The sequence below is a fragment of the Trichormus variabilis 0441 genome (assembly GCF_009856605.1).
GTDB classification, from domain to species: Bacteria; Cyanobacteriota; Cyanobacteriia; order Cyanobacteriales; family Nostocaceae; genus Trichormus; species Trichormus variabilis.
On the sequence record NZ_CP047242.1, the window covers coordinates 6307963 to 6365633 of the forward strand.

A 57671-nucleotide genomic window follows, 5' to 3' on the forward strand; every position below is an offset into this window, starting at 1 on the left:
AAACAAACAAAATTGCTGATGCTCTCAAAGGGATAACTCAACTATCAGTTATACATAATGTGGAGAATGTCGAACCACAAATGCTGATGGAAAGACAACTGCGTGAGAAATAAACAATAATCTTAAAATTCCTCATCTACAAGGGGATAAGGAATCTGGTAATAGGTAATAAGTAATTGGACTATTACCCATTACCTGCATCGGCGGGGTAAGTAACCTCAACTACCCAAGAGGGGATGGAGTTTCCCACGGCTTTTAGAAATTTTTCCAACATCTATCTCAGGTATGAGATAAATTTATGACTAGAGATGGTCTTAGTTAAAATTTATATTTGTTAAATTATGTTCATGTGTGTTTCCAAATTAATGGCAGCAATTCCCAATAGCAAGTATTGGGAATTATTAATCACCTAATTTTTTTAATACTGAGTTGTATATTTTTAGTTTCTTCTGTGCCAACAGCATCAGCGAACAATGGCAGCAGAAGCAGAGTTATGCAGGTTGACTTGTTTTAGTCATTGACATACTCACTGCTCTGAAAGAGCAGTGATTCTTGACGGCTCACAGCAACTAGCTGCCGAAGTAGTCTGACAGTCACTCCCCATCCGTTTAAGGTCGTGCCGATGCCCCATGCCGACCATTTAGGCTATTGCGAACTGCTTTAAGCTTGTAACGCTTTAAACCATTTATTCACAAAACTGTTGATGGTCTGTTTAATTTGATGTTTGCGATTCCAGCGCTGGAAAGCCATTTCATACTCTTCACCTTTAGTTTGAAATGTATTCCACACATCCAACCCTACCGCCAAACCACAGAACAGTAGCAGGTATAACGACCAAGTAACCGTTCCACCACCAATAAAATCAACTAATAGTAAAAAGCCATTGACAATGGCGTAATTACCAAAACGCTTTTTAAACTTTATCATGCGGTAAGTATTAAACGCTTGCCGTTGCTGCAATTCGTTGTGTTGCGATCGCCAATCTATTTCCGCTAGCTTGAGGGTTTCTGGTGATATTTCTAACTCAGTAGCAATTTCTAACAATTGCTCATAACTAAACTCTTTATCTTGGTCATCAGCTTGCCGGGCGATCGCCAGCTGTAAAATTCGCTGTACGTCTTCTTGGCTATAAGAACGGAGACTATTAGGTTCAAATGCCGCCATAACTGCTATCTCTAATTATTAATGTGGTTTAGCAATTTATCGCCGGTCAACTGTGGAACAGTTTCGATAACTACTGCACTTACCCTACACTAACAAATTTAGTCAGTTGTCAGTTGTCAGTTGTCAGAGACGCGATTAATCGCGTCTGTACTTGTATTTAGCGAAAGGCGTAAATTTCTTTGATGACTTGCACCCAACCATCAGAGACGGATTCTAAAATGCGATCGCCTTTTTCTCTAGTTGCAGTTGTGGCATCGCCAATCACACCACTTTTACTAATATCTTTTGTCACCCAAGCCACAGGTAATTTACCTTCCCAGCTTAATAGGCTACCTTCAGGTTGTTCTGGGGGATATTCTGCTACGGCTTTATCTAGTTGTACCTGATCTGGCAAAATCGCCAGCATAATACTAGTTTCCGCATCTCCCGCGTGCATTCCTTGTGTTGCTTCCTTCGGTGTTAACAATTCTTTAGTGATGTGGGGTACACGCCAGGTAAATAGAGGGAAAACAGCAAAATCACCATATTTTACATGCAAATCTCGCGCTACCATTTGCATAACTTGGGGTTGTCCTCCGTGGGAGTTCATTAACACCAACTTTCTAAACCCTGCGCGATAAATGCTTTCTCCCACTTCCATAATTATTGCTGTTAGCGTTTCCGTACTCAGGGTAATCGTTCCGGGGAAATGCCAGTGTTCATTGGATTTACCATAATAAAGAGTGGGTAAGGCGTAAGCTGGAATGCTAGCATCAAGTTTAGATAAAGCTTTCCCCAACACCCCCACACCAATGGCAGCATCAACAATCAATGGTAAATGGGGTCCATGCTGTTCAATTGCCCCTACTGGCTGGATGATAACGACATTCTCCTTATTTGGCATTTCCTGAATTTCTGTCCAGGTAAGGTAGGCGAAAAACCGTTCTGGGGGAATGAAACTGTGCATTTGGGGATTGGGGACTGGGATTATTACAATCTATACTATAGGATTCCTGTTTGATTGCTGAACAAGTTTATTACCTCTGGAGAAAATGGAAGAGTCTTCTGCAAATTTCCAGCAGTTGATCAAGAAAATCTCCTGTCAAACTCCGTAAAAATAGCTTGTTGTTTACTATTGTCAAGGACGGAAAAAATTACACTTTTAAATCTGCCCCAAAATTGACCACCTGGTAATAATAAATCTGCAAATATTTGGGCAACTATTGATGGGTCATTTCTAAAGACTCCACACCCCCAAGCACCTAAAACTAAGGTATCGCAGCCTTGGTTGGTTGCCAAACTCAACAGTTTTGATGTTCGATTCATAAGCACTTGGGGTATTTTAACGCTGAGGTGCGGTTGATTTTTTTGAATCATGCCTGCATTTGGTGCTGGACTGGTGATGAAATCTACAATATAGGGCTGTGCTAAGAGTTCACCATCATCATTTTTGAAGACTGGACAGATGGGAGAATAAATCATCCAATCTGAGTACAAAAGCGATCGCTCATGGCGATGAAAATTATAATATTCAGGACATTTCAACAGGCTTTTGTAAAGCGCTGAACTTCTGGCTAAACTTTCTTCCTGAGCCTGCGCCCCTCTGATAAATCCACCTCCTGGGTTTTTCGCAGAAGCAAAATTTAAAACACCAACTTGTTGAAATTTTTCACTTTTGACTATGCGTTCGGCTCCCATTAATGTTGTCTCATTCCTGACTGAAAATTCAGTTGCTGAAAAACGAGGAAGGCTATTCAGCACCTTAGTTTCAATCTTTGCCAAATTTTCGGGGCTGTAGCACTTTGTTAAATACAAACACTGTTCTAATTCATGACTGATATCAACTTGATTGCCATCAGCACAAAGGTAGTTACCCATGTTAAGAATGTTTAAGGTATTTTCGGCGATCGCAATTCGTCTCATTGGTGTTATCTTTGCACTTCTGGCTGATATGGCTTTTTAGTAATTCAAATATATTACATATATAATACAAAGACGTAAAGTGTATATGTATTTCCTCTGAGAACTTTATTTTAGAAGCCCTTATCTATACAGCTTCATATATTATTTATTAATCTGTAATTATTTATTTCTATCCCCAATCCCTAACAAAAAGGTAAATTCTCAATGGTTGAAGATAACGGCTCAATTCGCACTTTATCGGTTGATATTGGTGGTAGTGGTGTCAAAGCCTTGGTTTTGGATATTACGGGAAATCCCGTTACAGAAAGGGCGCGAGTTGATACACCCCAACCTGCAACACCAGAGGTCGTGATCAATGCGATTATGGTTTTAGCTGCTGCTCAAGGTGAATTTCACCGGGTTTCTGTGGGTTTTCCTGGTGTGGTGCGTGCTGGTGTCACCGAAACAGCAGTTAACTTAGACTCGGATTGGATTGGATTTGATTTAGAAGCGGCACTATCACAACGGTTACATAAACCTGTACGGGTGATTAATGATGCAGATATGCAGGGTTTTGGTGCAATTAAGGGTAGGGGCGTGGAATTGGTGATTACCTTGGGGACAGGGTTTGGTTCCGCGTTATTTGTCGATGGTAAATTAGTGCCGAATATGGAAATGGGACATCATCCCTTTCGCAAGGGGGAAACCTACGAAGAACAACTAGGAAGAGCAACTTTAGATAAGATTGGTCAAAAGAAATGGAATCGCCGTTTAGAGAAAGCGATCGCCTCACTACAACGACTATTCAACTATGATTACCTTTATATCGGTGGTGGTGAAGCCGTAAGAGTAAATTTTCAGCTACCTTTAAATGTCAAACTCATTCCGAATATTACTGGTTTGTTAGGTGGTATCGCTTTGTGGCGAGATGAAAAAAGACCATGAATCAATTCAAAATACCCTACGGGAAGCTAAAGCTACAAAATACCCTGCGGGAAGGCTGCGCCAACAAAATTCAAAATTAAATACAGCCGGGTACTTAGCTTTTTCCTATAGAGCTAAACACCTGATTTCCCAAGGTTCTAGAATTATAGCTATTGACAGTTGATAGTTGACTGTCAACTATCAACTATCAACCATCAACTGTCAATCAAGGATTAGCTACAGTCCCAACTGTTAATACTTGTGGTGGTGAAGCATCGGGGGGATAGAGAAAGTCTACCTCGACCAAACGGCGATCGCCTTTTTTCATGTTTAATGTAGCTAATGCTTCCCCTGGTTGACCCCGTTTCTGAACTAAATGTACAAGCCGAGTTTGCTGCTGTCCTTGATCATTTCGGTAACGTATCCGCACACTCCCCCGGAAGAATGTTTGACGTGCGGGTGTAGTAAAAAAGCGCAGACCTTGTTTAGTTAAACGGTCTTCTTTAATGGGAGTCTGCACAGATACCTTCACGGTTTGCGCTTTGGCAGTATTGTTATACAAGGGCAACTTTAAACTATATTGAATGGCGTAATTACCATGAGCGCGATAGGCCGTATCTGGATAACGTACTAACATCGGCGCACTCTGAATTTGACCAGTCCCTAAAGTACCACCATGTAGAGTACTCAGAGCATAAGAAAAAGCTTGTCCTGGTTGGGGAATAGTTAAATTCCTGGCTTTGGGAGTATCTACTACAAACGATCGCCAATAAGAACCACGCGCCACCCCAGCGACACGACCATAAATTTTTGGTTTACCAGTTTCCTCTAATGGTGTGGGAGTTTTATCCCGTGGCCCGGACACATCACTATTCTCTAGTAAAGTTTGCCACTCTTCCAAGGTAGGCGATCGCTCACTACCATCAGCATTGGTACGAGCAAACATAGCCAAACTAGCTGCATAGACTGTACCATTAGTCCGCAACCGCGCCAAAGTTGAGCGACCATTTAAAGGTGGTGTCAATTCTCGCACAGGTATAGGTTGATTCAAGAGCATTCGACTTTGCCCTGGTGGTATGACAATTTGAGCCGGGAAAATATCTTGTCGCAGTCCTCTTAAAACATCAGCCATAGCGCGACTACCAGGGCCAGAGAACACATTACCCAAATTATTCTCTACCAAAGATGGCAACTCAATAAACGGTGCATCCGGTTGACTTAAATAACTCGCCCCTTGCAAAATATCCACCTTCACCGGTTGGGATGTGGGATTATGCAGGAGTATCCCTAAATATAATGAGCGTAAATCTTCTGGTGGTTCCGCCCTAGCAATGTGGTGGGCAAAAACATCAAATCGCCCACGAAACGGATAATTCAAATGGGCTGATGGGACTTTTTTGCCTGCTGGGGGAAAAGTGGAAAGTAAGATTCCTTCTCTTAAAACTAATTCTGGACTATTGCTATTAAATGTAGGGATTGAATCCAACTGTCCTGGTAACGCACGGACTTCTTGAGGTTGTACTACTTCTTCCGGTGGTGGTGCAGTAGGAGCAGATTGAGCAACGAAAAAGCTGAGTAAAAAAGGCAACATAGGAGAAATTCAAAATTCAAAATTCAAAATTAGATTAGGGATTGGGGAAGGTGGGGTCCCCTCTGGGGACAAGGGGTAATGGGGATTGGGGAAAATAATTTGTTATTTCCTCATCTTTTTTATCCTCAAAGGTCTAGGTTTTTAATAAAGTGATGAGTGACGATTCTAATTCATCAACCCCTGCCCCCTGCTCCCTACACCCTAAACCAGTATCTTGAAGGCAAGGTGTCAAAACCTAAACTTGTTCATTATGCCCGCCTCGACGGTAATGAGTTCATGAAAGTGCCAGATTGTTAATAATTAATACGAAATCCGTGAGAATTTCTATCAAGTTATCTTGATTCAAGATGGGAACATGAACAAAAACACAATGAGCTGATAGTTTATTTTGTTCTAAGTAGTCCAGTATGGAATAATAAAGACCCTCGCAGACAAATTTACCGCAGTCGTCACTAATATCAGTTGCTGTTGCTCCTATTAGTAATTTTTTTAGATCAACTGTGGTCTGTAAAAAGATTTCTCCACAGCTAGCACCTACTTCTACACTTAATTTTTTCCGGCTTGCGGCCATGCCACAACAGATAATGTAATCTGGTTGGGATTCCTCTATTTTTGCCATTACTAGGGAACTGGCCAGCCCAATATCAACAGGTAACAAGCGCAAAAATTGTAAATCTAATGGAAGTGAGTTAAGTTGAGTGACTTCAAATAATAAATCATCAGAGGAATTTGACTTTTGATCTTCTAGCCAAGTGTCAAAAGAAGTTAATAGAATTCTTTTCTTCATGGAAAATATTATTTAGAATAGAAAAACCCTCCATAAACAATTTACAAGGAGAAGGTCAATGCCAGTTGTTGCTGTTATAGATTATGAGATGGGAAATTTGCATTCGGTTTGCAAAGGATTAGAAAAAGCGGGGGCGACTCCTATAATTACTCATTCTCATCAGGAATTAACTAAGGCCGATGCAGTCATATTGCCGGGAGTGGGAGCATTTGACCCAGCAGTGCAGAGTTTGCGATCGCGTGATTTAGAACAACCAATTAAAGATACAATCGCTTCAGGCAAACCCTTCTTAGGTATCTGTTTAGGGCTGCAAATTCTGTTTGAATCGAGTGCGGAAGGTACTCAACCAGGACTAGGAATTATCAAAGGAAAAGTGCGGCGGTTTATTTCTGAACCAGGAATTACCATTCCCCACATGGGTTGGAATCAGTTGGAATTAACCCAACCAAAAAGCATTTTGTGGGAGCATTTGCCACCCCAACCTTGGGTATATTTTGTACATTCCTACTATGTTGACCCAGTTGAGCCTCAAGTTCGTGCTGCAACTGTTACTCACGGTACGCAAACCGTTACGGCAGCTATTGCCCATGAAAACCTGATGGCAGTACAATTTCATCCCGAAAAATCGTCAAATATTGGGCTGCAAATCCTGTCTAATTTTGTCTCCCAAGTACGGGAAAAAATTGCTGCATAATATTAGTTTGTCAGTCGTCAGTTGTCACTTGTCAGTAGACTAATGATTAATAACTAATGATTAATGACTAATGACCATTGACCAATGAGTCTAAAAATTTACGGGAATCGCCAAATTAAAACTTTACCAGGGCAAGAAACCAGACCCACCACTGGGAGGGTGAGGGAAGCTGTTTTTAATATTTGGCAGGGAGAAATAGAAGGGTGTCGCTGGCTAGATTTGTGCGCCGGTAACGGTTCAATGGGTGCAGAGGCTTTGTGTCGAGGTGCTAGCTTGGTGGTCGGAATTGAAAAATCAAGCCGAGCCTGTGCAATTATCCAAGAAAACTGGCAGCGCATAGCCAATAACGAACAAAAATGGCGAGTATTGCGCGGAGATGTCCTTCAGCAATTAAAAAACTTATCAGGGCAGCAATTCGACAGAATTTATTTTGACCCACCCTATGCTAGTGGATTATATCAGCCAGTGCTAGAGGCGATCGCTCTTTATCAATTATTAGATCCAAGTGGGGAAATAGCGATCGAACATAATCCCCAAGGATGGGTAGATATATTAATTCCTAACTGGGAAATTTGCCGCCAGAAAGTCTACGGTAACACGGCGCTTACTTTTTATCGCAGCGAGGAATTAGGGGGGTAGGGATTGGGGACAAGAAAGTAAAAAGTAAAAAGGTAGAAGATTTTTTTGACTTTTGCCTTTTGACTTTTGCCTTGGATTGGGGATTGGGGAGATGAGGAAGAATTTTTATCTACTTTATTCCTCATACTCCCCACCCAGTAGCTAAGGCGCTTTAGCACTCAGCACTCCAATACTCAACCACCCAACTCATTGGGGCGCTTGTATTGCTTATAGGCGGCGTAGAACAGCCCAGAGAGGGTGACAACAATCAAACCAAGAACGATGCCTGAAAGTAGGGGTTCAACCACTTTAAAATCTCCTGTTACGATTATTCATTATTTATTTCCCGTCTTTGATTTTACCAAATTGCGGATGAATCCCGCTTCCTACAGTATTTTTAGGCGACCCCTGGAGAGAAAAAAACTGTAGTTCATGCTTGCAGACATCATCAAGAACTTTTAAGCTATGTGTAGGAAATGAAAAATTTGAGTAAACCTAGACTTTTACAGCACACCTTTTGGATAACCAGATTACTAAACCTGAAATTCTGATTCAGCGTATCGCTTTAGTGGCGCTAGTGATACTGCTAGCAATCCCTTTGGGCTTTTTTGGTGTTCAGTTGGTGAAAGCCTCTGACCCTTATGTTAAGAGTGTTCTTGCCATGAAAGGAGACCCAATACAGGGACACGCTATTTTTCAAATAAATTGTGCTGGTTGTCATGGTTTAGAAGCCGATGGCCGAGTAGGCCCCAGCTTACAAGCAGTTTCTAAGCGTAAGTCCAAGTATGGACTAATTCACCAAGTTATTAGCGGTGATACACCACCAATGCCAAAATTTCAGCCCAACACTCAAGAAATGGCAGACCTTTTAAGCTTTTTGGAGACTTTATAGCTCAATCAAGTTTAGATGCGCGCAGACCTAAAACCCCAATTTCTTCGAGAAATCGGGGTTTTCTGTATCATTAACGTGAATTCGACGAAACCTAACCCCAACCCCTTCCCTACAAGGATACTGTTGGCGAATTGATAGAGGGCAAAACCAATCATCACAAAATAGAAAATCAGGAATACTATGAGGCAGTGGGAGCAATTCGAGCAAAGTGAGAAACGCGAGTCTGACTGCGTGGGACATGTTGCCACCAATCCCACATCCGACTGAAGTTGATAGCAGCAGCAGTAATGACATGCTGCAAGAGAGTTTTGGCAAGACCAATGTAGCGACAACGGCGTAATTGGTAGCGACCAGTAGCTTGGGAAATCAAGCCTTCAACGCCAGCACGTTGGTGATAAATTTGTTGAAAAGATTCAGTTTTTTGGCGAATGCGAGCATCATGTAATGCAAGATGTAGTTCCTGTGGTTTGAGGGTCAGAAGACGCGGTAGTTTTTTGGAGCGAGTGCATTTTGAGCGACTTGAACAAAGCGAACAATCGGATTTGTCAAATTGTATTTTGACTACTGGATTGTCATGGCTATCGACAGTTGTACGCCAGGACTTACTTTGTTTACCCATTGGGCAATCAACACGCATCAAATCCCAATGAATAGTGAAGCAATTTTGCTCAAAGCCGGATTGTGCTGTTGCTTGCCAACTAGTTCCGGGGGGAACTTTTCCTACTAAATCAACATGAAAATGGGATTGACTATCGACTAAGTTTTGAGCATTGACATAGCCAGTATCGACAACATGTTCTTGTGGCAAAAGATTGTTCTGGTTTAAACGAGAATGAATTACTGGTGTCATCTCAACATCCGCACTTGTGGCCACGGACGTTTCCACATTGATAATTAAGTTTGGCAGTATGGGGTGACAAATTTCTGTCAGATGCAGATTATAACCAGTCCAGTTGATTTCTCGCTTGCTGGAATTGCGTGCATCAACATCGTAAGGAGATTCAATCTGTAGTCTATTTGGTGGTAAGTTATCTTGTTCTCGCCAATAGACTTGTTGCAATTGAATATAGTATTGTTGCACCCAAACTATACGTAATGTTTCCACTGATGGAATCTGCCACAGCCAATTACAAGTTGAGTCTGCATACAAAGCGGATAGCAAATGATGACCATCCTCACCAATTTTTCGCCTCAATTTCTCACGTTCGGCTTTTGATTTGGGCAAGCGGTATTGCTCAAATCTCAGGGAGTAACGTTCAAACCAATCAACGTCAACTCTCGATTTGAGCCAATCAGGGGCAAAATAAGCCAAGTCATTTAAGGTATGACGTAAAGTTTCTCCCACTAATTCCAAACGATTTAACTGTCGTACTGCGGCTAATACGTGAGTTGAATCAGTTCTGACACGGCCGCGATTTTTGAGCCAACCTAGTTCTTGGAAACGAGCTAGCATTTGGTTGAGTAACTCTCGCTCTCGTCCTGCTTTGATTAATCGCTGACGAAATTCTGAAAGTACTGAATAATCAAACCCTGGGTCATTTAATTCCAACGATAGTGCGTATTTCCAATCAATATGACCCCTCACTGCATCCGCCGCTTGTCTATCCGTTAAACCTTCGATAAATTGCATTACTGTCACTAATGCCAGTTGTCCTGCTGATATTCCACTTTGACCACAATCTGCGCGGTAAAGTTTGACAAAATCCTCATCCTTATATAACACTCCTATTTCATCCCGCATCTTCATATATATGTTCCCTTTGGGAAATGAATTCCGGGCTACTTGCGCTGTTGTTTCAGGAATCTGCGACATATCACGCGGGTGCAGGGTCATAATCTTTGTAGATGCTACGCTCAATATACTTATTCTCTTTTTTCCACTGTTCCAAACTCTTGAGGGGCTTAACCCCTCAATAATTCGCCAACAGTATCCTACAAGGGAAGGGGCTGAAAATCTATAATTGAGTACCAAATAATCAAGGTTTTAAGCCTCTCTCCGCGTCGGGGAGAGGTACTCTACGAGAAGCGCTCCGCGCTATGGAGAGGGGTTCTTCCGAATTTATCGAACTCACGTATCATTAAAATTTATTACGACGAATTAATGATTCTAATTCGCTGGTCTGACTATCAATTACCCCAATGACGGGACTGTGAAGGGTATATTGTGTCAAGAGTTGCGATCGCTCTATTTTTAAAGTATCTATTTTCTCATAGGCCGCATTGGCTATCAGGTTTTTTACTACCCTTTGGTCTACTTGTGGTTGTGTGTTTGCTAGTTGCTTATACAAATCCTGAAGTTGAGCATCAAAATTTTTCACGGTAGGATGTTGAGACTGGAGTTTAGCTAAATTTAATGCCCGTTCAACTTCTGTTTTAGCAATTGTGCGTAAAATATTACCAGTAGTAGTCTTGGGTACTGTGACAGCTACACCCATACTTGATAGCTCATTTCTGACTTGATCCAACATCTGTTGATATCTGGTGTCCATCATCCCAGTGTCAAAAACACCATCCGTGTATTGCTGTAAGAGTTTTTCTGCTATCTTGTAGTCAGCGATCGCACTTTCTTTATTTCCCAAATCCCTGTAAAGATTCGCTCTTAATAAATATTCATCAGCATTAGAACTTGTATTCTTCCCAATTAATTGAGTTAAATCGGAAATTGCTTTCTGTTCTTCCCCCAACTTTTCATAAGCTCTAGCTCTATTCCAATATGCAGCACTACTCAAACCAAATCTACCCGTATTTTGCCTAATCACTTCGGTATAGTCTGTCACGGCTGCCTGATAGTTACCCATTGCAGCGTAAGCATTCGCTCGATGATAGTATGGTTTTTCAGCTTGGGGATTAAGTTTAATCGCTTGGGTGAAAGCAGCAACCGCCGCCGACAAATCTTTTTTACAGTCTTGCTGAAAGTGTCCCATACCTAAGAAATGGTCTACAGAATTAACATTTGGTGGGATCGGCATTTGGCAATCAGCAGAGAGACCAGAATCCGGTGTTTGTGCAAATACTAAAGGTATCGAAAAGCCCAGCAGCAAAACAGCAGACAATGTATAGGTGATTGAGGTGAATTTCATACTTGTCAAAGTATAGAAGTATTTTTCCTGAGGTTTGTTGAGTGTTGTGATCTACATCTATCACCACACCCCTACAGGACTAATTTAACGGTGACCGCGATTGATTTGCCATAAGAATAGGTCGAGGATTATCATTGATGTCTTTTAGCTAAAAGCAAATGTACTACTTACAGACAAATACGGATGATTTTCGTTAAAACTTTACATAAATTGCGTACTGTTGCTATTAATATTTTAAAGCCATAGAAGAATGTCACACCGTTACTCCTATGCGGGAACTAACTCAGCATCTATCAACCCCAGAGAGCCAAACCCAACAGATAATGACTGAAGTGCTGCAAATCGGCAACCGTACTATTCAAGCTAGTGAACTCATTCCCTTACTGGCTAATTATCAACTTCTACCGCAATTATTACGGGAGTTAATTATCGATGAGGCAATAGCAGCAGTAGAGTGTAAGCCTGAGGAGTTAGCCCAAGCTAAACAAAGGTTTTACGCCGATAAGCAGTTAGCTCAAGAAACAGACATTCAAGCATGGCTGGTACAACAAGGTTTGAGTGCCGAACAACTAGACAATATTATTGTTCGCAAAATCAAGCTAGAAAAGTACAAGCAAGCCACATGGGGAGCAAAACTGGAATCTTATTTTTTCCAGTTAAAAGCGAAATTAGATAAAGTAATTTACTCTCTACTGCGAACTCAAGACCCAGGACTGGCACAGGAACTCTATTTTCGCCTACAAGCAAAAGAACAATCCTTCGCAGAAGTAGCACAAAAATACTCCCAAGGCCCAGAATCTCAAACCGGTGGATTAGTCGGGCCAGTGGAGCAGAGTTCACTACATCCGGCAATGGTACAACTACTTTCTAATTGCCAACCAGGACAAATCTCATCTCCATCTCGGATTGCTGAGTGGTATGTCATTGTGCGGGTGGAAAAGTTTATTCCCGCCCAATTAGATGAACCAATGAAAGCACGCCTACTCAATGAATTATTTGAGGGTTGGATGCAGGAAAAGCAAAGGCAAGTAAATATAATTCCATCCGCTTAATTCTAGGGTAATTTTAGTTCTGACTTACTTGGAAACTCCATACTGTTTAAACCATGCTTGGAGGCGTTTCCAGCCGTCTTGAGCTTCTTTTTCTCTGTAAGAAGGACGATAATCGGCAAAAAAGGCGTGGGGTGCATCAGGATACACAACAATTTCCGATTTACTACTGCTGGATTTTAAGCGCTCGCGCATTTGCTCTACTGTATCTAATGGAATGCCTGTATCCTTTCCTCCATACAATCCCAGCACTGGAACTGTCAAATTAGGGGCGATATCTACAGGATGTTTCGGGGTTAATTCTGTAGAATTGCCCACCAATCGACCATACCAAGCGACACCTGCCTTAACTTTGGGGTTGTGTGCTGAGTATAACCAGGTAATCCGACCACCCCAACAAAAGCCTGTAATGGCTAATTGATCAGCATTACCCTTGGATGATTTGACAGCCCAACCGACGGTAGCATCCAGATCAGAAAATACCTGAGCATCTGGCACTTTTGCCACCACCTGGCGAATTTCATCGATATTACTTAACTTCGAGACATCACCTTGACGAGCAAATAACTCTGGTGCGATCGCTAAATATCCCAACTTGGCAAAACGACGACAGATATCTTGAATGTGTTCATGTACACCGAAGATTTCTTGAATCACCAACACAATCGGAAAATTCTCACCAGTAGCAGGTAATGCTCTGTAAGCTGGAATTTCACCATCTTGGACGGGAATTTTCACCGCACCTGCAACTAATCCTTGTGTATCAGTAGTAATCACTTGGGCTGAAATTGGTTTGACGGCTAAAGCAAAGCCAGTTGTTAAAGTAGCCGTAGCGATAAATTGGCGACGGGTGATCTGTTTCATCGTCTGTACCTTGAATTATTTGGGTTCAGTTTTATTTGCTCAGAAAATGTAAAGTTTTGTCAACTTACTTTAAGTATAGTTCTATTTAAAAATACTTTTAGATTGACTAAATATTAGATTAACTTAATGCTTAAGACTTAAATTTTACTTAGTATAGTGCGATCGCGCCTTCTCAATTACCGCCAGCCAGTCATCCGTAAATGGGTTAAGCCCGAATTGCGGAAAAAAATTTCCCGGCGCAAGTAAAATTGCAAGATGTATGCTATTCTTTACATATAAGGAATCAAAAGCGTAAAGCTTAACAGGTCGATTCTGGCATAGATATTGACCCCCCCAGTGCTTGTGTTGTTGTAGTAGAAGAATCAAATCCTGTGAGTTAGCCAATCATTTGGTGAACTGATGACCTGACTTCACAAATTTCTGGAGGTATTTGTGGGGTAATTGGATCTGTAACAGTTTGAAAGTATGTGGAGAACTTGCATCTGTTTGCAGTTCATCAATGTGATTGGAGTCAAAAGCATGATCACCAAAACCACATTCTGCACCTTGTGGTGTGGTAGATGCAGGAGATAACTCACTGGAAACTTTTGCTACTGATAACATCTGCCAATCAATTTTATGTTAACTCTCAAAAGTAGTGTTCCGCCTTGATTGCGTGAGGTTCTATAGCAAAAGAACCACAGTGTTTGAGAGTAAAACCTGTGAAATAAGTTTGATTCGTGGCTATTATGCTGTTTGTTTGTAAGTGAAATAATGCAGGTGGAATTGCAGTTTGCACTCCATCTGCCATTTATTTTCTACGGAACTATTACTTCTCCTTAAATCGTTATCACTCATCGTTTACCAATTTTGAGGTACTAATTCATGGGCGTATCTATGCAATTAAGTAATAATCTGGTTTTATTTGAAGATAACGATCGCCTATCAGTTAGATTATACGCAGCTAGTAGCTTAAAAGCTGTTCTCTCGGAAATTGCCCAAGCGTTTACGAGGAAATACAAGATTCCCATAAAACTAGAGTTTGATGATGCTGAGTTGCTTCGGGAACGTCTTCTAGCTGGTGAGAGGGCCGATATATTTGCTGCGGATGATCTGCAAAATCCCAGTGCATTAATGCAAGCCAATCAAAGTAGCCCTGTCGTAAATTTTACTAGTAATAGAATATGTGCGATCGCTAAACCAGGGATAATTATTAATTCAGATACTTTATTAGATTTGATGTTATCCTCTGAAATCAGATTAGGGACATCAACACCTCATCCCAACCTTTTTGAAGACTATACACAAGCAGTTTTTCATAAAGCTGAAAAGTTACGAGCAGGGAGCTTTGACAAATTAAATAGTAAAGCTTTGCGTTTGGGAAACGGAAGTAATTATCCTATTATCTCAGAGAGAAGAAACAAGTTTGTTTACTTTATTCTAGAAACACAACAAGTAGATATATTTTTAAGCTATTATACTGACGCTCGGCTAGCACATTTAGAGGCACCAGATTTACAGATAATAAACCTGCCTAAAAATTTATGTTTTTATGTCAATTATGGCATGACTATTATCAATAAATCTCATAGTGCTGCGGTTATGCTGGCTATGTATATACTTTCTCAAGATGGGCAAGAAATTTTAGCTAAATATGGGTTTTTTACATCTGTTATGAGATGAAACTTCTCATGTTAAGCATATTTCATTTTTGGAATATATGTTGCACAAGGTAACATATATTATGAGCTTTATAGTGTTTTAAAACTTATAAATAACAGGTCTTATATATACTATGTTTCACATCGCTTTATATTTATTTTTTCTATACAAATATGCTCTTCGTGAGTGTTATTGTGCAGGGTGTGCCAGATATAAATAATCTAACTATAGATTGCATTTGAACCGTCTGACGCACCTTACTAATATGCCATTTGTGTAAATCATGATGGATTCTTATTACATAAATATGCTCTTGATTAGTCGCAAATTTATAACTAAAACTCTTAGCAATAGTCTTTAAAATTAGAGGTTAAATTTACAGCAGTTTCAATCGTTTGCATAGATTAACTATCTATTTATTTAGCCAATAAATTTAAACCACTTAATTTATCGGCTTTTCAAGAGGATGTATAGGCTCAATCTATTAGTTTTTTATGGCGAATAGTATTGTTTTTGAATTACTATACAGACCTGTCTTTATAAATTAAAAGTCTCGATTTATATGGATACTAATTTATATTTTTGTCATCCAAAATACTGTTTAATAATTAGAAGAATTGTTAATCTTTAGAAAGACAAAAGAAAAAGATTTCTTCTTGAGGCGGTCATCGATTAAAAGCAAGAAGAAAGAAAGAGAAATCAGCCAAGGAGAATAAAGGAATGCCACTAAAACTATTAAAGTGCGACGAAACAATCCCAGAAAGGGAGAAGCACGTATACATCAAAGAAAAAGGCGAAGACACAACCCAATTTCTGCCCCTATCCAACATCGAAACCATCCCAGGTTCACTATCAGAACGTGGATGTAGCTACTGCGGAGCCAAACTGGTAATTGGTGGCGTACTCAAAGACACCATCCAAATGATTCACGGCCCCATAGGTTGCGCCTACGACACCTGGCACACCAAACGTTATCCTAGCGACAACGGTAACTTTCAACTAAAATACGTCTGGTCATCAGACATGAAAGAATCCCACGTCGTCTTCGGTGGAGAAAAACAACTAGGCAAATCCATCCGAGAAGCCTTCAAAGAATTTCCCGACATCAAACGGATGATAGTCTACACCACCTGCGCCACAGCCTTGATTGGTGACGACATCAAAGCCGTAGTCAAAAGCGCACAGCAAGAACTCGGTGACGTAGACATCTTCTGCGTAGAATGTCCCGGATTTGCAGGTGTGAGCCAATCCAAAGGACACCACGTCCTCAACATCGCTTGGATTAACGAAAAAGTCGGCACATTAGAGCCAGAAATCACCTCACCCTACACCATCAACGTCATCGGAGACTACAACATCCAAGGTGACACCTTCGTACTAGAGAAGTACATGGAGAAAATGGGCATTCAAATCATCGCCCATTTTACCGGAAATGGTACTTATGACTCCTTACGAGGAATGCACAGAGCGCAACTCAACGTTACCAACTGTGCGCGTTCAGCCGGATACATCGCTAACGAACTCAAAAAGAGATATGGTATTCCTCGTCTAGACGTAGACACCTGGGGTTTTGACTATTGCCAAGAAGCATTACGCAAAATCGGCGCATTCTTCGGGATTGAAGACAGAGCCGAGGCTGTAATTGCCGAAGAAATCGCCAAATACCAAGAGAAAATGGATTGGTACAAGGAAAGACTCTCAGGCAAAAAAGTCTGTATTTGGACAGGTGGTCCGAGACTATGGCACTGGACAAAAGCTCTGGAAGATGACTTAGGAATGCAGGTAGTATCCATGTCTTCTAAGTTCGGACACCAAGAAGACTTTGAAAAGGTCATTGCCAGAGGTCAAGAAGGAACTATCTATATTGATGATGGTAATGAATTGGAATTCTTTGAAGTTCTGGAAATGATTCGTCCTGATGTGGTGTTAACTGGGCCACGGGTGGGTGCGTTAGTTAAGAAACTGCACTTACCTTATGTTAATGGTCACGGTTATCACAATGGCCCATACATGGGCTTTGAAGGTGCGGTGAATATGGCGCGTGACTTGTACAATGCCATTTATTCTCCTTTGATGCAGCTTGCTGCTATTGATGTTCGTGATGATGCTCCTAAAGCTCCTGCCAAGACAAAAGAAATTGAACACTTGAATGAAAAAGTGACCAATATCACAACCTACATTCAAGAACGTTGTTTGTGGCAATTCCACTCCCGTGCATGGGATAGAGAAGAGAACATCAATGGTGTAATCAAGAAAGCTGCCGAACTCTTGAGTGGAGAAAGATCAGTTCAGGAAACGCTGACTGACAAGCTGCATTATGCAGATGCGAAGATTCTGGTGTCTGAACTCAAACGCAACTTACCTTGGATCAAAGAGTTGGATAAGGCGCAAGTTAAGTCTGTACTAGAGTCAGTTAAGCAAAATCTAGTCGGTATTGCGATCGCTGGTTCTCTCAACGGTGAATTGCACCACTCTCTCTATTAAAATTATGCAGCGTTGCTGAATCCAGGTATGAATCTGGCGCAGATACGTTACAAGCGCGAAAAAAGATTTTTGATTTTAATTCAGCAACGCTAGAAATTGGTAGTTCTCTTGCATCTCCTAGCAATTTCTCTCTCCCCAAGCCGTTCGCACACTCAAACACCAAGACTTACGACGCGATCACTCTCAACTTAATTCTTGTTGCGAGTACGTAAGTCTTCCCTAACCTAGAACTCAGAACTGCAAAATTTAGGCGGAATTCGATTCAAATATCGGTTCTGAGTTCTATTTACCCCTCATTTCACCCTATTTTGGAGGCAATTTAGATGACTTTAGCTGTAAATAAGAAAGAACGTGCTGGGGTAATCAATCCCATTTTTACCTGTCAGCCTGCGGGTGCTGAATATGCAACCATCGGTGTGAAAGATTGTATCCCCTTGGTGCATGGTGGACAAGGTTGCAGTATGTTTGTCCGCTTGATTTTTGCCCAGCACTTGAAGGAAAACTTTGATATTGCATCTTCTTCACTCCATGAAGCTAGTGCGGTGTTCGGTGGGATGCCACGGATCGAAGAAGGTGTGAAAACCTTGGTAGCACGTTATCCTGACTTGCGTTTGATTCCCATCATCACCACTTGTTCTACTGAAACTATCGGGGATGACGTAGAAGGGACAATCAACAAGGTCAACAAGTTCTTAAAGAAAGAGTATCCAAATCGGGAAGTGAAGTTGATTCCTGTACATACTCCTAGTTACCGTGGTAGTCAGGTAACAGGATATGATGCTGGTGTCACTTCCTTGATCACTAACTTGGCGAAAAAAGGTGAACCAAACGGTAAGTTGAACATCATTACCGGTTGGGTTAACCCTGGTGATGTGACTGAAGTTAAGCACATCCTCAGCGAAATGGGCGTTGATGCCAATATCTTATTAGATACTGAAACCTTCAATGCTCCCACCATGCCAGATAAGAACAGCTTTACCTTTGGTAATACTACCATTGAAGATATTGCTGGTTCTGCCAATGCGATAGGAACGATCGCTCTGTGCAAGTATGAAGGTGGTAACGCCGCTAAATTCTTACAAGAGCAATTTGATGTTCCTGCGATCGTTGGGCCTACACCAATTGGTATCAAGAATACTGACGCTTGGCTACAAAATATCAAGAAACTAACCGGTAAACCAATCCCAGAATCCTTGGTAGTAGAACGGGGTAAAGCGATTGACTCCTTGGCTGACTTAGCTCATATGTACTTTGCTAACAAGCGTGTAGCTATTTACGGCGACCCCGATTTAGTAATTGGCTTGGCTGAGTTCTGCTTAGAAGTTGAATTAGAACCAGTATTGCTGTTGTTGGGTGATGATAACCAAGCTGCTTCCAAAGACCCCAGATTAGCTGAGTTAGCTAAGAGAGCAAACCACGCTGAGTATGACATTGATGTCATCTGGAATGCTGACTTGTGGGAACTGGAAAGCCGCGTGAAAGAAAAAGGCGATATCGATTTGATTTTGGGTCACTCCAAAGGTCGGTATATTGCGATCGACAACAAAATCCCAATGGTACGCGTAGGCTTCCCCACCTTTGACCGTGCAGGTTTGTGGAAAAACCCTGTGATTGGTTATCGCGGTGCGGAATGGTTGGGAGATGCGATCGCTAACGCTATGTTTGCAGACATGGAATACAAGCATGACCGTGAGTGGATCTTAAACGTTTGGTAAGAGGTTTCTAAACGCATAGGTACGCGAAGTATAACGCAAAGGTACGCAGAGTTTCTCATCACTTCCTCTGTGTTCCTTTGCGCTTACCTTAGCGACCCTCTGCGTTTTCATAAAAAATGGGAGAGAGGTATTATGGCAACAAATATGGATGCGAATGTCGTATTTTACGGACATTTAAGCGAACTGTACCAACTGGCAAAGGAAGGTAAGATTAAAACCACTTTACAAGGTAGTCATACTCGACCCTGTAAATTTTGGGCTGCAACCAAGATTTTAAGTGGGATTAAAGATGCGATCGTCATTTCTCACGGGCCGAGTGGCTGTGCTTATGGGGTGAAGCGGGCGTATAAACTCACCAATAGCCGTAACAGTGGTTCTCCTTATGAACCCGTTGTCACCACCAACATGAGTGAGAAAGCGGTAATTTTTGGGGGTGAAAAAGAATTACGCGGTGCAATTCTGGAAGTAGATCAAAAATATCATCCTGATGCGATCGTTGTTGCTACCAGTTGCGCGTCGGGGATTATTGGCGATTGTGTAGATGAAGTAGTGGGTAAAGCGCGTAGCGAAATCGACGCAGAAATCATGACGATACACTGCGAAGGCTTCGCCGGAGAGTATCGTAGTGGCTTTGATATTGTCTTCCGCCAAATTGTAGACTTCATGGAGCCACCCACCCCAGAACGCCAAGCACAACTAGCTGATTCTGTCAATATTGTGGGCGCAAAGATGGGGCCAGAAAGGACGGAAGTAGAAGGAGATGTCAAGGAACTGAAACGACTGATCAAAGGGATGGGTGCAAGAGTTCACAGCGTGATTGCAGGGGACTGCACATTAGAAGAACTCAAACAAGCACCAAGCGCAGCCGTTAACTGTACCTTATGTTTGGATCTGGGCTATACCATCGGTAAAGCTATGTCAGATAGATTTGGTACACCTTTAAATTCGACAATTCTGCCCTATGGTATCAGTGCTACAGAAAAATGGTTGCGCGGGGCGGCAAAATATTTAAAGATGGAAGCACAAGCAGAAGCCCTGATGGAACGGGAATATGCAGCCATCAAAACAGAATTTGAAGCAGCCAAGAAATATATCGAAGGTAAGTTAGCCATTATCGAAGGACATGACGCTATTAAGTGCTTGTCTATCGCCCATATGTTGGAACGCGATTTTGGGATGCGTGCTGTTATTTATAACTTCCATCCCTGGAGTACGGAAGCACGAGAAACCAGTGTAGATTATTTGCTAGAAACAGGCTTAGACCCAGAAATTTTAATTACCAAAGGGACTTTAGCTTTTGGTAAGTACGAATCAATGAAACAAACTGAAGATGAATTACTAGAATTTATCGGTGGTTTAGATGCTGATTCTGTAGTTTACTTCGGTTCTTCCTTGAGTTTCCCCCACATTCCCGTTGTGGATTTAAACGCCATCTTAAATCGTCCCAGATTTGGCTATCGCGGAGCTTTAAAGGTCGCTAAGTGTATTAAAACCGCCCTTGAATATGGTTTTAGACCCCGCAGTTCCCTAACCAAGCAAATGGTATTCCCGAAAAACTCAGGATTAGCATCTGCTCAATCACTCACCGGAAAATTAGCCCAAGACTTGCCAGATTGCACCGTATACGCAGGTAAGAAACGGGGCAAATGTTTTAACGAGTAATAACTGAGCCGATTGTACCGTATATGCAGAGAAGAGAACAGGAAAATGTTGTCAGCAATAACAAGTGAAAACTCCCAGAAACTCAATGTCATACCCTCCCACACCGAGCCACTAACCTTTGATAATTGCGACCACAGCAAAGACCCAATTGTCGGCTGTGCGTTGGAAGGTATCGCTAACATGGTGGCGGGGATTAAAGATGTCAGTATTGTGATTCACTCTCCCCAAGGTTGCGCCTCTACGGTGGCGGCTGGCTATGATAACCATGAGGTTGATTTCACTAAGCGCAAAGTCGGTTGTACGCGCCTGTTTGAGTCAGATATTGTCATGGGTGCGTCTGAGAAACTCAAAGGTTTGATTAAAGAGGCGGATCAATCTTTCAAAGCTAAAGTGATGTTTGTCGTTGGTACTTGCGCCGCAGATATTATCGGTGAAGATATTCAAGGATTATGCAATAGTATCCAACCAGAAATCAACGCCAAGCTTGTACCTCTGCTGGCTGGTGGTTTTCGCGGTAATGCTTACGATGGCTTGGAAATGGGCTTAGAAGCTTTACTTCCTTTCATCCAAAAAAGACAGAAGCGGCGCGGCGGTAAAAAACCCAGAATTGTGAATATTATTGCACCCCAAGCAAATGTCAATCCTACTTGGTGGGCTGATTTGCAATGGGTAACGCAGATGTTAAAATCTTTAAGGATTAAAGTACAGACCGTAATTTCTCATGGTACTTCCTTTGAAGAACTGGAAAAAGCGGGTAATGCAACTGCCAATATTCTTCTCAGCCATGATGTGGGGTATAAGTTTGCGCGGAAAATGCAAGAAACCCATAATATCCCCCTAATTCTGGATGATATACCTTTACCCATTGGTGTGCAGAATACTACACGCTGGTTGAAGGCTTTAGCAGCACATTTCAAAATAGACGAAAAAAGAGTAGAACCTCTCATCAACGAAGGTGAAAACAGGGTTGTAGAAACTCTTCGCAAACGCGCATTGATGATTATTCCCCGATATCGTAACTGTAGAATTGCTGTGTCTGCGGATGGGACAATGGGTATTGGGTTGGTGAGAATGCTGTTTGAAGAATTGGAAATGATTCCAGAAGTGTTGTTGTTCCGTTCAGGAATGCGCGAATCTCGTTCAATTCTAGAGCGAGAATTACAAAGTATGGGGATTTCTCCCCGTGTAGTGTTTTCTGCTGATGGGTATCAGATTAAACAAGCCTTAGCTGATGTTGATACTGATGCTGTCATTGGCTCGGCTTGGGAAAAATACATGGCGGAAGAATTGGGAATTAAAATTGCTTTTGATGTATTTAGTCCGACAAACAGAGAGACTTACCTTGATAGACCATATTTTGGCTATGAAGGTATGATTAACATGATGGAAGTTGTTGCTAACGATTGGGAAAGAGCATTTCGTTCCAAACATATTCATTGGACTTAGATGGAGTGCGATCGCTCTCTAAGAAGGTAGGGGCGATCGCTCTTTTGGTCAGTGCAGGCAAGAAAAAACTAAGTTTCGTTCACTATGATCAAAATTTGGTTGTACAGGGCTGAAGATACTCGAAACTCTGAGGTAGCAATCAAAGCATCCATCAGAGGTTGCACAGCTAAAATTAAATTTTTTCGTTTTGCCTCAACCAAAATACCCAGTAGCCCAGTAATTTTGATTCCTAAACGGTCGGCTTCTGCTCTACCGCGACGCTCATCAATTAGTAGTAAATCTGCTTGAAGTTCCAAAGCTAGGGTAATTGCTTCAGATTCCCCAGGATCTAATCTCACCTCACTTTGAAGCCGTTCCACAAATTCACGGTTAGCAATTAATTTGACTTCTAACCAAGTAGCTGTTTGGACTTCCACAGTTCCTGGTACGGGCGGATCGATGTCTACAAGTTCACGATACACTGCCTCTGGAATTATGACTTGCTTGTAGAGAAGAGGCAGAAGCCTTAGCTGGTCTATTGCTGCCAAGTTCGTGATTGCTGATGTGTCGCTAATGACAATCACAATCGCCCCAACTCCTGTAAGTTTTTCAAATCCAATTCCAAATCTTCAACATCATAGGAATACAGGGCAATTTTTCGCTGTTTCAGAAGTTGGCGAAACGCATTGAGGGGCATATCTGCTAACTGGCTGGCGTAGCCAAGGGTTAAACGACCACTTTGAAACAGATATATGGCAATTTCCTGGCGAAACTCACTTGGTGTCAGTTGTGAGGCTTGCAGGATTTCATCTGAGATGACAACGCTCATAAGAAAACTAACTTATATATCACCCTTTCATTTTAATCTGGGCGATCGCTTCCACAGTCACAGTCTTAAATGCGATCGCTCTTTTGGTCAATGCTGGCAAGGAAAAACAATGGTACGGCGATAAGCGATCGCAGCCACCAACTTCACTTGCACATACTTTAAAGTCTATAGTTGAGAGGTCGATAACAACATAACCTATAACTCAGCAAACTAACGTTCCTAGTCAGATATTCTCAAATACTTTGGCACTTTACTAGCGGACAGTGACAATCCGCAGCACTCTAGTTTACTAAACAGCTTGACTTTGGAGTTTTGGGAAATACAACTTTTTTTGCAATTATAACTATACTCTATTCAAAGTCCAGATTAGAACTTAACTGAGATGAAAATTTAACCGTCTTTTTAGATTCAATATTGAATGCGAATACATCGACAATATTGTTTAGTGACTCTTGGCGAATTACCTGTGTTGTGTAGGGTGAAAGTAAATTAACTAGCTCTTGTTTTGTAGAGACAATAGCTCCCTGTTTGCAACTTAGTAAACTTTCATAAAAAACAGCCCATCGAGTGTAATAAACATTGTTGTTAGCTGGAAATTTATCTGGAATAGGTTTTTGATTTTCATATACTCTTAAATAGTGCAAGCTATTTCTAAAGTCTGAAGCTTTCTTGATATCTGAAAGACCGTAGTAAATCCAGGGAAAATTGGTAAGAGTTGTATGCTGACGTTGGTCAAGCTTCCAGTAGTCAATGCCATTGTGGTACAGAGCTTTGTACTGTATACCAAACATCTTTACGGAAGTTCCCATATTATATAGAAAATCGGCAGGTAGATATCTTTCAGTTCGTTGGTCAATAGGATAAACAAGGATTTCATGACCAGCATTAAGGAGGAATTCTTCTATTTGTCTGCTTGTCCAGTATTCAACCTGTCGTTCAGCAATATAAGTAGCATCTGTCATCTTTACATTACTTAGCTTCAATAATTTCCACATTACTCTAACTGATGACTTTTGAACTAATTGCTGTCTAAATGTCTTTTGTATGAAAATTTTACATATAATTTTCTATCATCTCTTCAGTAGTGTCATAATTGAAAGGTTAAGACATAGAATAAAGACATAGTTTTTAAAGGTGGTGTATCATGCAAATACCCATTGCAGACGCATCAGAAGAGTTAGTTCGTTTAGTGGAAGCGGCTTTGCAGGGGGAAGAAATTGTCATACTCAAAGATAATCAACCTGTGGTAAAGCTGACTGTAGTAGAACCAGTACAAAAGCGTCGTCCTGCTAAGGCTGGTAGTGCAAAAGGTCAAGTCTGGATGTCTGAGGGCTTTGACGAACCGCTTGAGGATTTCAAGGAATATATGGAATGAGATTTCTGCTCGATACTCATACATTTATCTGGTTTGTCACTGATAGTCCACAACTTAGCACTACTGCAAAGATACTGATTGAAGATGAGTACAATGAGAAATGCTTAAGCTTTGCTAGTGTTTGGGAAATGGCAATCAAATGTAGTCTTGGCAAGTTGAGCTTCAATTTACCACTTCACACTTTTGTTGAACAACAGATACAGCAGAATAGTATTGACTTACTCAGCATTCAAATGCCCCATCTCGCAATTGTTGCCACCCTCCCGTTGCATCATCGTGATCCCTTCGACCGTTTGTTAATTGCACAGGCGATCGCAGAAGGGATTCCTATTATCAGTGCTGATGTTGCTTTTGATGCCTACTCAATTAGGCGATTGTGGTAAGGATTTTGATATCTAACTCATTTTTACCTGATTCATTTTCAAAGCAGAAAAACATAGCAAAAAGTTGAGCGCAGGAAACCCACGCTCAAGACTTTTCAAAGCAGAATTTTTCCTATTGAATGAATTTACAATAACTTGAAGCCGAAGTTATTGAGAGTCTCACGCAAATTCTTGCAACCTTTGAGATAATCTAGAGTGGCGATTCTCTCGGCGGAATGTTCTGACCAATCACCGGCGACGTTCATGTTTTGTTCGGTGTAGAACTGTTTCATAATATCGTTGTAACGAGCGATCGCATCTTCTTGTTCTGCTAATTTATAAGTCTCTCGATGCAATATAGCCTGCTGGGGTAAACGTGGTTTTACTGCTGGTTGGACTTCAGGATTAGGAAAGCCTAAACACTGTCCAAATACGGGGAAGACGAAAGGCGGTAAGTTCAATAAGGTGGCGACTTCTTGGGTATGGTTGCGAATTGCACCTATGTATACTGTTCCTAAACCCAAGGATTCAGCAACTACAGTCACATTTTGCGCTGCTACGGAAGCATCAACTATGGCTTTTACCAAAAGTTCAGTGTATTCCAACGCAACATGAGCTAGTCCACGACTATCAGCAATTTGAGCCAAACGACCTAAATCGGCTAACCATACTAAGAATACCGGAGCTTGTTTGACATGGGCTTGATTATTGGAAAAACGATATAGTTCTTGTTTGCGTTCTTCGTCTTCAACCGCTACCACACTCCAGCTTTGCAAGTTTGCGGAAGTAGGCGCAGATTGAGCCGCAGCTACTAATAACTCGATAATTCCTGGTGGTAAAGGATCAGGTAAATAAGACCGGACTGAACGGTGAGATAATATTGTTCCGATAGAGTCATTCCAGGGAATATTGTAATCAAAAGGAATTTCACCGTAGCGCGATCGCAAAACTTCCACAGGATTAGTCATAATTAAAAACTCCCAACATTTCAAAGTTAGACTTCTTGAATAAATCTTTTTTGTCTCACGCAAAGGCGCATTCGCCGTAAGGCGTTCCCGCAGGGTAGACGCAAAGAAAGATGCTAGAAGCACGATTTTGCAAGATGTCTATTGTAAAAACCGTGTTCCTCTGTGTTTATCAACTACTCAGGAAACAAAAACACAATCTTAGTCAAAGATTCCAATTCACCTGACGAATAATAATCAGAGTAAATATCCACTGCTAATATTTCTCTTACCGACACAATAAAAGAGATAAATATCAGCAAAACAAACAGCGCCGGAATCATTTGTTTCCAAAGTCTTGAGAAATGATAAACTTTGCTATTCATCATCCATTTTTCCTAGACAATAATTAGGAGGTATTCACTAAACATTCCGAAAAAAGGCTACTCGTAAAGCCAAGCGACTTTCAGATGTAGGAGAAGTAACCGGAGTTACCATGTGCCAAGAATTATCAGAACGCACAATCACAACTGAAGAATGACTCAAAGGTAAGATATCTTGAAAAGCCGAATCCGGTTCAGAGCCTTTAAGAATCCGCAAACAACCACCCCAATTTTCTGACCATTCTTGATTGAAAAATAGCAGATGAGTTAAAACCTTATTCGGTTCATCTGTATGGGGAAAATGTTGATGTCCTGATTTATATTGACGAAATCCAATATCCATTACACAATCTGTCAAATCTAAGCCAGTCATATCTCCCAAAGCTTGACGATAAGCATTTGTCCAGAGTCCTTCTATCAGATTTCGCCACGCATGACTGAGGTGTTTTAAGTCAGAAGTTAGTTTTCCTTGTGCAAGGCGTTGTCGCCAGCGATCGTCTTTAAATTTGAGTAGTAAAGGAATATCTTGACTAGAAGCAATTATCTTTCCCCAGTAATAGCCGTAACCCTCCCCTGTTGATAGGAAAAAATCTTGTTTGGGAAAACTGGCGGTTAATTCTAGACTTACTTCTTTTGATAATAAATCTTTAATTAAAGCCCAATGATACGGAACTTTTTGGATGACTGCGGTACGAATAGATTGGAGATTTATCATGATTTGGTTAAGGTAGATGACTAAACTAAAAACAAAACGTAAATCTGTCTACGATCGCATTTTGCAAACAGCATCAGATTTGTTTTATCGGGAGGGTATTCGCAATGTCGGTATTGACAGAATCATTGCGGAATCTGGTGTAGCAAAAATGTCGCTGTACAATCATTTCAAATCAAAAGATGCTTTGATTGAAGCTTGGTTACGACAAGAGGATGAAAAATGGTGTCGATGGCTAAAAACCACAGTTGAACAACAAACCTCTGAGCCTGCTAAACAACTTTTGGCAATCTTTGATGCTTTAAGAGAATGGTTTGAAAGCCCAGATTTTCGGGGTTGTGCATTTATTAACGCCTCCGTAGAATTAGCTAATCCTGACCATCCTGGGTATCGAGTAGCACTAGAACATCAACACGCGATTTACCACTACATCAAAACTCTCGCGCAAGCCGCAGCCCTGACATCACCAGAACAACTAGCCAGACAATTGCTTTTGCTTGTACAAGGTGCGATCGTAGTTGCCATGATGGAAGGCAGTTGGTCAACCGCATCCCAAGCGAAGAAAGCGGCATTAATTCTCATTCAAACAGCATCAACATCAACTCTGCGCCCCTCTGCGTAAAACTCCGCGCCCCTCCGCGTTTAAAAACTCCCACTCATACAAAATGAGCATCTCTTGGATGAAAAGCCAACTTAATCAAACTGTGATGGTAAACATTCTCTGACACATCATTACGAGGAACTCTAGCCGTTAAAGTTTGTTCTCCCACCTTCACCTTGATGGTATAAGTTCCCACACCCCGCACAATCCGTTCTACCCTGCCTTGAATAGAGACTGATCCTGGCTGTTGCGGAATTGCAGAACGTGTATCGTCAATATGGAACGCATCGCCGGATAGACAACAGGCTGTGATGGGTGCATTGATTTCGCCATAATAAGAAAACTCCATAGTGTTAGCTAACTTAATCAAATAACCACGGTGTTCTGGTTCTATTTGACAAGGGATGACGTTATCCATACCGACAAGTCTGGCGAGTTGTTGGTTAGCTGGACGACGGATAAGCATTTCTAACTTATCGTCTTGGATAATTCCACCGTCAAATAATGCGATCGCGCGATCGGCAAAATTCAAGATATCTGTAAAGTTATGGCTGACTAATATCACCGCAGCCCCTCTAGCTTCCGCCCATTGGCGAATTTTCTCGATGATTTGCGGACGAATCGCCACATCTAAGTAGGCGGAAGGCTCATCTAATAACAGCAATTCTGGATCAGCTACCAACCCACAGGCAATACACACCCGCTTACCTTCGCCACCAGAAAGGGCGCGGGCTTGTCGATGTGCTAAATGTTCACAGCCGAATGTTTCCAGGGCAGTATATACCCTATGCTTAATTTGGTGCTTGGGTACACCGCGAAACTGTAAGACTCTGGCAACATTATTAAATACAGTGTCATCCAACAGTAATGTTTCTTGAAACACCAATGCAGAACGACGACGCAAGGCTGTTTGATTCACTTGACGAGCATCCTGTCCAAATAATTGCATTTCCCCACAATAGGATTGCAACATATTGATGGTTCTTAACAGGGTGCTTTTACCCGCACCATTAGGGCCAACTACAGCGACTAATTCCCCTGGACGCACAGCGAAATTATCAATTGATAGAAGATTTTTGCGGCTTTTACTATCAACGTTCACCTGACGCATATTCAGGATATATTGATTGATTTCCTCCTGATTTTCCTGTGATTTCATAGGAGGGGATTCTAAATTGATAAACGACCTTAACTTATGCAATTTACTCATAACATCTTCTTATCGTGCTGCAAGATAGTCAGCGACACCACAATGCTGTAGGTGATGAACAGGAGAATGTACGCGATCGCCATCGCCACCTCAAAGTTACCTTTTTCTACTTCTGTGACAATAGCTGTAGTTAAAACTCGCGTCTGTCCTTTGATATTTCCCCCCACCATCATCGATGCGCCAACTTCCGAAATGACGCGACCAAAACCCGCAATAATGGCAGCTATCAAGCCTAATCGTGCTTCCTTAATTAATAACCAATGAGCTTGCCAAGGTGTCGCCCCCATTGATAATAATTGCCAACGTAGTTTCGGATTAATACTGAGGATGGCAGCAAAACTAAAACCCGCAACTATCGGGAAAGCAATAATAGTTTGAGCGATAATCATGGCTGTGGTTGTGTACATTAAATCCAAGTCACCCAAAGGGCCAGAACGCCACAAAAATAGACTCACCACCAAGCCAACCACCACAGGCGGTAATCCCATTCCGAAGTTAACGACGCTGTTCAATACAGGTTTCCCGATGAAATCTTCTAAAGCCAACCACAAACCCAAAGGTACACCCAACAACACACTAATAGTTGTCGCCACTCCAGAGACTAGCAATGTCATCGTCATTACCTCGATAACATCGCGATCGCCACTAATTAATAACTCTAGAGCCTTATTCGCTCCATCAATGATTGTATCCACGAGTTTCTTATGAATCGAAAATAAACGTGATGTCCTCTCTAACCTAACCCCCAACCCCTTCCCTACAAGGGGAAGGGGAGTAGAAAATAAAGCCTCTCTCCTTGTAGGGGAGAGGTTTGGAGAGGGGTTTTAAGAATAAGTAATCTAAAACCCATAATCCTTTTCACTCTTACCCCCATCAGCAAAAAACAATGGCTGTCCAAGTTCTTTCCTACCGTGAGCAGCAATTATTCTCTGTCCTTCAGGAGATAAAACAAAATCAATAAAAGCCTTAGCTCCTGCACTATTAACTCTGGGGAATTTCTGCGGATTTACTTGCATTACATGGTACAGATTTAATAATTTCCTGTCTCCTTCTACCAACACCTGCAAAGAATCAAGATTCTTTTTCTGAAATAGATAGGTGGCTCTATCTGCTAATGTATATCCTAGTTTTTGATTAGCAACCTGTAAAGTTCTCGCCATTCCTGAACCTGTTTGTTGATACCAACTACCAGCAGGGTTAATATTAGCTTGTTGCCATAAGTCTTTTTCTAATTTATTCGTCCCTGAATCATCACCTCTTGATACAAATAATGCTTGATTTTTGGCAATTGCATTAAACGCTTGGACAACATTTTTGCTACCTCGAATCTTGGCTTTGTCAGGATTACCCGGCCCTACAATTACAAAGTCATTGTGCATAACTAAACGGCGGTTAGTCACTGCACCACCTTGTAAAACTTTGCGTTCGGCTTTGGGTGAATTGACAAATAGCATGTCAACTTCGCCTTTTTCTGCTAAGGCTAATGCTTGTCCAGTTCCTACGGCAACTTTTTTGAGTCGATAGCCTGTTGTTTTCTCAAATGCTGGAACTAAATCATCAAGTAATCCGCTATCTTCGATGCTAGTTGTCATGGCGACAATGACATTGCGATTTGTAGGAGATTGAGCGTTGGCTTGTGGTGTTAAAAAATTACCAATGTCAGCAGTTACAACTGCTAAACAAGAAGCTAAAGCTGCAATTACGAATCTTCTTTGAACCATATACCCTCTCAGGATTTACACAGATTAAACCAAACGATAATTTTGGTTGATTTTTATAGTTGGTAAATTAAATATGCTTTGAATTTTTTTATAAAAATCTGAGTCTTTTTACTAACTCAGCAAGTATGGAACGCAGATGTAGACGCGCAAGCGGCTTGCCGCAGGCTACGCAGATAATACCTCCGCAGACTAGAAAGGCTATAATTTCCCCTCTACTCATTCAGGTTTTTATCTTTGAGGAACTAAACTTAGTAGTTCTTCAACGGTGAGGCTGCGTTTGGTTTTGACTGATTGATGGCGGACTGCATCTAATACTGATTGAATTTCGGCTTGGCCGAGGGTGATACCGTGTTGTTCCAGGACGCTGAGTAGGAGATGGCGACCGGAATGTTTACCTACTACTAAGCGTCGTTCCCAACCTACGTCTTCTGGTGCGAATGGTTCATAGGTGATGGGGTTTTGCAGTACGCCATGAGCATGAATCCCTGATTCGTGTGCAAAGGTATTTTCACCAACGATCGCTTTCCAAGGAAGTACAGGGAAATTAGTCGCTTTGGAGACTAGTCTTGATACTTCTACGAGTCGTTTGGTATCAATACCTGTGGGTATATCGTAGAGATATTTGAGTCCCATCACTACTTCTTCTAAGGGTGCATTTCCGGCTCGTTCACCTATACCATTGACGGTGGTGTTCACAGATATCGCGCCAGCTTTTACACCGGCTAAGGTGTTCGCTAAGGCCATACCAAAGTCGTCATGTGTGTGCATTTCGATAACAATTGATAGGTGCGATACCAAATGACTAACTTTTTTGTAGGTGGTTGTGGGGTCGAGAATTCCTACGGTATCACAGAAGCGAAACCGAAACGCGCCCCATTCTTGGGCAGATTGGGCAACTTCTAGTAGGAAGGATTCATCGGCTCTGGAAGAGTCTTCGCCACCGACGGAGACAGATAAACCGCGATCGCAGGCAAAATTAATTGCATCCCGTAGTTTATCTAAGACTAACTGTCGTTGTCCTTTGAATTTAGCAGCTATCTGAATATCGGAGACGGGAACAGAAACATGAACTCTATCCAAACCACAATCGATAGATGCTTGGATATCTGACAAATTCGCCCGATTCCAGCCGAGTAGTTTGGCATTTAATCCTAATTTGGCAATCCTTGTAATCGATTCAGCTTCTTCATGTCCCATTGCGGGAATGCCAACTTCTAATTCGTGAACACCGATAGAATCGAGTAGAGAGGCGATCGCAATTTTTTCTTCCACATTAAAGGCTATACCCGCCGCCTGTTCCCCATCTCGCAAGGTTGTATCGTTAATGTGAATAACCACGTTGTTCATAGTAAATAGATAACTAATTGTTTAACTCTAAATAGTTGCGACAACTTCACCAATGTCGCTGATGTCATAGCCGCCTAGAACTTCTAATTGTGATTGCACTAATCGATGTCCCAAGATACTCAAAAATTGCTGTACTGGTGCTTCTTCCAAGTATTCCTTGAGAATCACTAAGTCATACCGCGCTTGATGCAAGGGGATAAATCCCAAACCAAAAGCCGCCGCTACAGAAGCCGTACTCACCCCCGCATCAGCGATACCTGCGGCGATAGATAAGGCTACATCCTGATGGCTATGGACAATATGCTCATATCCTTTAATTGTGTTTGCTGATACTTTTTCCTCTTTGAGTTTGCGTTCTAATAGCATCCGACTACCAGAACCAGGTTCGCGGTTAATGATTGTGGCTTCTAGTTCCACCAAGTCAGATAAGGATTTGATTTCCATTGGATTCCCCGGTGCAACTACTAGTCCCTCTTCCCAAATGCCCAGAGTGATTAAAACTGCACTTCTACCATCCAAAGCTTCTCGCGCAAAAGGAATGTTATGTTCTCCTGTTTGCGGATCGTACAAGTGCATCCCTGCAATGTGGACTTCACCCCGATTTAAACTACGCAAGGCAGCCATACTATTAGCAAAATGATAATGGACGCGTAGCTGGGGATGCCAGCGTTCAGTCGCTCTGGCTAAGAAGGAAATAACTGGTGTACAACCAGCAATGACGACTGTATTTTGTAATTTGTCCAAATCATCAAGCAGCCGCACCTGGACTTTATTCGTATGTGTCTGACTCTCTGCTCTTCCATCAGCAGGAATCATTTCCATCCGAAAAGCTTCCTTGCCCACGAGAGGATAAGCTATCCATTGACCGCCAACCTTTGCTAGACTCACTCTCAGTTGTTGTCCAGTGGGGACTGGTTTAGCCAGAACTGCTTCAATTTCAGGTAAATCATCTTCTAACCAGAATAAGTTTTCGACTTGACAACCCAGTGCTTTAGCTAAACGTAAAGTAATGGCGACAGAAGGCGCATATTGTCCAGATTCCACACCACTAATCGTCTGACGGGTTACGCCAGCTATATTAGCCAAATCTTGCTGGCTCATGCCTAAACGGGTTCTGATAGACTTGATGTTGTTGCAGATATTGATATCTAGCTTCATGAGACTTTATTTACTCCGTGACAAGAAGCTACCACGAGCAAATTGCATCTGCCGAGGTAATAGCACAGCCTTCTACTATATATTTGAGAAGACTGGTGATTGAGTTGAGATGACTGCATACATATTCCATTACTTGCTGGATTGCTATGCTCACAGCAAATAATTTGTCAGTTGAATTGATTGCGAGTTGATTTACAGGTTTTGTCCCCCCTTAACGCAAGTTTAACATACATTTCGCCAAAATAATTGCTAAAGAAAAAACTTTTTATACCTGTATTTTGTGTCAGTAATGTATATGTAGTTACAGAAATTTGTGACTTTTATAGTTTTAACAAGCCAAGACCGTCGAAACGAGTAAAAAAGCACGCAGAATTGTTGGGCTGCACTGCTATATAACACTGACTGAATAGGCACGAACTGCTGAATCTACTGTCGCAATTATCAGACCATTTTGTAAGGCTTGACAGATAAGCATTCTGTCAAATGGATCACGATGTAATAATGGTAATTTAGCCAGTTGAATCACACTATTTTCATCCAGAGCAAGACTGGCAATCTGATGAAGATCGCGCTGTTTGGGTAAATAAGTTTCCGGCTGCTCCGGCAGAGGTAGCTTACCCAACTGGTACTTAACAATTGCTTCCCAAATTGAAACTGAACTCAGATAGACATCATTGTCTGGATCACGAATCGCATCCCGAACATCTGTTGACAACTGAGTATCGCCACTAATGAACCATAAAAAGATGTGCGTATCCAGCAGAATCCTCATTTGCCCTCAAATGTACTGAGAATATCTTCTGGCAAAGGAGCATCGAAATCATCTGGAACAGTAAACTCACCTGAACACAAACCAAATGGTCGCAATTGCTTATTACTGGCGATAGGTCTAAGTTCAGCGATCGCTTTATCTGCTTGAACAATTACAATTGTTTCACCTGCCTCCACTTGACGCAGATACTTGGAAGGATTGCGCTGAATTTCATCAACTGTCACGCTTAACATAAAAAGCCTCAGTATAAGCTCAAGGGATAATAATCTACCTGATTCAATTGTAAATGATGAATAATTCCTAGTGTTCTAAATACTGTGATACTAAAAATTGCAGTTCTAACCAGAGAATGGGGTCTTTTTGTTTTAATGTAGAACAGCGATCGCGGATAATGCGTGTAGCATCCATACAAATTGCATTGGCTATTCCCATATCCTCAGCGACACTTCTGAAAGTTTCTGCAAAACCAGTAACCGTAGCAAAAACCTGATGAGGAGCAAAAATCACAAAATATTGTAGAAGTTTTTGCGGTTTTCCCCAATAAGAGTTCACAAGTTCGACATGGCAATATGGCAAAAAAGCACTCAGTTCAGGACAGCGTTCTTTCACTACAGTAGTAAATTTCTCAACTAAGGTTTCTTCTGTCAGCATCATCAAAATGCTCCTTGATTTAGAATATGTGGGTGTGGGGGTTTAGCGGTATAAGGGTGTAGGGGGAACATTTATACGCTCAAAACTCCAGAATTGACCAACAGTTCTTCTAGCTGTTCATCAGATAAAGGTTTGGGAATAACAAAATTTGTGTTTTGGTCAATGGCTTTGGCTAAGTTACGGTAATGCTGTGCTTGTTCGCAATGAGGTGCATACTCAATCACCGTCTGACTATAAAATTCCGCTTGCTGTACAATTTTGTCTCTGGGAATAAAGGCAATCATTTGAGTTCCTAATTCTTCCGCAAAAGCCTTAACTAAATCATCTTCTTGCTCAATATTGCGAGAGTTGCAAATTAAGCCTCCCAGCCGCACACCGCCAATAACCGTATATTTGTGAATCCCTCGACAGATGTTGTTAGTGGTGTACATAGCCATAATTTCGCCAGAAGTAACGATATAAACTTCTTGCGCCTTTCTTTCCCGCATCGGCATTACAAAGCCACCGCACACCACACTACCCAAACCATCATAAAAAGTGTAATCAAGTTGGAGTTTTTCATCATAAGCACCAAGTTGTTCTAACAAGCCAATGGATGTAATTACACCCCTACCTGTACATCCCACACCAGGTTCAGGGCCGCCCGATTCCACACAAAATGTCTTACCCCAGCCTTCTTTGCATAAATCTTCTAAATGCAAATCGTCTGATTCTTGACGTAAGGTATCTAAAACAATCTTGGGGTGCAGTCCTCCTAACAACAACCTGGTAGAATCAGCCTTGGAGTCACATCCAACCACCATCACCTTACGCTCTATTTCCACTAAACCAGCTACCATATTTTGGGTAGTTGTAGATTTACCAATGCCCCCTTTACCGTAAATAGCAATCTTCCGCATGACGTTCACCAATAGAAAGAATTTACCTCACGCCAAGGCGCAAAGGCGCAAAGGCGCAAAGGTTAAGATAACTCTGCGTACCTCTGCGCTTACCTTAGCGTCCCTCCGCGTTTCTACTCCCCATAATGAGGGCTAACAACCTTACCTCTAAATACTCGGTAAAGATAAATGTTGTAGAACAGTAGAATCGGCACAAAAAAGCCGATGAAAGCAATCATGAAGGCTTGGGAACTCAAAGAGGAAGAAGCCTGATAGATTGTGATTTGGAAAGGAATGATGTAGGGAAATACTACGAAAGCTAACGCCAGAATAGTGATCAAGAAAAGTACAATTGTCCAGATAAAGGGCTTGATTTCTTGACGGCGGTTGATACTATTCATCAGTAGTCCGGCTGCAACGGTCGCTAAGACAGGAATAGCAGCAAATATCACTACTTCTGGTTGATGGAATAGCCTTTCTTTGACTTGTTCGTAAAACATTGGTGTCGCAATTGTCAGCACTAATGCACCCAAGTATGTGGTGAAGGCACTAAATTTGGCGGTGATGTAGTGATATCGTTTGAGTTCACCTTCTGTTTTGGTAATCAAATAAGTTGAGCCAATCAATACATAGCCTTGAACAACTGTTATCGCTACTAATATTGATGGTAAATTCAACCAATCCCAAGTCCCACCAATAAAGTTTCCGGCTGCATCTACTTTAATTCCCGCAATCACGCCACCTAATACTAATCCTTGGGAAAAAGCTACTAACAAACTACCGCCACCAAAACCAATGTTCCAAAAGGTTTTGTCTAAGGAGTGTTCCCGAAATTCAAAGGCGACGGCGCGGAAGATAAACCCAATCACCATCAGGGTAATCGGAATGTAGAGGGCATTAACGATAGTAGCGTAAGCCAGGGGGAAAGCTCCATACAACAAACCTCCCGTACATACTAGCCAAGTTTCATTGGCATCCCAAACGGTGCTGAGAGTATTGATAATGATTCCCCGTCGTGCTTCGTTAGCAGCAGTTAGGGTCAAAATGCCTACGCCTAAATCAAAGCCATCGGTAATTAAGTACAAGGTGAGGAACAGGGCAACAAGTCCAAACCAGAGCAATGGTAGAGTGGTGCTTACGGATTCCATGAGAGTTGTGATAATTGGGTATTAGTTGTGTACGCTTTCTGTGATTTGTCCTATGTCGCTGTGCTGTCCATCTTGATTGGGTAAGGGTAGTCCGAAATTCGGCCCTTGGAGAACTATCCGACGACCAAAATATAAGGCGCAGGCGAACAATAATAGGTAAATACTGGTGTAACCCAAGAGTGAAACTAAGACGTTGCTGGCTGGGACATTAGAAACAGCATCGGCTGTGCGAATTTGTCCATACACAATCCAAGGTTGTCTACCAACTTCTCGTACCATCCAACCAGATTCCACGGCGACATAACCCAAGGGTGCAGCTAATATCCACGCCCGCATTAACCAAGTTTGTTTGGTAATATTTTCCGCACTCAGCTTACCGCGCAACCATTGGACAACGCTGACACCCATCAAACCCAGGAAAAAGAAGGCAATACCTACCATGATGCGGAAGGTATAGAATATCAGGGAAACTGCGTGGGGTCTGTCTTCTGGTTTCCACTCATTTAAACCCAGTACAGGTTCGGAAAGTGTGGGCTTCATTTCCAAAACCATACCTAAACCATTAGGAACACTGAGTGACCAATTATTCTTGTTCTCTTTATCGTTAGGTGCAACTAAAACATTCCAAGGTGCTGCTTCGCCTGCGGGTACAGTGTCCCATAAAGCCTCGATCGCAGCTAATTTACTGGGTTGGTTGTGGTATACTTCCTCACCACTGAAGTGACCAATGACAATTTGTAGGGGTGTGACGAGAATAGCTAAGGCGATCGCAATCTTGAAAGACTTGCTAAAAAACTCTTGATAACGCTGTTTGAGAATGTACCAAGCACTAATCCCACCAATCACAAACAAAGCGGTTTCGAGAATCGCCAAGATCATGTGAAACCAACTATTCAAAGCTGCGGGGTTAAAAATGGCTTCTAGATAACTGTGAACCAGAAATTTACCATTCACCATTTCCCCACCGGCTGGTGTTTGCATCCAAGAGTTAGCAACAATAATCCAGAAAGATGAGAGACTAGCACCAACCGCTACACATAAGGTTGCGAAGAGGTGCATCAGTGGTGGTATTTTATTCCAGCCATAAATCATAATCCCTAAAAAAGCAGCTTCTAGCATAAAGGCCATCGTACCTTCAAAGCCTAAAATACTACCTAAAAAATCACCCACAGCCAGAGAAAATGGGGCCCAGTTTGCACCAAATTCAAATTCAATAGCTACACCAGAAGCCACACCAAGACCAAAATTGAGAATGTAGAGTTTTGACCAAAAACGTGCATGGTAATAAAAAGTAGGATTTTTGGTTTTTAGCCATAAAATCTCGACAACAAACAAATACCAAGACATCCCAATTGTGAGGATAGGCCAAAACATATGAAAGATGCTGGTGACTGCAAATTGAAGACGCGACAGCATCACTGTATCTGAAAGAAAATTCATCGTGTGTTCTCCAATATTCTCTCCATGAGCCGGTTGTGATCAATCCAAATCTTGAATCCGTCAAACACCACGAGATTTACGCACATTATTTGAGATGAAGGGATGATTATTCAAGAGTAATATCCAAAGCTAATCAGGCAACTTTTACGAAAAAACCATCTCCTGATTTTGAACTTCAACTCTTTCAATCTGAACGTAAATATTAATCTTACACTAGATAATTTTTGTTGCTTTTTCTGTATTTAGTGTCACCAAATATGCTAAATATCATAATTTTTAAGTGAATAAATCTCTAATAAATCCCTCTATAAACCTGCTCTATTACTCAGAAATCAACATTTAATTAATGAGTAGTAAACTTCGACTATTCGTCTTATTAAATTATCAATATTTTTCATATAATAATAGTGCCTTCTAAGATGCTTCTTCGACACTTTGTCTTTTGACAATAGCACTCTCATACAGTATTTAATATATTAGTTATCTCGTTTATTCTCTGTGCCTCCCTTCGGGTTTGCAGTTCCTTCAAGTCGGCAAAGCCGCCCAATGGACTGCTCACTGTGCCTCTGCGTGAGACTTTTAGACCCTATATTCAATGACAATGAGTCGTGTGAAAAATTGTAGGTTGGTTTGACGTAAAGAAACCCAACACCAACATCTATGTTGATTTTCCAAAATTTATGTTGGGTTTTGCTGTGCTGAACTCAACCTACATCTTTCGGTGCGTTATGACTTACGCTTAACACACCCTACATATAAGACAATTGAAAATTGACTGAAAACCCTAATTAACCTTCATCACCATCAACAATTTCTTGCTTGATGAAGCGGATTTTTGTAGCTAATTCCTTGCGTGTAGAAGCTTTGAGTAAATAGCGCAAGAAAAACCATGTCACCGAAACCATGCCAATGAACTCAAAACTTAAATTGACCACAGGAATATCATTAACAGTGTATAGTAAAACCATGAGTAGTTTTACCGCAAATAGCATTACCAAAATTAAGCTAATGCCAATAATGATGCGCTTATATTCTACAGAGAAATTACCCAGATATTGAGAGGATTTAGCTAAAAATCCCCAAATATTCTTCCCAACTTCCATCCATTGAATAACCTGCTCATTATTTGGTAATACCTGAGCTTCAACCTGAGCAACTTCCGATTCTAATATCACTTCATCGGAAGTTAAATCAATGCGCCTTAATTGTTCTAGTCTGCTTTCCATAATGTTCCTATTGTCGGTAGTGGCAACGTTGTTAATTTCTAAATTCAGGTATTGTCTATCTGGTGTAGAAAGATATGACATATCAGTGACATAAGCTTTGGCATCTACACAATTACTGTTATCACTAGATATTGCCAAAATAGTCTGTTCATCAATGTGTTCTTTGGATTGACTGACTCCGGTAAATCCGGGACATTCTACACAATAGATGTATACGTGCTTCTCCCTTTCTGGAATTGTTTCGTCGCACCTTAATAGTTTTAGAGGCATTCCTTTATTCTCCTTGGCTAGTTTTTAATTTAAAAAATAGGTAAGGATAATTAAACGCAGATGAACACAGATAGACGCAGATAATTTTGTCCGTTATTAGGGTAGAAAATGCCATAAAGGACTAAAGTCCTGACTACAAGCTTGAATTAGCAATGTTGTAAACATAGATCAGAACAAAGTCGAAAAAGGTTGGGTTGCGCGCGTTCAACCCAACTTACTTTTCAGCCTCATTGAAAGTCGTTGAAATTCAATTCACTGTCTCAACTATTTAAATAATAATGTTCTCGTTGATTAGTGATAGTAACTAGAATGACAATTATAAAAATAAATTCGAGAATTTTATAATATATTTTATGTATTTTTAAACAAAAAAATATTCTGTCTATTAATCATTTTTATGGATGCGCGTAGACAGAATATGTAAATATGAGTGTTGTTATATTCTATATATATTATTGACTTTGATATTACCTATTATTTTTATTTTGTAGTTTTTTAGTTGGTTTTGATTGAAGCGATCGCCTGTAATTTCCACTCAGACTTCTGAGCAGTTCTCGCAGAACCTCTGTTTTGGTACGTTGAGACTTTTGGCATAGTTCTTCCAACAATTCTATTTCTTCTGGCGAAGCCTGAAATGTAATCCAGCCTTGTTCTTTCCTTGGCATATATTATTACCAAACTGTTGATTGTGTTACATCGGTCACATTTGACCTTATAAACTTTAGGCAAACAAATGCCTTACTAAGATATGTCTACCTTTTGAGGAATTAATCCATGACAAGTGCGATCGCAGTGGTTGATAAAATTGCAGTTGTCTGTTTTACTAGCTTCTGTTGGCTTGTATAAGGCTTTTGCTCCTTATTTAAAATCACCCTTCTGTAAAACGAGTGTTAATCTGTGGCGATCTCTTCCCCGGAACTAAAGCATCATCATAAGTCATTGCAGGCAATGTATATGTGTTACGCAATTATTTTAGCACAATGTTAGGTTAACTTGCATAATTCCGATTTTAATAAGTATTTCTACTAAAAAAATAGTTTTTCGTGATGAAATTCAAAAAAAGGCAAGTAATATGGCAATATGTATGATATACTTGCACTAGAAAGGATAAAAATAGCGAAAGCGTAACAGGTCTTCCAACAATACCGGAATGCGTTAGAAGACTTGGCTGTTTCTATCTGAGTGATTTTTTAGCTATTTCACATGGTATTGAAAAGTTTTTTTCGCTATGTTCAACTATTAGCTTGATAACTTTTCGCTCAATATAAAAGCTTGCTGGTTAGGGTGCATTTATCTTGGGTAAAGGGCAATTACCCTTTCCCACTTTCTCTAATTTCTAGAATTTTAGAGAACTTAATTTAGGGAACACCAGAAAATCAATTATCCGAAATTGACGCTTTAGTAAGGTGCGTCAGTATAAATAATTCTTGGGTATGGTTAAGTTTTCTCCCACTGACGCACTCTACATCTTTAACGGTAAATTGCTAGAAAATATAGGTTGTCTTGTGATAGGGACTGTATTGAATTATTTATCTTAACTAACATGAGAAATACTCAGGAAGAAATCAACAAACTACTCAACGAAATAGCCTGCGAATATAACGTCAAGAAATTGCAGAGCAAGCCCAATAAAACTACTTGTAAAAAACCACCAAAACCAGGTGCAGCGCAGGGAAATTGTCCTTTTGAGGGGGCGATGGTGGCTCTTGGTCCAATTACTGATGCAGTGCATTTAGTACATGGCCCTGTTGGTTGCACGCGCAATCCTTGGGGTAGTCGGGGTAGTCTTTCTTCTAGCTCTGAACTCTACCAAATGGGTTTCTCTACTGATTTGAGTGAGAATGAAATCATTTTTGGCGGTGAAAAGAAGCTAGAAAAATCTATTTTACATATTGCTCAACGTTATAATCCGGCTGCTATTTTTGTCTATTCTACTTGTGTCACGGCTTTGATTGGTGACGATATCGAAAGTGTTTGTAAAAAAGCTACAAATCAAGTCGGGATTCCGGTTGTTTATATCAACGCACCTGGATTTCTTGGGAGTAAAAATTTAGGCAATCGTATTGCCGGGGAAGCTTTATTAGATTATGTAGTGGGAACAGCCGAACCAGAATTTACTACGCCATTTGATATCAATATTATTGGTGATTATAATGTTGCTGGGGAAATCTGGAATATTTTACCACTGTTGCAGAAATTAGGTATTCGCGTTCTTTCCAAAATTACCGGTGATGCACGTTATCAAGAAATTTGCTATGCTCACCGCGCGAAATTAAATGTGGTAATTTGCTCGAATGTGTCACTAAAAATGGCACAAACAATGCAGGAGCGTTACGGCATTCCTTATATTGAAGAGTCTTTCTTTGGCATAGAGAACATGAATAGTTGTTTGCGAAATATTGCAGCAGCATTCGGTGATCAATACTTACAAGAAAGAACGGAATGGTTAATTGCGGAGGAAACCGCAGCTTTAGATATTGCCCTTGCTCCTTATCGTTCTCAGTTACAAGGAAAACGTATTGTCCTTTATAGTGGAGGTGTGAAAAGTTGGTCAGTAATTTTAGCAGCAAAAGACTTGGGTATGAAGGTTGTTGCTACTAGTGATAGGAAGAATACTCAAGATGAAAAAGTTAAAATTAAGGAATTACTTGGTCAAGATGGCATGGTTTTGGCTAAGGGTGGCCCCAAGGCTTTATTACAAGTAATAGAAGATATGAATGCGGATATTTTAGTTGCTGGTGCTAGTAATCAATACACAGCAATTAAAGCACGTATTCCTTTTTTAGATATTAATCATGAGCGTCATCATGCTTACGCTGGTTATGCGGGAATGGTGGAAATGGCGCGGGAATTTTATGAAGCCTTGTATAGTCCTGTGTGGAAACAAGTTAGGCAACCTGCTCCTTGGGAGTAGGAAAAATTAAGGGTGTAGGGGAATGGGATGAAAAACAATCACTTTTTTTACGGAGTAAATCAATGAAAGTAGCTTTTACGACTAGCGACGGAACTCATATTGACACTCATTTCGGTGTAGCCAAGGAAATTGATGTTTATGAGGTAACTAAGGATGGATTTAATTTTGTGGAAACTTTAACCTTTGAAGGTGACTTAGAAGAAGCTACCCATGAGGATAAAATTACACCAAAAATGGAGGCAATTCTTGACTGTAAAATTGTCTATGTTAAAGCTATTGGTAAGCCGGTAGGTAATAAGTTAATTAAGCAGGGTATAACTCTTGTGAGAGCGCAGGAATATGATAAGATTCCTGATATTTTGCACGTATTAGTACAGAGTCTCAACGGTGATGCACCACCTCTTCTACGTAAGGCTCTATCTGAGGAAAATAAGGAATTGGTATATGCTTATGATGAGGAGTAATTCAAGTTTTTAATTATTTAAGCGATACTAAACTTTAGTATCGCTTTGTTTTTGGTTGGAAGGTTGTTAAACGCGGAGATAAACGCAGAGGGGTGCGGAGATCATGAGATTCTTCTTCCCCTGCTTTCCAAAGCGATAGTATATTTTTTAGTCGCAAATCTCTTAACGGGTTAGGAGGAGGTTGGCGATCGCAAATAGAGTTTGCATTGTTCCTTGGTAGCCAACTTTTGTTAACATGGCGTTACCTACGCGATGACCTACGGTCGGTCGAAGACCATCGCAAATAGGAATCCCTTGGCGATAAAGGGGGATTTGTAAGCGTTGAGAGATGGTGTCTGCATGAGAATTGGCAATTAATAAGTCAGCACCTGTGGCTAATTGCTCAAAGTCTTCTAAATCACCGATGTTCACACAAGGAATTGCTAGTTTTTCTAAGACGGGGGAACTTTGCAGCGTTCCGCATACTCTCACCTAACGCGATGGTGAAAACAGAATCGGCGATCGCCCTCAGTTGCGTTACGGTTGTTCCACTGCTTGTAATATGGCTAGATGTGTGAGCCACATGACTATCTAGTAAAGCAGAAAGATCAGGAATGGCGATGCCTTCGGCGGGCTACGCCTACGCTTCCAACCCAAAAGCAGCGATAATCTCTTTAACCTCTTCTATATCCCCTGGTGTAAACGTAGAACTCGCCAACAAAGTAACTTGTTGTGAACATTTTAAAAATAAAAAAATTAGGGAATAGGAAGCAGGAATTCCCAATTCCCTATGTAACAAAAAACCAACGTAGCAGAGAAGGAGAAAAAATAAGATAATTTACTAATTCAACATTAAAAAAGCGAAAAGAAAAAAGATGTGGTAAAGACGAGAAGTGTAAAAAACAAAGAGTTGATTTCAGCTATAAGAGTACCTCCAGATTTTGATGAATTTGGTCTTTAAGGGTGGATAGAAATAATCCACCCCATAGTTTATTTAGACGCTAATAATGAACAATAGCTCTATTTATTGTTACGGGAAACAACTTCAACGTTGCCTTTCTGCACAGCTTCCAGTGCTTGAGCTTTGAGTTCTTCTTGCTTCTTGAGAGCTTCTTCTTCAGCTTTGCTCATACCGACCAATTTTTCCTTGTCTTCGTCGCTTTCAAGGATACCGAACTCAATCAACAATGCTTCTAACTCATCCATTTCGATGGGTGTAGGAACAGCCATATTTTGATTGTTGATAATCTTGTCGGCTAATGTGCGGTATTCATTAGCTTGATTGCTATCAGGTGCGTATTCGTTCACAGTCATCCGGCGTAACTCTGCGTGCTGCACGATGTTGTCGCGGGGAACGAAGTGAATCATCTGGGTACTTAATCGGTTTGCGAGTGTGGTAATCAGTTCGTCTTCCCGGTCAGTTTTACGGCTGTTACAAATTAGACCACCCAGGCGTACACCGCCGGAGTGAGCATATTTCAAAATACCGCGAGCGATGTTGTTTGCAGCGTACATCGCCATCATTTCACCGGAAGTAACGATGTAGATTTCTTGCGCTTTCCCTTCCCGAATTGGCATGGCGAAACCACCGCATACAACGTCACCTAATACGTCGTAAGATACGAAATCTACGTCTTGATATGCACCGTTTTCTTCGAGGAAGTTAATAGCGGTGATAATACCACGACCAGCGCAACCTACACCGGGTTCTGGACCACCAGATTCTACGCATTTGATATCGCGGAAGCCTTTGAGTACTACTTCATCAAGTTCTAAGTCTTCCACTGCACCGCGTTCAGCAGCTAAGTGAAGTACGGTAGTTTGTGCTTTGGTGTGGAGAATCAAGCGGGTAGAGTCTGCTTTGGGGTCACATCCGACAATCAGAATACGTTGTCCCACTTCTGCCATTGCTGCGAGGGTATTTTGGGAAGTGGTGGATTTACCGATACCGCCTTTACCGTAAAAAGCTATCTGTCTAATGTTTTCGTCGGACATGATGATTTAGTCTCCTAGTAATGGTGTAATTTTGGTATGTCTGTCATCTGAAGCGTTCAGACTGTTAAGTTACAGTCGTGACTTGTTGTAGAACGTCTTTGGAGGTGCGCGTTCTACAACACAAGGTGTGTAAATCCAAAACATATTCCTGTGTTAGTACAAGTATTTAGTCAAGCGATGTCTGAAGAGCAACCGCTTTGGGTGTAGAGAGGGGTGTAGGGATGTAGGGGTTTAGGGGATAATTTTCCCAGTCCCCAATCCCCAGTCCCCAATCCCCAGTCCCCAATCTAAACCGTTGCTACAACTTCCCCAATTTTTGTAATGTCATAGCCACCGAGGACTTCTAGTTGCGAGTGAACCATGCGATGTCCCAAGGTACTCAACAATTGTTGTATAGGTGCTTCTTCTAAATATTCCTTCAGAATCACTAAATCATATCTTGATTGATGCAGAGGTACAAATCCTAAGCCAAAGGTAGCAGCGACGGATGCTGTACTAATACCTGCATCCACAAACCCTAGTGCGACGGCTTGGGCAACATCTTGATGGCTAGTGGCAATCTGCTCAAATCCTTTGACTGCTGCAAATGGTATGTGTTCTTGTTGCAGTTTTTGCTCTAAAAGCATTCGACTACCAGCACCAACTTCACGATTGACGATGGTTGCTTGTGCTTCTACTACATCGTTTAGTGTTTTAAAACCCTTGGGATTACCCGATGGGACTATCAGCCCTTCTTCCCATAAACCTAGAGTTACTAAAACAGCTTCCCTTCCTGCTAAGATTTCACGGGCAAACGGCACGTTATGTTCGTCAGTTTTGGGATCATATAGGTGCATCCCAGCAATGTGCGCTTCACCTCTGCATAGACTTTGCAGGGCATCTATGCTGTTGGCAAAGGTAAAATGTACTCGCAGTTGTGGATGCCAGCGTTCGGTAGCTCTTGCCCAGAGTGCAATTACAGGCGAGCAACCTGCAATCACTACTGTGTTATGCAGTGCGGCTAAGTTATCATCTAACAGCCTCACTTGCACTTTACCGCTTCCTGTTTGGCTCACTCCTTCCCCATCTGCCGGAATCATATCTTGGCGAAAGGCATCTTTACCCAATAGGGGATAAGCGACCCATTGTCCGCCAACCCTTGCTAAACTCAGGCGTATGGACTGATCTGCGGGTATGGGTTTTGTGAGGACTGCTTCAATTGTAGGTAAGTCTTGGTCTAGCCAGAATAGATCCTCAACTTGACAACCAAGTGCTTTAGCTATGCGTAGTGCGATCGCCACTGAGGGGGCATATTGTCCCGATTCCACACCACTAATGGTCTGACGAGTTACACTAGCAATGTTAGCCAAATCTTGCTGGCTCATCCCTAAGCGCGTTCTGATTGCTTTCAAGTTATTAAGGAGGCCACTATCCTGCTTCATTGGCTTTTTATTTCTACTGTACTTTACGCAAAGCCGTGGCGGATTTACTTCTTTGACTTAGACAATAGTCGTGGGTTTGAGTTTACCCAATACTTTTGCTTTTTTGATTCCCTATAAGTAAAGCATAGCATACAAATCGCTAGTTTACTTGCGAGAGATAAAAATTTTTGACAAAATTTGCAGAAAGTTATCCAAACTCTTGTTTAGTAGGGGCTTTAGCCGGACGAATCAATTCAAAATCCAAAATAAAGACTCCAACCACATGGGGATTAGAGTTTTGTCAGTGGTCAGTGGTCAGTGGTTAGTGGCAAAGAGTTTATACCAGGAGTGCTTTGGTGTGTTTGGCAATGGATATGTATATCCTTTAATAATGCACTTGTTATTTGGTGCGATCGCTGGCATTATTGGCTCTGGTCTAATTATTGTGGACTAAAAAATATAAGCTTGGGGTGTAGATGGAACCTGAGTCTGTGCTTTTACAGATTCGTGAACAATAAATAATGCACTACTGGTAATTAAACCAAACAATGAAAACGTCTTTAAAACAATTCCTCACACACACAAAGTTTGTAGTAAGCACTTTAGTGCTTAGAAATTTAGGAATAAAGTCCTTACTACCAACAGATTCAACTGCAAAAATTAATTAAATTGGCGGCGGCTTCTCCGCAATTTTCTAGTCATTAAACCTGATGCAATCAGCAGCGATAAACCTGATATTGTGGGTTCTGGGACTTGAGTAATTACTAATGAGAGGTTATCAGCATAAGAGTCGTTGACTCGACCTCCTGTATGATTGGCATTTAGAACTACATTAATTTGACGTGTTCCGGCAGGAACAAAACCATTAGTTCCTCGCAAAAATAACCCTGTAACGTTATTTCTTTCGGCTGCATTTGGCGCAGAAATATTAGCAATTCCTAGAGATTGGTTTGTCTGCCCAAGGAAAGTAATATTGAGTGTTGCAATATCGTCATCATCATCATATCCACCTAACCAACCACTCAAATCAAAAACTGCTTTACCTGCATCAATTACTGAAGCAATACTATTGACATCAATAGATTGGGAAGCACTAGATGAGGCTCTACTAGCACCACCAAAAAAGAGATTTTTACCTCTGTCATCTGGGCCAGGAACATTAACATCTGGTAGGTTAACTCTCACGACATTACCAAGGCCATTAGTAAATTCAAAGCCTGTTGCTCCATATTCCAACACACTAAAATTACCAGTTGTAGTCCAACCTGGAATCAAGGGAATGTCAGCACCGACTGCATTACCTATGGAGTCTCCTAATCCTTGCTCTGCATCACCATTGATAATTAAATTTTGACCTAGTGTGGCAGCATGAGTAGGTTGAGCCAGTAAAAAACTAGATGCTAATCCGGCTATTAAAGAAAGACTAATTTTGTTCATGTTTTGTGAGATTTTTTTCAAGATAATTTGATTCACAGTCGCGTCTTTGTGAAATTGATAGTTTCTCTATACAAGCGATAGTTAAACTTTGGTAGTTGCTGTTGATTTTCTGCTATGAGATAACTTTTTCTGAACAGCAAAAGCCACACTTAAGGCTAATAAAGTTCCATACGCACCTTGATGTTCAGGAATAGAAGTTGAAGGAGTGCCAAATCCATATTTTGCTAGGATGGCTTGCCCTTTTGATGAGAGGATATATGCAGCTAATTTCTCTCCGTCGGGATCTGCATTTTTAATTACAGTCAAACCATAATCAGCCTTTGTGGCTAAATAATTCGGTAACTCTACTATTTGTAAATCTTTACCTGCTTCTAGTTCTTGAGCAGTTTTACCACTGGTGTAATAAGCTAAAAAGATATCTGCAAGGGGATTGGTTTTGAGGAAATAGACGAGATTATTTTCTCCGGTGGGAACTGAGGGTGCAGAGGGATTCCCACCTACTAATTGCAAGGCTTTAGTTTTGAGAGTTTGCGAACTACCTGGTTTAATGGCATCAGCTTTATCAAATATCTGCCAGGCGTAGTCTCCAGAAGGGTCAGCTAATGGTGTTGATGTGCCTACCTTGATGATTGGATCGAGTAAGAATTCTAAGATATTATCTGATGTGACACCAGTTAACCCTGGTCTGACAATAGCAACCATACGATTGCTAGTAAAATTCTGTCCAGAATTACTCAAACCTTTTTGAAATAGTTGTTGGGGATTTCCTAAATCAGCACTGGCAAAGACATCTGCGGTTTTTACATTGCTAGATAATTCATCCTCTATTTTGACTCTTGTTAAACCTGAAGGGCCAAAATAAGTCTCTACAGTGATGCCATAATCTGCTGTAAAAGCTTGTGCTACTTCCGTCAGGCTATTCCGCAAACTACCAGCACCATATAAAGTGACGGCAGATACTGGGGTTGGTAATGTAACATTGACAGCAAAGGCCATCAATGAAAAGGCACAAAACTGCTTTTTCATGGTTGGTATATAATCACGCAATATTCATAACTACTGCTTGATTATCTGGTGAATTACACTCAAGTAGTAATTAATTAGAGATTGAAAGCCTCATCTGGAAAGGAACACTGGTCATTTAACAGACAACAATACATTACCAACGTAATTGGTAAAAATCAATCCATTAAGTCAGGGAATAGCAACAATTGAGCGATCGCCTCAAAAATATCTCTCTATAAAAATTAGTAGCAAAAAGTACTTTTTACAGTTAATAATGTATATTAACTTATTTTATACCAACTAGATTGGTAGCAAGTTGTTCAGGTGTGAGGCAAATGTTTAACATCGTATGTAAGTCTTTGTTTATAGCTCCCGTACTGCTGGGAGTGAATGTGTTAATGGCTCAAGTTGTATCAGCATCTCCGGTAGCAGGAGACGTTGAAACACAACAAGAAGCGGATGATAACTCATCAATCACTCAGGTGACATCTGTTTCGCAACTATCTGATGTGCAACCGACAGACTGGGCTTTTCAAGCTTTACAATCTTTAGTTGAGCGTTATGGTTGTATTGCTGGATATCCCGACAGCAGCTTTCGGGGTAATCGCGCCATAACTCGCTATGAGTTTGCTGCTGGTTTGAATGCTTGCTTGAATCGGATTAACGAACTGATTGGGACAAGTACGGCGGATTTAGTCACAAAAGAAGATTTAGCCACACTACAAAGACTGCAAGAAGAGTTTGCCGAAGGACTAGCAGAACTGCGGGGAAGGGTAGATGGACTAGAAGGGCGTACAGCCATCTTAGAAAGTCAACAATTTTCTACCACTACCAAGTTGAATGCAGAGGTAATTCTTACTGTTGGTAGTGTGTTTGGTGGAGATAGAGCGTTAAACTCTGACCAATGGCGAACCATAAATGCACAGCCTGCTGGTACTGCACGGGAGAATGCTAAAAATAGTGCCTATGGAGCCGCAGGAAGGAATCTGCAAGATAATGCTATTTTAAGCGATCGCGTCCGCTTGAATTTAGTCTCTAGTTTCACTGGCAAAGACCGCTTGTTTGCTCGGCTAGAAGCAAACAACACTACCGCATTTAATGCTCCAGTGACAGGCACTAATATGAGTCGTCTGGGGTGGGATGCAACTGGTAACTTAGATAACAGTGTTCAATTAGGCAAGCTATTTTACCGCTTTCCTGTAGGTGATAAACTCAACATCATTATTGATGCCATTGGTGGAGAATTTTACGATAACTTCAATACGATCAATCCCCTGTTAGCATCAGCTCCTACCGGTGCAGTATCCCGTTTTGGTCGCTTCTCGCCTATTTACCGAGCGAGTAACACTGGTTCTGCTAGCAATACCGGTTCAGGAATTAGCGCCATATTTCAATTGAGTAATGCTGTGACTTTCTCGGCGGGATATCTAGCCAGACGAGGCAGTGAGCCGACACCCGGTAGAGGTTTATTTGATGGTAGTTATGGAGCCTTGGCGCAGTTAGAATTTCAACCAAACACAAACTTAACCCTGGGTTTGAGCTATGCTCACTCCTACTTTAGTGGTGAAGCCGGGGATGTTACCGTTTCCGGCGCTTATGGTAGTGCTTTCGCTAATACCCCGTTTGGTTCTGCGGTGTCTACTTCCGCCAATTATTATGGTTTACAAACGAGTTACCGTTTCAATCCCCAGTTTATAGTCTCTGGATGGGTCGGATATACCCAAGCTATAGCCGAAGCCAGTTCCGGTACTACAGTCAACCGTGGTGATCAAGCAGATATTTGGAACTGGGCAGTAACTTTAGCTTTCCCCGATTTGGGGAAAAAGGGGAATTTGGGTGGTTTAATTTTTGGACAACCGCCAAGAGTTACCAGTAATGACTTTGGCCCCGCTAATTTGACTGCTACCAGCGCTCGGCGTGAAGATACAGATACATCTTTCCATGTGGAGGCTTTGTATCGCTACCAACTGAACAATAATATCTCGATTACACCAGGGTTAATTGTCATATTTAACCCAGAAAATAACAGCAACAACGATACTATCTATACCGGTGTTGTTCGCACTACGTTTAGATTTTAGGAACTGGCTAGCAACTTAGTGTTGAGTATTGATACCAATTCTCTATGAAGTTGCGCCAGATAAATGATGTAGAGACGTTTCATGCAACGTCTCTACAGTAAAGAATAAAGTGCATCTATGGCTACGTCAGGCAAGCTACATCAAGAAACGGTATGAGCGAATAAAAATTACTCAACACTTTTTATTTATTTGAATAGCAATCCAGAATTGGTCGTAAATTCAAGGGTTCAACACCCCTCTCTTACAAGGTTCTGTGACGCTCTCTACGAGACGCTAAAAGCGAACGCAGACTCGCTACCGCTACGCTAACGCCGGAAACTGACGCACCCTGCGGGATCTTGCTACAGACTTTGCGCTAAGTCTACACGTAGTGTCAGTTAAGTTGGGATTTAAATCACCAACTCCAACCGTCTTTAATTTTGAATTTTGTAGCTTTAGCTTCCCGTAGGGTATTTTGAATTTTGAATTGTTAATAATGATTGTATTTTGAGTTTTGAATTATTAGCGGTAGAATATGCAAGTTAAATTTACTCCAATAAATAACAATATTATTCATGGAGTTACTAGCAATGGTAACTCTTTTCCAGAACATAATGATGCTTATAGCTCTGAACTCAGGATTGACGATATATTAAGCTCAAACTTTCATAGTAGTTTTTCAACTCAGCAAGATAATACATTATTGTCGGCAACTGTCTCAAATACTAATACTCATCTCACTGCTCAAACAATTGATGTTACATCTAGTCAACCAGACTTAATCATCCAAAATGCTGTAGTTCCTAGTACAGCATCAATTGGAACTACTATCCAAGTAAACTATGTAGTTAAGAACCAAGGCTCGGAGAATACTTTCTCTAGCTATACTATGTTTTTCTTATCGAGAGATAGAAATGTGAGTGATGATGATTATTACTTAGGTTCAGACTATGTTGACGGTATTGCAGCAGGCGCTTACAGTTCAGAATCAAGCACACTCAGAATTGATAATGGTATTGTCGCTGGTAGCTATTATTTATTGTGCCAAGCTGATGGCAATGGAGATTTTATTGAAAGTAATGAAACCAACAACATTTTAGCGACAGCCATCAATATTAATCTGATTCAGACAGATTTAGTTGTTCAGAATCCTGTAGCACCTAGTTCAGTAACTGTTGGGTATAGCTTTAGAATTAGTTATCGAGTTAAAAACCAGAGTGTGGGTAATGCTTTTCCTAGCTCTACGATGTTTTATATATCTAAAGATAAAACTATCAGCAATGATGATCTATATTTAGGTTCCCAGGATGTTGGTAGTATTCCAGCAGGTGCTTATAGTTCACAAACAACTTCACTGAGGATTGTGAATAATATCACCGCAGGTAAATATTATCTGCTGTACAAAGCTGATGGTAACAACAATTTGATTGAAACCAATGAAGGCAATAACATTGTTGCTAAAGCTATCAACATCAAGAATAGTTTTCGCTCTACCAATGGTTATGGCTTAATTAATGCCGCCGCCGCAGTAGCTCAAGCCTTAGGTCAGACAACCTTTGGTGATGTTGTTAATTTAGGTGGTAACAATTGGGGTGCAGACCTCATTAACGCACCAGAAGTCTGGGCAAAAGGATATACAGGTCAAGGAATTACTGTCGCTGTTGTAGATGGTGGGGTTGACCGCAACCATACCGATTTGAGCAGTAATATCTGGAAAAATCTTAAAGAAATTGCTGGTAACGGTAAGGATGATGATGGCAATGGCTATATTGATGATGTTTACGGCTGGAACTTTGTTGACAACAACAACAATACCTTAGACAAAAATGGACATGGGACTCATGTAGCTGGGACTATTGCCGGGGTAAGAAATAGCTTTGGTGTTACAGGTATTGCCTATAATGCCAAGATTATGCCAGTGAAGGTTTTGGCTGATAATGGTTCAGGTGCTGATAATGCTATCGCTCAAGGTATTCGTTATGCGGCAAACAATGGAGCCAATGTGATTAACTTGAGTTTAGGTAAAGAGCAACCTAGTATTAATATCCAATCGGCTATTCAATATGCTAGCAGCAAAGGCGCGATCGTGGTTATGGCAGCAGGAAACGGTGGTCAGCTAACACCATACTACCCTGCTAGATATGCCACAGACTGGGGGCTAGCGGTAGGCGCAGTTGATAAGTCTGGAATTATGGCTAGCTTCTCTAACCTCGCCGGAAATGAGCTATTGAGCTATGTCACAGCCCCTGGTGTTGGTATTTATTCGACACTTCCTGGTAACAAATATGCTTCTTGGAATGGAACATCTATGTCCACTCCTTATGTTGCTGGGGTAGTCGCTTTGATGCTGAGTGCTAATAAAAATTTAACTGATTCCCTCGTGCGTCAAATCCTTACATCTACCGCAGCCAATAGATAAAAAGGAGTCAGAAAACTGGAGTCAGAATTCAGAATACTCCACCCATAAAGGGATAGAGTTTACATAAGGAAAAAGTCTCAGATTTGTTTCCCCCACGTTTGCGTAGCGGACGCACCAGAGGGGCGAGGTTTTAACCAATATTCATCCGCCAGTCGCACAGAATTAATACTGAATTCTGGCTCCTGACTCCTGAATTCTGTTTGATAAACTTTTTTTACCAAAATTTTTGGTAAAGTCTAGCTTTAGTAGCTTTGCCATTTTTAGTATAAAAAATTACTTTTAAAATAAAGTTGATTACATATCTTTTGAGGGGCGAATATATTGCGCCCCTACCTGTTCACCTTATTCAAATGCAATCACATAAGAATCAAACAAGCTCAAATTGGGACTTACCACTACTAGCCAAACGGTTTTTTCTATGACGCATTCCCATCATAGTTACAACGGCTAGTCCAGCCATGATTGATGGTTCAGGTACAGAAGTAGATTGTTGACCGTCATCATTAATCCGAACGACGCTGATATTATCGATGTTGTACCAAGCTTTTTGTTGGAAACTGGCAAACTTTAACTCTGTGATTTTTGAGGTGGCTATAAAATCTAGTGTGTATTGCGTAAAATCTTGGAATGGAATATCACTTCTTTCCTCTACCAAGTTACCGCCTATATATGTCCGAAAAGTGCTTAAGTTCTCCTCATCTGAGTTAGCTAAGTAGTAGGTCAATCGATATCTTTGATTCTTCTTGGTGTTCAAGTTTTGGGATATGTAAGTAAAGTCGGCTGATGCTGCCATACGTACACTTCTAGAATAATCAGATTCCCTATCGACGGTATAATTCTCTAGATAAGTGGTGTAGAAAGTTTCATTTTGCGTACTATTGAACCATCCTCTAATAAAAGGATTAGCACGAGTAGGGTCGTTAGGATTCAATAGTTCATTGGGGTCACAGACGTTTTGTGGACAGTATGTAAAGTCGCCATTCTGCACAATATTTCCTAACTTGGCAGCTTGTGCCTGAGAAGTATAACCACCTATGCCTACAGCAGTACTGACAAAAGCACTGGTAATAGTTAGTAACAAATGTTTGAAAGTTTTGTTGGTCGATTTCATGAAAAATTTCTCCGAATCTGGCTGAAAGATCATAGATATTTCTGGAAGCGAATTATCGATAGGATCGGTGGTATCCATTACCTATGATTTAAGGTGCTAGAAATCCACGATTGGTTAAGGCATTTCTGGCTGCTGTATTGGTAGCAACAAAGTTAGCAAAGGAATTAGCAGCTGTAACATTTGTAGTTCTGTTAAGTACAGCTTCTGGATAGACTATGGGAGTAGTTAGGCAAGTTGAGGGAGCAGCTAGGCCTACTTGTGTTACTAGAGTAGAAACCTGTTTATCTGTCGCATACACTATACCTGCATCAATGACATTTCCACCGAGAGTTTTAGTCTCAACTGCACTCAAAACGTTACGGACGTTAGTGGCAAAGATAAGCTTATTAGGTAGTGGGTTATTCAGCAGCGTATTGTAGGTACCTCCACCGCAACCACTAGCGGTACTAGTCAGGACTTGTCTGGCATATTCTCCAGCTGGAACAGTTGAGGGGCTACCTATAGCAATACCGCGAATACCAGCTCTCGTTGGAGGACTATTAACAAGGGTGCTGAAACTCGAAATAGCGTTACCTGTGGGAGCAGGTGCAGTAGGGGTATTTGGTTTGATTAAGACGAGCCTATTTCTAGCAATGTTCTGTGGCCAACCAGCAGCTAGTTTTTCAGCCGTCTGCAAACTGGTCATCTGAGAGGTAGCAGCCGAAATAAACACATCTGGAATCCCAGCTGTTTCATTTGGTGCATAGTTGATGTTTTGTAGCAAAATCCCTGAAGAATCTAGGCTATTTGTAAAGTTAATCTTTGGTGTGGAGGTGCTGTTATTGTAAGCATTCTCCACGTCTGTTAGTGCTTCCAATAAACTAACCGCAGCGTAAACTCTCAGACTGGCTGTAGCACTTGGTGATGTGACGGTTGTCGTCACCTGTGGTGTTGGGGGGGGTGTCTGTGCTGTAACTGGTGCAGACATCAACAATGGGAAGGCGATCGCCACTATTAAGCTGGTAATCGCCCCAGTCATCCAAGCAATAAATTTTTTCTTGCTCATAGAAAATGCTTCAGTGAAGTTACTTACGTGTGGTAAGCATTAGGAAAACAATACCAAAAAAGTTGGAATATTACCAATATTTTTGGTAATGCAAGATATTCTGACCCAGTAAACTTCACGATGTAGATGGCAGTCTTGTGGGCTATTAGCTGACGAATGAAGTTTTAAAAACAATCTCCTAAGTGTAATTACATAGCAACCAGTTGTGCTTCTACTGGCGATCGCATCCTTGTGGCTGATGGTTCTGGAAGTAAGCCAACAGCAATGTCTTGGATAATAACAAAGCTTTTAGTTACATCGTCACCGATGTTCACACAATTAAACGCGAATTTACTCTTATTTTTTAGTGTAGTATCGTATTGTAAATGTAGTACAAAGATTGCAGTGAAAGAATACGTTAGTATCTGGGTGATTTGAAGTTTTTGGTTGACAAAGGCGGATTCATGCTCCAATACGTTACTGCTCAGATGAATAATTCTTCCTCTTTTCCCTATTTAGTGACAATCTTCAGTTTTACTACCATAGCGGGAACATTTGCCTGGCGTTGGTGGAAACAAAAGAAAAAATACAAATCCCTACAATCACTCCCCTCCCCTCCTCAACACTGGCTGTTAGGAAATCTTCCGCAAGTTTTAGCAGCAGTGAAACAAAAAAAATTATTCCAATTATTTTTTGATTGGAGCCAGCAGCTAGGCCCGATGTATGTTGTCTGGAATGGTAGTTCTCCGGTTGTCATTTTAAGTAAACCAAAAGTTATCGAAGATACCATCGTCAATGGAATGAGAGATGGTAGCTTAATCAGATCCGCACGATTGCGCCAAGCGTGGAACGATATCAGTGGCCCCATTCTTATAGGAGAAACAGGAAATGAGTGGCAGTGGCGACGCAAAGTTTGGAACCCAGAATTCAGTTCTAGCAGTCTCGCCAAATATCTTAAAATTATTCACCAAGCCTGTGAACAAGTAATTGACACACTCAAGGAAACTGCACCACCAAAAGAAGTTGAGGTAGATCCCCTGTTTGTAGAACTAACAATGAGGGTGATTTCCTCTCTTGTACTAGGTATCCCTGTGGATAGAACGATTACTACTAATGAAGGGCCTCCCCTGGAAGTTCTCAAGGTGTACGAAGCGATGTGTGTTGTAGGCTATCGATTTCTACGACAAGCTACAGGTGAGAAGATATGGATGAAATATTTGCCAACCAAGAATTCACAAGATTATTGGGCATCAAGACGATATTTAGAGGAATTTTTAACTCCCCGTGTAGATTTAGCTTTACAGATGAGAGAACAAAAAACTGATTTTCCGCAAGTCAGTCCTTTGTTTCGTGAATCAATGTTAGTCAGAATTGCAGCTAAAGAACCAAAATATAATCGCCAAACATTAATAGCCGAATCTGTTGAATTCCTCATAGCTGGTACCGACACAACAGCTCATACTCTATCTTTTGCCGTAGGAGAGTTAAGCTTAAATCCAAGGGTTTTTCAGAAAGCACGGGACATTGTTGACCAAGCTTGGCAAAGTCAAGACAATATTAATACAGAAAGCTTTAAGGAATTGGCTTATATTAGCGCAATTCTCAAGGAGACGTTACGCCTTTATTCAGTCGCTTCAGGCTCGACTTCCTTGGAAGCTCAACGCGACACGGTAATTGAGGGTAAAGTGATCCCTAGTGGTACAAGAATATCCTGGTCAATGCTTGCTGCTGGAAGAGATCCAGAAGTCTATGCTCATCCTGAGGAATTTCTGCCCGAACGTTGGTTAGACAAGAGTAAGGAAACTAGTAGTCTGCCAATGATAGACTTTGGCTCAGGGCCTCATCGTTGCTTGGGAGAGCATCTATCAATGCTGGAAGGGACTATGATGCTAGCATTATTGCTCCGTCACTTCGACTGGGAGTTAGTCAACGGTCGTTCTTCCCTGGAACAGTTACAGCAAAACCTGTTAATTTATCCGTCCGATAAAATGCCAGTGCGCTTTCGGTTGAGAAATTGAGTTAGGGACTTCCAGATAAAAAAATATCCCAAATGTAGAGTGGGTCAGTAGGAATATTTTCTGAGTACAGTTAGGTTCTATGGCACTGACGCACCCTACCAAACCATCAATTTCGGATAATTTATTTTTTTTGTTCCCTTAGTTGTGCTGAAGATAAGGGGCTTGAGACACAATTATAGTTTTACTGTTGCCTACTTGTACTAGCCCCTAGTCTTAACTCTGTGGGATTACTTCCCGTAGTAAACCCTAGCATTAGCAAATCCCATATTTCGCAGATAATTGCTCCATTGTTCTGCTTCTGTCCTTTGAACAAAAGGCCCGACTGCTACGTGTGGCCCTAGAGGTTG

Annotated in this window: 56 protein-coding genes and 2 pseudogenes (2 of these 58 only partly in view); 21 read left to right on the top strand and 37 right to left on the bottom strand. The window is 41.2% G+C overall.

The features are described 5' to 3' along the window. Window positions 1-113, top strand: the 3' end of a protein-coding gene (locus GSQ19_RS26025; protein ID WP_011320701.1) for a hypothetical protein. The gene continues 466 nt to the left of window position 1, outside the view; 113 of the gene's 579 nt are visible here — the last part of the coding sequence; its start codon lies off the left edge, out of view; it ends in the stop codon at window positions 111-113. A gap of 547 nt (window positions 114-660) precedes the next feature. On the opposite strand, the gene GSQ19_RS26030 is transcribed toward GSQ19_RS26025, so the two are convergent. From GSQ19_RS26030 to GSQ19_RS26040, 3 genes are all read right to left on the bottom strand, one after another. Further along, a complete protein-coding gene (locus tag GSQ19_RS26030) occupies window positions 661-1164 on the bottom strand; it encodes a 2TM domain-containing protein (protein WP_011320702.1) in 504 nt (167 codons plus the stop codon). 157 nt (window positions 1165-1321) lie between these two features. Beyond that, a complete protein-coding gene (locus tag GSQ19_RS26035; RefSeq protein WP_011320703.1) occupies window positions 1322-2110 on the bottom strand; it encodes a creatininase family protein in 789 nt (262 codons plus the stop codon). Window positions 2111-2229: 119 nt separating this feature from the next. Then, window positions 2230-3066 (bottom strand): TIGR02452 family protein, encoded by an 837-nt coding sequence (locus GSQ19_RS26040; protein WP_011320704.1) that lies wholly within the window; start codon window positions 3064-3066, stop codon window positions 2230-2232. A gap of 204 nt (window positions 3067-3270) precedes the next feature. On the opposite strand from GSQ19_RS26040, the gene GSQ19_RS26045 reads away from it, so the two are divergent. Next, complete coding sequence (locus tag GSQ19_RS26045) at window positions 3271-3990, top strand: ROK family protein (RefSeq protein WP_011320705.1); 720 nt, start codon at window positions 3271-3273, stop codon at window positions 3988-3990. Window positions 3991-4195: 205 nt separating this feature from the next. Here GSQ19_RS26045 and GSQ19_RS26050 read toward each other — a convergent pair whose 3' ends face one another. Then, complete coding sequence (locus GSQ19_RS26050; protein WP_011320706.1) at window positions 4196-5560, bottom strand: DUF3370 domain-containing protein; 1365 nt, start codon at window positions 5558-5560, stop codon at window positions 4196-4198. A gap of 274 nt (window positions 5561-5834) precedes the next feature. After that, on the bottom strand, window positions 5835-6347 hold the full coding sequence (locus tag GSQ19_RS26055; protein WP_011320707.1) for a pyroglutamyl-peptidase I family protein: 513 nt from the start codon (window positions 6345-6347) through the stop codon (window positions 5835-5837). A 58-nt stretch (window positions 6348-6405) separates the two neighbouring features. On the opposite strand from GSQ19_RS26055, the gene hisH reads away from it, so the two are divergent. Together hisH and rsmD are read left to right on the top strand one after the other, a co-directional pair. Next, complete coding sequence (hisH, locus tag GSQ19_RS26060) at window positions 6406-7041, top strand: imidazole glycerol phosphate synthase subunit HisH (protein ID WP_011320708.1); 636 nt, start codon at window positions 6406-6408, stop codon at window positions 7039-7041. Between the two features lie 84 nt (window positions 7042-7125). Continuing rightward, window positions 7126-7680 carry a 16S rRNA (guanine(966)-N(2))-methyltransferase RsmD gene (gene rsmD, locus GSQ19_RS26065; RefSeq protein ID WP_011320709.1) on the top strand — a complete coding sequence of 185 codons (555 nt, stop codon included), beginning with the start codon at window positions 7126-7128 and terminating at the stop codon, window positions 7678-7680. 173 nt (window positions 7681-7853) lie between these two features. On the opposite strand, the gene petG is transcribed toward rsmD, so the two are convergent. Beyond that, window positions 7854-7967 (bottom strand): cytochrome b6-f complex subunit V, encoded by a 114-nt coding sequence (gene petG, locus GSQ19_RS26070; protein WP_011320710.1) that lies wholly within the window; start codon window positions 7965-7967, stop codon window positions 7854-7856. A gap of 209 nt (window positions 7968-8176) precedes the next feature. Between petG and GSQ19_RS26075 the strand changes: the two genes are divergently transcribed. Beyond that, complete coding sequence (locus tag GSQ19_RS26075; protein ID WP_010995537.1) at window positions 8177-8551, top strand: c-type cytochrome; 375 nt, start codon at window positions 8177-8179, stop codon at window positions 8549-8551. A 178-nt stretch (window positions 8552-8729) separates the two neighbouring features. Here the strand turns inward: GSQ19_RS26075 and GSQ19_RS26080 are convergent, their stop codons facing one another. Both GSQ19_RS26080 and GSQ19_RS26085 read right to left on the bottom strand, forming a co-directional pair. Next, complete coding sequence (locus GSQ19_RS26080; RefSeq protein WP_041455935.1) at window positions 8730-10385, bottom strand: IS5-like element ISAva5 family transposase; 1656 nt, start codon at window positions 10383-10385, stop codon at window positions 8730-8732. A gap of 244 nt (window positions 10386-10629) precedes the next feature. Then, window positions 10630-11631: a tetratricopeptide repeat protein gene (locus GSQ19_RS26085; protein WP_011320711.1), complete on the bottom strand. Its 1002-nt coding sequence runs from the start codon at window positions 11629-11631 to the stop codon at window positions 10630-10632. A gap of 323 nt (window positions 11632-11954) precedes the next feature. On the opposite strand from GSQ19_RS26085, the gene GSQ19_RS26090 reads away from it, so the two are divergent. Further along, window positions 11955-12683, top strand: a complete 729-nt coding sequence (locus tag GSQ19_RS26090; RefSeq protein WP_041456973.1) for a peptidylprolyl isomerase — start codon at window positions 11955-11957, stop codon at window positions 12681-12683. 24 nt (window positions 12684-12707) lie between these two features. On the opposite strand, the gene GSQ19_RS26095 is transcribed toward GSQ19_RS26090, so the two are convergent. Beyond that, complete coding sequence (locus GSQ19_RS26095; protein WP_011320713.1) at window positions 12708-13544, bottom strand: dienelactone hydrolase family protein; 837 nt, start codon at window positions 13542-13544, stop codon at window positions 12708-12710. A 384-nt stretch (window positions 13545-13928) separates the two neighbouring features. After that, a complete protein-coding gene (locus GSQ19_RS26100) occupies window positions 13929-14147 on the bottom strand; it encodes a hypothetical protein (RefSeq protein ID WP_041456337.1) in 219 nt (72 codons plus the stop codon). Window positions 14148-14420: 273 nt separating this feature from the next. Between GSQ19_RS26100 and GSQ19_RS26105 the strand changes: the two genes are divergently transcribed. The 5 genes from GSQ19_RS26105 (at window position 14421) to GSQ19_RS26125 (ending at window position 22492) form a co-directional block, all read left to right on the top strand. Then, on the top strand, window positions 14421-15206 hold the full coding sequence (locus GSQ19_RS26105) for a molybdate ABC transporter substrate-binding protein (RefSeq protein ID WP_224311871.1): 786 nt from the start codon (window positions 14421-14423) through the stop codon (window positions 15204-15206). Between the two features lie 699 nt (window positions 15207-15905). Then, entirely contained in the window at window positions 15906-17669 is a 1764-nt protein-coding gene (gene vnfD / locus GSQ19_RS26110) for a nitrogenase vanadium-iron protein, alpha chain (protein WP_011320715.1), read from the top strand. A 323-nt stretch (window positions 17670-17992) separates the two neighbouring features. Beyond that, on the top strand, window positions 17993-19384 hold the full coding sequence (gene vnfK / locus GSQ19_RS26115; RefSeq protein WP_011320716.1) for a V-containing nitrogenase subunit beta: 1392 nt from the start codon (window positions 17993-17995) through the stop codon (window positions 19382-19384). A 132-nt stretch (window positions 19385-19516) separates the two neighbouring features. Beyond that, complete coding sequence (locus tag GSQ19_RS26120; RefSeq protein ID WP_011320717.1) at window positions 19517-21046, top strand: nitrogenase component 1; 1530 nt, start codon at window positions 19517-19519, stop codon at window positions 21044-21046. A gap of 45 nt (window positions 21047-21091) precedes the next feature. Beyond that, complete coding sequence (locus GSQ19_RS26125; protein ID WP_011320718.1) at window positions 21092-22492, top strand: nitrogenase component 1; 1401 nt, start codon at window positions 21092-21094, stop codon at window positions 22490-22492. 68 nt (window positions 22493-22560) lie between these two features. On the opposite strand, the gene GSQ19_RS26130 is transcribed toward GSQ19_RS26125, so the two are convergent. Together GSQ19_RS26130 and GSQ19_RS26135 are read right to left on the bottom strand one after the other, a co-directional pair. Further along, window positions 22561-23055: a PIN domain-containing protein gene (locus GSQ19_RS26130; RefSeq protein WP_011320719.1), complete on the bottom strand. Its 495-nt coding sequence runs from the start codon at window positions 23053-23055 to the stop codon at window positions 22561-22563. Continuing rightward, entirely contained in the window at window positions 23052-23300 is a 249-nt protein-coding gene (locus GSQ19_RS26135) for a UPF0175 family protein (RefSeq protein WP_011320720.1), read from the bottom strand. The genes GSQ19_RS26130 and GSQ19_RS26135 overlap by 4 nt, the downstream gene beginning before the upstream one ends. Here GSQ19_RS26135 and GSQ19_RS26140 point away from each other — a divergent pair. Next, window positions 23287-23424 carry a hypothetical protein gene (locus GSQ19_RS26140; RefSeq protein WP_153228438.1) on the top strand — a complete coding sequence of 46 codons (138 nt, stop codon included), beginning with the start codon at window positions 23287-23289 and terminating at the stop codon, window positions 23422-23424. The genes GSQ19_RS26135 and GSQ19_RS26140 overlap by 14 nt on opposite strands. A gap of 226 nt (window positions 23425-23650) precedes the next feature. On the opposite strand, the gene GSQ19_RS26145 is transcribed toward GSQ19_RS26140, so the two are convergent. After that, window positions 23651-24262 carry a hypothetical protein gene (locus GSQ19_RS26145; RefSeq protein ID WP_153228437.1) on the bottom strand — a complete coding sequence of 204 codons (612 nt, stop codon included), beginning with the start codon at window positions 24260-24262 and terminating at the stop codon, window positions 23651-23653. A 182-nt stretch (window positions 24263-24444) separates the two neighbouring features. Here GSQ19_RS26145 and GSQ19_RS26150 point away from each other — a divergent pair, with 182 nt between their 5' ends. Then, entirely contained in the window at window positions 24445-24675 is a 231-nt protein-coding gene (locus GSQ19_RS26150) for a type II toxin-antitoxin system Phd/YefM family antitoxin (protein WP_011320722.1), read from the top strand. Next, a complete protein-coding gene (locus tag GSQ19_RS26155) occupies window positions 24672-25058 on the top strand; it encodes a type II toxin-antitoxin system VapC family toxin (protein ID WP_011320723.1) in 387 nt (128 codons plus the stop codon). The genes GSQ19_RS26150 and GSQ19_RS26155 overlap by 4 nt, the downstream gene beginning before the upstream one ends. Before the next feature lie 125 nt (window positions 25059-25183). On the opposite strand, the gene GSQ19_RS26160 is transcribed toward GSQ19_RS26155, so the two are convergent. Together GSQ19_RS26160 and GSQ19_RS26165 are read right to left on the bottom strand one after the other, a co-directional pair. Further along, complete coding sequence (locus GSQ19_RS26160) at window positions 25184-26005, bottom strand: NADPH-dependent oxidoreductase (RefSeq protein WP_011320724.1); 822 nt, start codon at window positions 26003-26005, stop codon at window positions 25184-25186. A 399-nt stretch (window positions 26006-26404) separates the two neighbouring features. Further along, window positions 26405-27079, bottom strand: coding sequence for a 2OG-Fe(II) oxygenase (locus tag GSQ19_RS26165; RefSeq protein ID WP_011320725.1), 675 nt, complete (start codon window positions 27077-27079; stop codon window positions 26405-26407). A gap of 16 nt (window positions 27080-27095) precedes the next feature. Between GSQ19_RS26165 and GSQ19_RS26170 the strand changes: the two genes are divergently transcribed. Continuing rightward, window positions 27096-27698 carry a TetR/AcrR family transcriptional regulator gene (locus tag GSQ19_RS26170; protein WP_011320726.1) on the top strand — a complete coding sequence of 201 codons (603 nt, stop codon included), beginning with the start codon at window positions 27096-27098 and terminating at the stop codon, window positions 27696-27698. A gap of 34 nt (window positions 27699-27732) precedes the next feature. Here GSQ19_RS26170 and GSQ19_RS26175 read toward each other — a convergent pair whose 3' ends face one another. From GSQ19_RS26175 to GSQ19_RS26235, 13 genes and pseudogenes are all read right to left on the bottom strand, one after another. Continuing rightward, window positions 27733-28836 carry an ABC transporter ATP-binding protein gene (locus GSQ19_RS26175; RefSeq protein ID WP_224311868.1) on the bottom strand — a complete coding sequence of 368 codons (1104 nt, stop codon included), beginning with the start codon at window positions 28834-28836 and terminating at the stop codon, window positions 27733-27735. 47 nt (window positions 28837-28883) lie between these two features. Next, window positions 28884-29582 (bottom strand): ABC transporter permease, encoded by a 699-nt coding sequence (locus GSQ19_RS26180; protein ID WP_041456340.1) that lies wholly within the window; start codon window positions 29580-29582, stop codon window positions 28884-28886. Window positions 29583-29726: 144 nt separating this feature from the next. After that, window positions 29727-30608: an ABC transporter substrate-binding protein gene (locus GSQ19_RS26185; protein WP_011320729.1), complete on the bottom strand. Its 882-nt coding sequence runs from the start codon at window positions 30606-30608 to the stop codon at window positions 29727-29729. A 228-nt stretch (window positions 30609-30836) separates the two neighbouring features. Continuing rightward, a complete protein-coding gene (nifV, locus tag GSQ19_RS26190) occupies window positions 30837-31955 on the bottom strand; it encodes a homocitrate synthase (protein WP_011320730.1) in 1119 nt (372 codons plus the stop codon). A 27-nt stretch (window positions 31956-31982) separates the two neighbouring features. Continuing rightward, a complete protein-coding gene (locus GSQ19_RS26195) occupies window positions 31983-33113 on the bottom strand; it encodes an XRE family transcriptional regulator (RefSeq protein ID WP_011320731.1) in 1131 nt (376 codons plus the stop codon). Between the two features lie 388 nt (window positions 33114-33501). After that, window positions 33502-33885 (bottom strand): type II toxin-antitoxin system VapC family toxin, encoded by a 384-nt coding sequence (locus GSQ19_RS26200; RefSeq protein ID WP_011320732.1) that lies wholly within the window; start codon window positions 33883-33885, stop codon window positions 33502-33504. After that, window positions 33882-34118, bottom strand: coding sequence for a type II toxin-antitoxin system Phd/YefM family antitoxin (locus GSQ19_RS26205; RefSeq protein WP_011320733.1), 237 nt, complete (start codon window positions 34116-34118; stop codon window positions 33882-33884). Before GSQ19_RS26205 ends, GSQ19_RS26200 begins: the two co-directional genes overlap by 4 nt. 67 nt (window positions 34119-34185) lie before the next feature. After that, entirely contained in the window at window positions 34186-34539 is a 354-nt protein-coding gene (locus GSQ19_RS26210; protein ID WP_011320734.1) for a hypothetical protein, read from the bottom strand. A gap of 68 nt (window positions 34540-34607) precedes the next feature. Then, complete coding sequence (gene nifH, locus GSQ19_RS26215) at window positions 34608-35435, bottom strand: nitrogenase iron protein (protein WP_011320735.1); 828 nt, start codon at window positions 35433-35435, stop codon at window positions 34608-34610. Window positions 35436-35548: 113 nt separating this feature from the next. After that, on the bottom strand, window positions 35549-36562 hold the full coding sequence (cydB, locus tag GSQ19_RS26220) for a cytochrome d ubiquinol oxidase subunit II (RefSeq protein ID WP_011320736.1): 1014 nt from the start codon (window positions 36560-36562) through the stop codon (window positions 35549-35551). 21 nt (window positions 36563-36583) lie between these two features. Beyond that, a complete protein-coding gene (locus GSQ19_RS26225) occupies window positions 36584-38002 on the bottom strand; it encodes a cytochrome ubiquinol oxidase subunit I (protein ID WP_011320737.1) in 1419 nt (472 codons plus the stop codon). Window positions 38003-38790: 788 nt separating this feature from the next. Continuing rightward, window positions 38791-39498 (bottom strand): CAAD domain-containing protein, encoded by a 708-nt coding sequence (locus GSQ19_RS26230; RefSeq protein ID WP_011320738.1) that lies wholly within the window; start codon window positions 39496-39498, stop codon window positions 38791-38793. A 533-nt stretch (window positions 39499-40031) separates the two neighbouring features. After that, a pseudogene (locus GSQ19_RS26235) lies at window positions 40032-40163 on the bottom strand (ribbon-helix-helix protein, CopG family); the annotation flags it as partial. 878 nt (window positions 40164-41041) lie between these two features. Between GSQ19_RS26235 and nifE the strand changes: the two are divergent. Together nifE and nifX are read left to right on the top strand one after the other, a co-directional pair. After that, window positions 41042-42412: a nitrogenase iron-molybdenum cofactor biosynthesis protein NifE gene (gene nifE, locus GSQ19_RS26240; protein WP_011320740.1), complete on the top strand. Its 1371-nt coding sequence runs from the start codon at window positions 41042-41044 to the stop codon at window positions 42410-42412. Between the two features lie 62 nt (window positions 42413-42474). Further along, window positions 42475-42876: a nitrogen fixation protein NifX gene (gene nifX, locus GSQ19_RS26245; protein ID WP_011320741.1), complete on the top strand. Its 402-nt coding sequence runs from the start codon at window positions 42475-42477 to the stop codon at window positions 42874-42876. A gap of 162 nt (window positions 42877-43038) precedes the next feature. On the opposite strand, the pseudogene GSQ19_RS26250 reads toward nifX, so the two are convergent. The 3 genes and pseudogenes from GSQ19_RS26250 to GSQ19_RS26260 all read right to left on the bottom strand — a co-directional run. Continuing rightward, a pseudogene (locus GSQ19_RS26250) lies at window positions 43039-43591 on the bottom strand (nitrogenase component 1); the annotation flags it as partial. Window positions 43592-43875: 284 nt separating this feature from the next. Further along, window positions 43876-44850, bottom strand: a complete 975-nt coding sequence (nifH, locus tag GSQ19_RS26255) for a nitrogenase iron protein (RefSeq protein ID WP_011320742.1) — start codon at window positions 44848-44850, stop codon at window positions 43876-43878. A 287-nt stretch (window positions 44851-45137) separates the two neighbouring features. Next, complete coding sequence (locus GSQ19_RS26260; protein WP_011320743.1) at window positions 45138-46271, bottom strand: XRE family transcriptional regulator; 1134 nt, start codon at window positions 46269-46271, stop codon at window positions 45138-45140. Between the two features lie 262 nt (window positions 46272-46533). On the opposite strand from GSQ19_RS26260, the gene GSQ19_RS26265 reads away from it, so the two are divergent. Next, a complete protein-coding gene (locus GSQ19_RS26265) occupies window positions 46534-46704 on the top strand; it encodes a hypothetical protein (protein WP_153228436.1) in 171 nt (56 codons plus the stop codon). 206 nt (window positions 46705-46910) lie between these two features. Here GSQ19_RS26265 and GSQ19_RS26270 read toward each other — a convergent pair whose 3' ends face one another. Together GSQ19_RS26270 and GSQ19_RS26275 are read right to left on the bottom strand one after the other, a co-directional pair. Then, window positions 46911-47687: a hypothetical protein gene (locus tag GSQ19_RS26270; protein WP_011320745.1), complete on the bottom strand. Its 777-nt coding sequence runs from the start codon at window positions 47685-47687 to the stop codon at window positions 46911-46913. Window positions 47688-47768: 81 nt separating this feature from the next. Beyond that, a complete protein-coding gene (locus GSQ19_RS26275) occupies window positions 47769-48713 on the bottom strand; it encodes a molybdate ABC transporter substrate-binding protein (protein ID WP_011320746.1) in 945 nt (314 codons plus the stop codon). Between the two features lie 314 nt (window positions 48714-49027). Here GSQ19_RS26275 and GSQ19_RS26280 point away from each other — a divergent pair, with 314 nt between their 5' ends. Both GSQ19_RS26280 and GSQ19_RS26285 read left to right on the top strand, forming a co-directional pair. Next, window positions 49028-50773, top strand: a complete 1746-nt coding sequence (locus tag GSQ19_RS26280) for an iron uptake porin (protein ID WP_011320747.1) — start codon at window positions 49028-49030, stop codon at window positions 50771-50773. Window positions 50774-51287: 514 nt separating this feature from the next. Further along, the gene (locus tag GSQ19_RS26285) at window positions 51288-53171 is read left to right on the top strand and encodes a S8 family serine peptidase (protein ID WP_011320748.1); all 1884 of its coding nucleotides are present in this window, start codon (window positions 51288-51290) and stop codon (window positions 53169-53171) included. A 367-nt stretch (window positions 53172-53538) separates the two neighbouring features. Here the strand turns inward: GSQ19_RS26285 and GSQ19_RS26290 are convergent, their stop codons facing one another. The 3 genes from GSQ19_RS26290 to GSQ19_RS30345 all read right to left on the bottom strand — a co-directional run bounded on the left by GSQ19_RS26290 (window position 53539) and on the right by GSQ19_RS30345 (window position 55641). Then, complete coding sequence (locus tag GSQ19_RS26290; protein WP_011320749.1) at window positions 53539-54282, bottom strand: PEP-CTERM sorting domain-containing protein; 744 nt, start codon at window positions 54280-54282, stop codon at window positions 53539-53541. Between the two features lie 88 nt (window positions 54283-54370). Beyond that, window positions 54371-55327, bottom strand: coding sequence for a molybdate ABC transporter substrate-binding protein (gene modA / locus GSQ19_RS26295; RefSeq protein WP_011320750.1), 957 nt, complete (start codon window positions 55325-55327; stop codon window positions 54371-54373). A 188-nt stretch (window positions 55328-55515) separates the two neighbouring features. Next, a complete protein-coding gene (locus tag GSQ19_RS30345; RefSeq protein WP_255449083.1) occupies window positions 55516-55641 on the bottom strand; it encodes a hypothetical protein in 126 nt (41 codons plus the stop codon). Between the two features lie 129 nt (window positions 55642-55770). On the opposite strand from GSQ19_RS30345, the gene GSQ19_RS26300 reads away from it, so the two are divergent. Next, entirely contained in the window at window positions 55771-57324 is a 1554-nt protein-coding gene (locus GSQ19_RS26300) for a cytochrome P450 (RefSeq protein ID WP_011320751.1), read from the top strand. Between the two features lie 227 nt (window positions 57325-57551). Here GSQ19_RS26300 and GSQ19_RS26305 read toward each other — a convergent pair whose 3' ends face one another. Next, window positions 57552-57671 carry the final stretch of a hypothetical protein gene (locus GSQ19_RS26305; protein WP_011320752.1) on the bottom strand. Its footprint extends 630 nt past the window's final position, so only the last 120 of its 750 coding nucleotides appear in the window; its start codon lies off the right edge, out of view; the stop codon is at window positions 57552-57554.

Coding starts and splice junctions, on each gene's coding strand:
- cydB (WP_011320736.1), bottom strand. CDS start 36,562: ATGGAATCCGTAAGCACCACTCTACCATTGCTCTGGTTTGGACTTGTT.
- GSQ19_RS26200 (WP_011320732.1), bottom strand. CDS start 33,885: ATGAGGATTCTGCTGGATACGCACATCTTTTTATGGTTCATTAGTGGC.
- GSQ19_RS26105 (WP_224311871.1), top strand. CDS start 14,421: ATGCAATTAAGTAATAATCTGGTTTTATTTGAAGATAACGATCGCCTA.
- GSQ19_RS26230 (WP_011320738.1), bottom strand. CDS start 39,498: ATGCCTCTAAAACTATTAAGGTGCGACGAAACAATTCCAGAAAGGGAG.
- nifV (WP_011320730.1), bottom strand. CDS start 31,955: ATGAACAACGTGGTTATTCACATTAACGATACAACCTTGCGAGATGGG.
- GSQ19_RS26155 (WP_011320723.1), top strand. CDS start 24,672: ATGAGATTTCTGCTCGATACTCATACATTTATCTGGTTTGTCACTGAT.
- GSQ19_RS26290 (WP_011320749.1), bottom strand. CDS start 54,282: ATGAAATCGACCAACAAAACTTTCAAACATTTGTTACTAACTATTACC.
- GSQ19_RS26185 (WP_011320729.1), bottom strand. CDS start 30,608: ATGGTTCAAAGAAGATTCGTAATTGCAGCTTTAGCTTCTTGTTTAGCA.
- GSQ19_RS26175 (WP_224311868.1), bottom strand. CDS start 28,836: ATGAAATCACAGGAAAATCAGGAGGAAATCAATCAATATATCCTGAAT.
- GSQ19_RS26170 (WP_011320726.1), top strand. CDS start 27,096: ATGACTAAACTAAAAACAAAACGTAAATCTGTCTACGATCGCATTTTG.
- GSQ19_RS26225 (WP_011320737.1), bottom strand. CDS start 38,002: ATGAATTTTCTTTCAGATACAGTGATGCTGTCGCGTCTTCAATTTGCA.
- GSQ19_RS26055 (WP_011320707.1), bottom strand. CDS start 6,347: ATGAAGAAAAGAATTCTATTAACTTCTTTTGACACTTGGCTAGAAGAT.
- GSQ19_RS26275 (WP_011320746.1), bottom strand. CDS start 48,713: ATGAAAAAGCAGTTTTGTGCCTTTTCATTGATGGCCTTTGCTGTCAAT.
- nifH (WP_011320735.1), bottom strand. CDS start 35,435: ATGCGGAAGATTGCTATTTACGGTAAAGGGGGCATTGGTAAATCTACA.
- GSQ19_RS26050 (WP_011320706.1), bottom strand. CDS start 5,560: ATGTTGCCTTTTTTACTCAGCTTTTTCGTTGCTCAATCTGCTCCTACT.
- rsmD (WP_011320709.1), top strand. CDS start 7,126: ATGAGTCTAAAAATTTACGGGAATCGCCAAATTAAAACTTTACCAGGG.
- modA (WP_011320750.1), bottom strand. CDS start 55,327: ATGAGCAAGAAAAAATTTATTGCTTGGATGACTGGGGCGATTACCAGC.
- vnfD (WP_011320715.1), top strand. CDS start 15,906: ATGCCACTAAAACTATTAAAGTGCGACGAAACAATCCCAGAAAGGGAG.
- GSQ19_RS26080 (WP_041455935.1), bottom strand. CDS start 10,385: ATGACCCTGCACCCGCGTGATATGTCGCAGATTCCTGAAACAACAGCG.
- GSQ19_RS26135 (WP_011320720.1), bottom strand. CDS start 23,300: ATGAGCGTTGTCATCTCAGATGAAATCCTGCAAGCCTCACAACTGACA.
- GSQ19_RS26035 (WP_011320703.1), bottom strand. CDS start 2,110: ATGCACAGTTTCATTCCCCCAGAACGGTTTTTCGCCTACCTTACCTGG.
- GSQ19_RS26085 (WP_011320711.1), bottom strand. CDS start 11,631: ATGAAATTCACCTCAATCACCTATACATTGTCTGCTGTTTTGCTGCTG.
- GSQ19_RS26040 (WP_011320704.1), bottom strand. CDS start 3,066: ATGAGACGAATTGCGATCGCCGAAAATACCTTAAACATTCTTAACATG.
- GSQ19_RS26280 (WP_011320747.1), top strand. CDS start 49,028: ATGTTTAACATCGTATGTAAGTCTTTGTTTATAGCTCCCGTACTGCTG.
- nifX (WP_011320741.1), top strand. CDS start 42,475: ATGAAAGTAGCTTTTACGACTAGCGACGGAACTCATATTGACACTCAT.
- nifH (WP_011320742.1), bottom strand. CDS start 44,850: ATGTCCGACGAAAACATTAGACAGATAGCTTTTTACGGTAAAGGCGGT.
- GSQ19_RS26145 (WP_153228437.1), bottom strand. CDS start 24,262: ATGACAGATGCTACTTATATTGCTGAACGACAGGTTGAATACTGGACA.
- GSQ19_RS26140 (WP_153228438.1), top strand. CDS start 23,287: ATGACAACGCTCATAAGAAAACTAACTTATATATCACCCTTTCATTTT.
- GSQ19_RS26195 (WP_011320731.1), bottom strand. CDS start 33,113: ATGAAGCTAGATATCAATATCTGCAACAACATCAAGTCTATCAGAACC.
- GSQ19_RS26165 (WP_011320725.1), bottom strand. CDS start 27,079: ATGATAAATCTCCAATCTATTCGTACCGCAGTCATCCAAAAAGTTCCG.
- GSQ19_RS26120 (WP_011320717.1), top strand. CDS start 19,517: ATGGCAACAAATATGGATGCGAATGTCGTATTTTACGGACATTTAAGC.
- GSQ19_RS26285 (WP_011320748.1), top strand. CDS start 51,288: ATGCAAGTTAAATTTACTCCAATAAATAACAATATTATTCATGGAGTT.
- GSQ19_RS26090 (WP_041456973.1), top strand. CDS start 11,955: ATGACTGAAGTGCTGCAAATCGGCAACCGTACTATTCAAGCTAGTGAA.
- GSQ19_RS26100 (WP_041456337.1), bottom strand. CDS start 14,147: ATGTTATCAGTAGCAAAAGTTTCCAGTGAGTTATCTCCTGCATCTACC.
- nifE (WP_011320740.1), top strand. CDS start 41,042: ATGAGAAATACTCAGGAAGAAATCAACAAACTACTCAACGAAATAGCC.
- GSQ19_RS26095 (WP_011320713.1), bottom strand. CDS start 13,544: ATGAAACAGATCACCCGTCGCCAATTTATCGCTACGGCTACTTTAACA.
- GSQ19_RS26300 (WP_011320751.1), top strand. CDS start 55,771: ATGCTCCAATACGTTACTGCTCAGATGAATAATTCTTCCTCTTTTCCC.
- GSQ19_RS26260 (WP_011320743.1), bottom strand. CDS start 46,271: ATGAAGCAGGATAGTGGCCTCCTTAATAACTTGAAAGCAATCAGAACG.
- GSQ19_RS26160 (WP_011320724.1), bottom strand. CDS start 26,005: ATGACTAATCCTGTGGAAGTTTTGCGATCGCGCTACGGTGAAATTCCT.
- GSQ19_RS26125 (WP_011320718.1), top strand. CDS start 21,092: ATGTTGTCAGCAATAACAAGTGAAAACTCCCAGAAACTCAATGTCATA.
- GSQ19_RS26265 (WP_153228436.1), top strand. CDS start 46,534: ATGGGGATTAGAGTTTTGTCAGTGGTCAGTGGTCAGTGGTTAGTGGCA.
- GSQ19_RS26270 (WP_011320745.1), bottom strand. CDS start 47,687: ATGAACAAAATTAGTCTTTCTTTAATAGCCGGATTAGCATCTAGTTTT.
- hisH (WP_011320708.1), top strand. CDS start 6,406: ATGCCAGTTGTTGCTGTTATAGATTATGAGATGGGAAATTTGCATTCG.
- GSQ19_RS26030 (WP_011320702.1), bottom strand. CDS start 1,164: ATGGCGGCATTTGAACCTAATAGTCTCCGTTCTTATAGCCAAGAAGAC.
- GSQ19_RS26210 (WP_011320734.1), bottom strand. CDS start 34,539: ATGATGCTGACAGAAGAAACCTTAGTTGAGAAATTTACTACTGTAGTG.
- GSQ19_RS26205 (WP_011320733.1), bottom strand. CDS start 34,118: ATGTTAAGCGTGACAGTTGATGAAATTCAGCGCAATCCTTCCAAGTAT.
- vnfK (WP_011320716.1), top strand. CDS start 17,993: ATGACTTTAGCTGTAAATAAGAAAGAACGTGCTGGGGTAATCAATCCC.
- GSQ19_RS26150 (WP_011320722.1), top strand. CDS start 24,445: ATGCAAATACCCATTGCAGACGCATCAGAAGAGTTAGTTCGTTTAGTG.
- GSQ19_RS26045 (WP_011320705.1), top strand. CDS start 3,271: ATGGTTGAAGATAACGGCTCAATTCGCACTTTATCGGTTGATATTGGT.